The sequence below is a fragment of the Pseudomonas sp. NPDC090203 genome, assembly GCF_044746765.1.
GTDB classification, from domain to species: Bacteria; Pseudomonadota; Gammaproteobacteria; order Pseudomonadales; family Pseudomonadaceae; genus Aquipseudomonas; species Aquipseudomonas putida_AD.
Map to the genome: position 1 here is coordinate 45790 of NZ_JBIVCV010000018.1, position 55177 is coordinate 100966.

General features: G+C 61.8%; 59 protein-coding genes (1 of these 59 cut by a window edge). 28 read left to right on the forward strand and 31 right to left on the reverse strand.

Translation table 11 applies throughout. The annotated features are described in order from the left end of the window. Positions 1-129: 129 nt before the first annotated feature. Positions 130-1053: a zinc ABC transporter substrate-binding protein ZnuA gene (znuA, locus tag ACIPO9_RS24865; protein WP_400784067.1), complete on the reverse strand. Its 924-nt coding sequence runs from the start codon at positions 1051-1053 to the stop codon at positions 130-132. A 66-nt stretch (positions 1054-1119) separates the two neighbouring features. Here znuA and ACIPO9_RS24870 point away from each other — a divergent pair, with 66 nt between their 5' ends. The 4 genes from ACIPO9_RS24870 (at position 1120) to ACIPO9_RS24885 (ending at position 4053) form a co-directional block, all read left to right on the forward strand. Next, positions 1120-1602 carry a Fur family transcriptional regulator gene (locus tag ACIPO9_RS24870; RefSeq protein ID WP_274132002.1) on the forward strand — a complete coding sequence of 161 codons (483 nt, stop codon included), beginning with the start codon at positions 1120-1122 and terminating at the stop codon, positions 1600-1602. Beyond that, on the forward strand, positions 1602-2408 hold the full coding sequence (gene znuC, locus ACIPO9_RS24875; RefSeq protein WP_274132166.1) for a zinc ABC transporter ATP-binding protein ZnuC: 807 nt from the start codon (positions 1602-1604) through the stop codon (positions 2406-2408). The genes ACIPO9_RS24870 and znuC overlap by 1 nt, the downstream gene beginning before the upstream one ends. Then, on the forward strand, positions 2401-3183 hold the full coding sequence (znuB, locus tag ACIPO9_RS24880) for a zinc ABC transporter permease subunit ZnuB (RefSeq protein WP_274132004.1): 783 nt from the start codon (positions 2401-2403) through the stop codon (positions 3181-3183). Before znuC ends, znuB begins: the two co-directional genes overlap by 8 nt. A gap of 156 nt (positions 3184-3339) precedes the next feature. Then, on the forward strand, positions 3340-4053 hold the full coding sequence (locus ACIPO9_RS24885) for a PA5502 family lipoprotein (protein WP_400784068.1): 714 nt from the start codon (positions 3340-3342) through the stop codon (positions 4051-4053). Between the two features lie 173 nt (positions 4054-4226). Here the strand turns inward: ACIPO9_RS24885 and katE are convergent, their stop codons facing one another. Next, entirely contained in the window at positions 4227-6383 is a 2157-nt protein-coding gene (gene katE / locus ACIPO9_RS24890; protein ID WP_274132008.1) for a catalase HPII, read from the reverse strand. A gap of 405 nt (positions 6384-6788) precedes the next feature. Between katE and ACIPO9_RS24895 the strand changes: the two genes are divergently transcribed. The 3 genes from ACIPO9_RS24895 (at position 6789) to ACIPO9_RS24905 (ending at position 9309) form a co-directional block, all read left to right on the forward strand. Next, positions 6789-7796, forward strand: coding sequence for a methionine ABC transporter ATP-binding protein (locus tag ACIPO9_RS24895; protein WP_274132010.1), 1008 nt, complete (start codon positions 6789-6791; stop codon positions 7794-7796). Next, positions 7796-8470: a methionine ABC transporter permease gene (locus ACIPO9_RS24900; protein ID WP_400610495.1), complete on the forward strand. Its 675-nt coding sequence runs from the start codon at positions 7796-7798 to the stop codon at positions 8468-8470. Before ACIPO9_RS24895 ends, ACIPO9_RS24900 begins: the two co-directional genes overlap by 1 nt. A 65-nt stretch (positions 8471-8535) precedes the next feature. Further along, a complete protein-coding gene (locus ACIPO9_RS24905; RefSeq protein WP_274132014.1) occupies positions 8536-9309 on the forward strand; it encodes a MetQ/NlpA family ABC transporter substrate-binding protein in 774 nt (257 codons plus the stop codon). Between the two features lie 133 nt (positions 9310-9442). Here ACIPO9_RS24905 and ACIPO9_RS24910 read toward each other — a convergent pair whose 3' ends face one another. The 5 genes from ACIPO9_RS24910 to ACIPO9_RS24930 form a co-directional block, all read right to left on the reverse strand. After that, positions 9443-10075: an SCO family protein gene (locus ACIPO9_RS24910; RefSeq protein ID WP_400610497.1), complete on the reverse strand. Its 633-nt coding sequence runs from the start codon at positions 10073-10075 to the stop codon at positions 9443-9445. Further along, positions 10072-10971 carry a heme o synthase gene (gene cyoE, locus ACIPO9_RS24915; RefSeq protein ID WP_400784070.1) on the reverse strand — a complete coding sequence of 300 codons (900 nt, stop codon included), beginning with the start codon at positions 10969-10971 and terminating at the stop codon, positions 10072-10074. The genes ACIPO9_RS24910 and cyoE overlap by 4 nt, the downstream gene beginning before the upstream one ends. Before the next feature lie 139 nt (positions 10972-11110). Beyond that, on the reverse strand, positions 11111-12166 hold the full coding sequence (locus ACIPO9_RS24920) for a heme A synthase (protein ID WP_400784072.1): 1056 nt from the start codon (positions 12164-12166) through the stop codon (positions 11111-11113). A gap of 10 nt (positions 12167-12176) precedes the next feature. Beyond that, on the reverse strand, positions 12177-12770 hold the full coding sequence (locus tag ACIPO9_RS24925; RefSeq protein WP_274132018.1) for a hypothetical protein: 594 nt from the start codon (positions 12768-12770) through the stop codon (positions 12177-12179). Continuing rightward, positions 12736-13500, reverse strand: a complete 765-nt coding sequence (locus ACIPO9_RS24930; protein WP_400784126.1) for an SURF1 family protein — start codon at positions 13498-13500, stop codon at positions 12736-12738. The genes ACIPO9_RS24925 and ACIPO9_RS24930 overlap by 35 nt, the downstream gene beginning before the upstream one ends. Before the next feature lie 71 nt (positions 13501-13571). Between ACIPO9_RS24930 and ACIPO9_RS24935 the strand changes: the two genes are divergently transcribed. Further along, on the forward strand, positions 13572-13775 hold the full coding sequence (locus ACIPO9_RS24935; protein ID WP_274132020.1) for a twin transmembrane helix small protein: 204 nt from the start codon (positions 13572-13574) through the stop codon (positions 13773-13775). A gap of 107 nt (positions 13776-13882) precedes the next feature. Here the strand turns inward: ACIPO9_RS24935 and ACIPO9_RS24940 are convergent, their stop codons facing one another. The 4 genes from ACIPO9_RS24940 to coxB all read right to left on the reverse strand — a co-directional run bounded on the left by ACIPO9_RS24940 (position 13883) and on the right by coxB (position 18245). Next, positions 13883-14767, reverse strand: a complete 885-nt coding sequence (locus tag ACIPO9_RS24940) for a cytochrome c oxidase subunit 3 (RefSeq protein ID WP_400784074.1) — start codon at positions 14765-14767, stop codon at positions 13883-13885. A gap of 26 nt (positions 14768-14793) precedes the next feature. Further along, on the reverse strand, positions 14794-15357 hold the full coding sequence (locus ACIPO9_RS24945; RefSeq protein ID WP_400610504.1) for a cytochrome c oxidase assembly protein: 564 nt from the start codon (positions 15355-15357) through the stop codon (positions 14794-14796). 1 nt (position 15358) lies between these two features. Beyond that, positions 15359-16957 (reverse strand): cytochrome c oxidase subunit I, encoded by a 1599-nt coding sequence (gene ctaD, locus ACIPO9_RS24950; RefSeq protein ID WP_400784075.1) that lies wholly within the window; start codon positions 16955-16957, stop codon positions 15359-15361. A gap of 160 nt (positions 16958-17117) precedes the next feature. After that, the gene (coxB, locus tag ACIPO9_RS24955; protein WP_400784077.1) at positions 17118-18245 is read right to left on the reverse strand and encodes a cytochrome c oxidase subunit II; all 1128 of its coding nucleotides are present in this window, start codon (positions 18243-18245) and stop codon (positions 17118-17120) included. Positions 18246-18614: 369 nt separating this feature from the next. On the opposite strand from coxB, the gene ACIPO9_RS24960 reads away from it, so the two are divergent. After that, positions 18615-19265: a hypothetical protein gene (locus tag ACIPO9_RS24960; RefSeq protein ID WP_274132028.1), complete on the forward strand. Its 651-nt coding sequence runs from the start codon at positions 18615-18617 to the stop codon at positions 19263-19265. A gap of 114 nt (positions 19266-19379) precedes the next feature. Here ACIPO9_RS24960 and ACIPO9_RS24965 read toward each other — a convergent pair whose 3' ends face one another. The 3 genes from ACIPO9_RS24965 to ACIPO9_RS24975 all read right to left on the reverse strand — a co-directional run bounded on the left by ACIPO9_RS24965 (position 19380) and on the right by ACIPO9_RS24975 (position 23255). Beyond that, positions 19380-20909 (reverse strand): SulP family inorganic anion transporter, encoded by a 1530-nt coding sequence (locus tag ACIPO9_RS24965; RefSeq protein WP_400610510.1) that lies wholly within the window; start codon positions 20907-20909, stop codon positions 19380-19382. A 216-nt stretch (positions 20910-21125) separates the two neighbouring features. Next, positions 21126-21857: a carbonic anhydrase gene (locus tag ACIPO9_RS24970; RefSeq protein ID WP_274132031.1), complete on the reverse strand. Its 732-nt coding sequence runs from the start codon at positions 21855-21857 to the stop codon at positions 21126-21128. 339 nt (positions 21858-22196) lie between these two features. Further along, positions 22197-23255 carry a PA0069 family radical SAM protein gene (locus ACIPO9_RS24975; RefSeq protein ID WP_400784078.1) on the reverse strand — a complete coding sequence of 353 codons (1059 nt, stop codon included), beginning with the start codon at positions 23253-23255 and terminating at the stop codon, positions 22197-22199. Between the two features lie 186 nt (positions 23256-23441). Here ACIPO9_RS24975 and ACIPO9_RS24980 point away from each other — a divergent pair, with 186 nt between their 5' ends. Beyond that, positions 23442-24122 carry a dual specificity protein phosphatase family protein gene (locus ACIPO9_RS24980; protein ID WP_400784079.1) on the forward strand — a complete coding sequence of 227 codons (681 nt, stop codon included), beginning with the start codon at positions 23442-23444 and terminating at the stop codon, positions 24120-24122. Positions 24123-24321: 199 nt separating this feature from the next. On the opposite strand, the gene ACIPO9_RS24985 is transcribed toward ACIPO9_RS24980, so the two are convergent. Next, positions 24322-24609 (reverse strand): YheV family putative zinc ribbon protein, encoded by a 288-nt coding sequence (locus tag ACIPO9_RS24985; RefSeq protein WP_274132037.1) that lies wholly within the window; start codon positions 24607-24609, stop codon positions 24322-24324. Next, positions 24606-26657: an oligopeptidase A gene (prlC, locus tag ACIPO9_RS24990; protein WP_400784081.1), complete on the reverse strand. Its 2052-nt coding sequence runs from the start codon at positions 26655-26657 to the stop codon at positions 24606-24608. The genes ACIPO9_RS24985 and prlC overlap by 4 nt, the downstream gene beginning before the upstream one ends. Before the next feature lie 90 nt (positions 26658-26747). Between prlC and ACIPO9_RS24995 the strand changes: the two genes are divergently transcribed. Beyond that, complete coding sequence (locus ACIPO9_RS24995; protein ID WP_400610519.1) at positions 26748-27296, forward strand: gamma carbonic anhydrase family protein; 549 nt, start codon at positions 26748-26750, stop codon at positions 27294-27296. Between the two features lie 25 nt (positions 27297-27321). Beyond that, a complete protein-coding gene (locus ACIPO9_RS25000) occupies positions 27322-27972 on the forward strand; it encodes an HAD family hydrolase (RefSeq protein WP_400610521.1) in 651 nt (216 codons plus the stop codon). Between the two features lie 92 nt (positions 27973-28064). Here the strand turns inward: ACIPO9_RS25000 and ACIPO9_RS25005 are convergent, their stop codons facing one another. After that, positions 28065-29126, reverse strand: a complete 1062-nt coding sequence (locus ACIPO9_RS25005) for an aminopeptidase (protein WP_400784083.1) — start codon at positions 29124-29126, stop codon at positions 28065-28067. 110 nt (positions 29127-29236) lie between these two features. Between ACIPO9_RS25005 and ACIPO9_RS25010 the strand changes: the two genes are divergently transcribed. After that, on the forward strand, positions 29237-29653 hold the full coding sequence (locus ACIPO9_RS25010) for a hypothetical protein (protein WP_274132042.1): 417 nt from the start codon (positions 29237-29239) through the stop codon (positions 29651-29653). Positions 29654-29668: 15 nt separating this feature from the next. Here ACIPO9_RS25010 and ACIPO9_RS25015 read toward each other — a convergent pair whose 3' ends face one another. Both ACIPO9_RS25015 and ACIPO9_RS25020 read right to left on the reverse strand, forming a co-directional pair. Further along, a complete protein-coding gene (locus ACIPO9_RS25015; protein WP_400610524.1) occupies positions 29669-29902 on the reverse strand; it encodes a DUF1161 domain-containing protein in 234 nt (77 codons plus the stop codon). 130 nt (positions 29903-30032) lie between these two features. Then, on the reverse strand, positions 30033-30464 hold the full coding sequence (locus tag ACIPO9_RS25020; RefSeq protein ID WP_274132044.1) for an OsmC family protein: 432 nt from the start codon (positions 30462-30464) through the stop codon (positions 30033-30035). A gap of 298 nt (positions 30465-30762) precedes the next feature. Between ACIPO9_RS25020 and ACIPO9_RS25025 the strand changes: the two genes are divergently transcribed. Further along, positions 30763-31764 (forward strand): LLM class flavin-dependent oxidoreductase, encoded by a 1002-nt coding sequence (locus ACIPO9_RS25025; RefSeq protein WP_274132045.1) that lies wholly within the window; start codon positions 30763-30765, stop codon positions 31762-31764. A gap of 122 nt (positions 31765-31886) precedes the next feature. Next, positions 31887-32930, forward strand: a complete 1044-nt coding sequence (locus ACIPO9_RS25030) for a virulence RhuM family protein (protein WP_400784085.1) — start codon at positions 31887-31889, stop codon at positions 32928-32930. Between the two features lie 112 nt (positions 32931-33042). Here ACIPO9_RS25030 and ACIPO9_RS25035 read toward each other — a convergent pair whose 3' ends face one another. Both ACIPO9_RS25035 and ACIPO9_RS25040 read right to left on the reverse strand, forming a co-directional pair. Further along, positions 33043-33267: a DUF1161 domain-containing protein gene (locus tag ACIPO9_RS25035; protein WP_400610527.1), complete on the reverse strand. Its 225-nt coding sequence runs from the start codon at positions 33265-33267 to the stop codon at positions 33043-33045. 150 nt (positions 33268-33417) lie between these two features. Then, positions 33418-33633 carry a dodecin gene (locus ACIPO9_RS25040; RefSeq protein ID WP_274132047.1) on the reverse strand — a complete coding sequence of 72 codons (216 nt, stop codon included), beginning with the start codon at positions 33631-33633 and terminating at the stop codon, positions 33418-33420. 190 nt (positions 33634-33823) lie between these two features. Here ACIPO9_RS25040 and ACIPO9_RS25045 point away from each other — a divergent pair, with 190 nt between their 5' ends. Further along, positions 33824-34150 (forward strand): YqjD family protein, encoded by a 327-nt coding sequence (locus tag ACIPO9_RS25045; protein ID WP_120128247.1) that lies wholly within the window; start codon positions 33824-33826, stop codon positions 34148-34150. A gap of 20 nt (positions 34151-34170) precedes the next feature. On the opposite strand, the gene ACIPO9_RS25050 is transcribed toward ACIPO9_RS25045, so the two are convergent. Further along, a complete protein-coding gene (locus ACIPO9_RS25050; RefSeq protein ID WP_400784087.1) occupies positions 34171-35070 on the reverse strand; it encodes a LysR family transcriptional regulator in 900 nt (299 codons plus the stop codon). 134 nt (positions 35071-35204) lie between these two features. Here ACIPO9_RS25050 and trpB point away from each other — a divergent pair, with 134 nt between their 5' ends. From trpB to ACIPO9_RS25065, 3 genes are all read left to right on the forward strand, one after another. Further along, positions 35205-36431, forward strand: coding sequence for a tryptophan synthase subunit beta (gene trpB, locus ACIPO9_RS25055; RefSeq protein WP_274132051.1), 1227 nt, complete (start codon positions 35205-35207; stop codon positions 36429-36431). Beyond that, positions 36431-37243, forward strand: coding sequence for a tryptophan synthase subunit alpha (gene trpA / locus ACIPO9_RS25060; RefSeq protein ID WP_400784088.1), 813 nt, complete (start codon positions 36431-36433; stop codon positions 37241-37243). The genes trpB and trpA overlap by 1 nt, the downstream gene beginning before the upstream one ends. A 125-nt stretch (positions 37244-37368) precedes the next feature. Then, on the forward strand, positions 37369-37860 hold the full coding sequence (locus ACIPO9_RS25065; protein ID WP_400784089.1) for an anti-virulence regulator CigR family protein: 492 nt from the start codon (positions 37369-37371) through the stop codon (positions 37858-37860). Between the two features lie 144 nt (positions 37861-38004). Here ACIPO9_RS25065 and ACIPO9_RS25070 read toward each other — a convergent pair whose 3' ends face one another. Continuing rightward, positions 38005-38334 (reverse strand): DOPA 4,5-dioxygenase family protein, encoded by a 330-nt coding sequence (locus ACIPO9_RS25070; protein ID WP_274132057.1) that lies wholly within the window; start codon positions 38332-38334, stop codon positions 38005-38007. A 160-nt stretch (positions 38335-38494) separates the two neighbouring features. Next, positions 38495-39445, reverse strand: coding sequence for a choline sulfate utilization transcriptional regulator (locus ACIPO9_RS25075; RefSeq protein ID WP_400784091.1), 951 nt, complete (start codon positions 39443-39445; stop codon positions 38495-38497). 114 nt (positions 39446-39559) lie between these two features. On the opposite strand from ACIPO9_RS25075, the gene betC reads away from it, so the two are divergent. Beyond that, positions 39560-41065: a choline-sulfatase gene (gene betC / locus ACIPO9_RS25080; protein WP_400610539.1), complete on the forward strand. Its 1506-nt coding sequence runs from the start codon at positions 39560-39562 to the stop codon at positions 41063-41065. Positions 41066-41103: 38 nt separating this feature from the next. After that, the gene (gene choX / locus ACIPO9_RS25085; RefSeq protein ID WP_400610541.1) at positions 41104-42030 is read left to right on the forward strand and encodes a choline ABC transporter substrate-binding protein; all 927 of its coding nucleotides are present in this window, start codon (positions 41104-41106) and stop codon (positions 42028-42030) included. A 116-nt stretch (positions 42031-42146) separates the two neighbouring features. Here choX and aroE read toward each other — a convergent pair whose 3' ends face one another. Further along, entirely contained in the window at positions 42147-42977 is an 831-nt protein-coding gene (gene aroE / locus ACIPO9_RS25090) for a shikimate dehydrogenase (protein ID WP_400784093.1), read from the reverse strand. Further along, entirely contained in the window at positions 42977-43897 is a 921-nt protein-coding gene (gene hemF, locus ACIPO9_RS25095) for an oxygen-dependent coproporphyrinogen oxidase (protein WP_274132062.1), read from the reverse strand. The genes aroE and hemF overlap by 1 nt, the downstream gene beginning before the upstream one ends. A gap of 211 nt (positions 43898-44108) precedes the next feature. On the opposite strand from hemF, the gene ACIPO9_RS25100 reads away from it, so the two are divergent. After that, entirely contained in the window at positions 44109-45086 is a 978-nt protein-coding gene (locus ACIPO9_RS25100) for an NADPH:quinone reductase (protein WP_400610547.1), read from the forward strand. Positions 45087-45188: 102 nt separating this feature from the next. Here ACIPO9_RS25100 and ACIPO9_RS25105 read toward each other — a convergent pair whose 3' ends face one another. The 3 genes from ACIPO9_RS25105 to ACIPO9_RS25115 form a co-directional block, all read right to left on the reverse strand. After that, complete coding sequence (locus ACIPO9_RS25105) at positions 45189-45746, reverse strand: L-threonylcarbamoyladenylate synthase (protein ID WP_274132064.1); 558 nt, start codon at positions 45744-45746, stop codon at positions 45189-45191. Between the two features lie 39 nt (positions 45747-45785). Then, positions 45786-46898: a DNA-processing protein DprA gene (dprA, locus tag ACIPO9_RS25110; RefSeq protein WP_400784095.1), complete on the reverse strand. Its 1113-nt coding sequence runs from the start codon at positions 46896-46898 to the stop codon at positions 45786-45788. A 124-nt stretch (positions 46899-47022) separates the two neighbouring features. Continuing rightward, entirely contained in the window at positions 47023-48048 is a 1026-nt protein-coding gene (locus ACIPO9_RS25115; protein ID WP_400784097.1) for a LysM peptidoglycan-binding domain-containing protein, read from the reverse strand. 141 nt (positions 48049-48189) lie between these two features. Between ACIPO9_RS25115 and def the strand changes: the two genes are divergently transcribed. The 5 genes from def to ACIPO9_RS25140 all read left to right on the forward strand — a co-directional run bounded on the left by def (position 48190) and on the right by ACIPO9_RS25140 (position 52935). Further along, a complete protein-coding gene (gene def, locus ACIPO9_RS25120; protein ID WP_400784098.1) occupies positions 48190-48696 on the forward strand; it encodes a peptide deformylase in 507 nt (168 codons plus the stop codon). A gap of 125 nt (positions 48697-48821) precedes the next feature. Next, a complete protein-coding gene (gene fmt / locus ACIPO9_RS25125; RefSeq protein ID WP_400784100.1) occupies positions 48822-49781 on the forward strand; it encodes a methionyl-tRNA formyltransferase in 960 nt (319 codons plus the stop codon). Next, a complete protein-coding gene (gene rsmB, locus ACIPO9_RS25130; RefSeq protein WP_400784102.1) occupies positions 49778-51097 on the forward strand; it encodes a 16S rRNA (cytosine(967)-C(5))-methyltransferase RsmB in 1320 nt (439 codons plus the stop codon). Before fmt ends, rsmB begins: the two co-directional genes overlap by 4 nt. A gap of 131 nt (positions 51098-51228) precedes the next feature. Then, a complete protein-coding gene (gene trkA, locus ACIPO9_RS25135) occupies positions 51229-52602 on the forward strand; it encodes a Trk system potassium transporter TrkA (protein WP_400784104.1) in 1374 nt (457 codons plus the stop codon). Between the two features lie 33 nt (positions 52603-52635). Further along, positions 52636-52935, forward strand: coding sequence for a tetratricopeptide repeat protein (locus ACIPO9_RS25140; protein ID WP_400784128.1), 300 nt, complete (start codon positions 52636-52638; stop codon positions 52933-52935). Positions 52936-53086: 151 nt separating this feature from the next. On the opposite strand, the gene ACIPO9_RS25145 is transcribed toward ACIPO9_RS25140, so the two are convergent. After that, positions 53087-53974 (reverse strand): lysophospholipid acyltransferase, encoded by an 888-nt coding sequence (locus ACIPO9_RS25145; protein ID WP_400784106.1) that lies wholly within the window; start codon positions 53972-53974, stop codon positions 53087-53089. A 147-nt stretch (positions 53975-54121) separates the two neighbouring features. Beyond that, positions 54122-54673 carry a DNA-3-methyladenine glycosylase I gene (locus tag ACIPO9_RS25150; protein ID WP_400784108.1) on the reverse strand — a complete coding sequence of 184 codons (552 nt, stop codon included), beginning with the start codon at positions 54671-54673 and terminating at the stop codon, positions 54122-54124. Positions 54674-54755: 82 nt separating this feature from the next. Between ACIPO9_RS25150 and glyQ the strand changes: the two genes are divergently transcribed. Further along, on the forward strand, positions 54756-55177 hold the 5' end (the start) of the coding sequence (gene glyQ, locus ACIPO9_RS25155; RefSeq protein ID WP_274132075.1) for a glycine--tRNA ligase subunit alpha. Its footprint extends 526 nt past the window's final position; the window shows 422 of its 948 coding nt (coding positions 1-422); the start codon lies at positions 54756-54758; its stop codon lies beyond the right edge, outside the window.

Consider the following 55177-nt stretch of genomic DNA (forward strand, 5'->3'; position numbering starts at 1 on the left):
TGGCGCTTGCGTTTAACCCCCGGCCGGTGGTCTTTTTTCGGCCCCCCCCCCCCCCCCCGGCCCCGGCCCCCCCCCCCCCCCGCGGGGGGGGCCCCCCCCCCCCCCCCCCGCGACCGGATCTGCAAGGCGTTACAAGCTCTCCAGACACCCCGCCAGATCATCCGCCAGCTTGCTCAACAGCTGCTCATAGCCTTGCGCAGTGGCAGGCGTGTAACCGCCCAACCCATCCAGCTCGGCCAGCTTCACCGGCAAGCCCGCGCTCAGGGTGTCAGCCAGTTTCGGACGCAGGGGCGGCTCGCTGAACACGCAGGTCTTGCCGTACTCGGTCAGGCGCGCACGCATCGCAGCGACGTGCTGGGCACCGGGCTGGACTTCATGGCTGACCGCGAACACGCCCGCATGCTGGATGCCATAGGCCTCTTCGAAATAGTCGAAAGCCTCATGAAACACGAAGTATTTCTTGTCAGCGATGCCCGCAACACGCTGTTTGATTTTCGCGTCCAGCGCGTCCATCCGCTCATCGAACGCCTTGACGTTGCTCTCGTAGCGCGCAGCATTGGCCGGATCCGCCTGGCTCAGGTCAGCGGCCATTTTTGCGGCAATGACGCGAGCATTGACGGTGGACAGCCACAGGTGCGCATCGACGCTGCCGGGGCGGTGATCGTGGTCATGCTCGTCGTCATCCCCGTCATCGTGATGCTCGCTGCTGGCAACGAAATGACGCAAATGCATCCCCGGCAGGGTCTGCACGGCCACCGACGCCTTGGTGCGGCCACTCAAAACGCGAGGCAGGAAGGTTTCCATGTCAGGGCCGATCCAGTACAGCAGGTCGACCTCCTGAACCCGCCGTACGTCGGATGGGCGCAGCGCATAGTTATGCGGCGATGCGCCCGGGGGCAGCAGCACTTCAGGCACCGCGACACCATCCTGTACGGCCGCTGCGATCAGCTGTAGCGGCTTGATGCTGGTCAGTACCCGAACCTCGGCCTGAGCCGTGGAAATTGCGGAAAAACCGGTGATGAACACGACAAAAATTAAAAAAATTCGGGACACGATGACCACTCATGGGGGCAGGAACGGGTAACATAATAACGTCTCTCTCAAAAGTCGTCGCCGCCCATGTCCAAAACTCCACTGGCCAGCCGCCCCCACGATCACTCCCATTGCGTGCACAGTGCACTCGCGCAAGCCGACGCCCTGTGCGCCGGAAAAGGCCTGCGCCTGACAGCGCTGCGCCGTCGCGTGCTGGAGCTGGTCTGGCAGAGCCACAAGCCGCTGGGCGCCTATGACATCCTCGCCGTCTTGAGCGAAGAGGACGGCCGCCGCGCCGCGCCACCCACGGTGTACCGCGCGCTGGACTTCCTGCTTGAACACGGCCTGGTTCACCGCATCGCGTCGTTGAACGCCTTCGCCGGCTGCAATCATCCCACTCACGCCCATCAGGGCCAGTTCCTGATCTGCCGCGAATGCCATGCCGCCATCGAGCTGCAACATGGCGCCATCAGCTCGGCCATTGTCAGCGCGGCCAACGAAGTCGGCTTTGCGGTGGAAACCCAGACCGTCGAAGTGGTCGGGGTATGCGCTGGCTGCAAGGCCGCCTGATGAGCGACGCACTGATTCGCCTGAACGCCGTCAGCGTGACCCGTTCGGGCCAAAGCGTGCTGGACAACATCCAGCTCAGCGTCCGTCCCGGCGAGATCGTCACCCTCATCGGCCCCAATGGCGCGGGCAAGACCACCCTGGTTCGTGCCGTCCTGGGTCTGCTCAAGCCCGATTCGGGCGAGGTGTGGCGCAAGCCGAAGCTGCGTGTGGGCTACATGCCACAGAAACTGCACGTGGACGCCACGCTGCCGCTTTCGGTACTGCGTTTTCTGCGCCTGGTGCCGGGCGTCGATCGGGAAACCGCGCTGGCTGCGCTGGTTGAAGTCGGGGCTGAAAAAGTCATCGACAGCCCGCTGCAAGGCATTTCCGGCGGCGAGATGCAGCGCGTCTTGCTGGCCCGCGCGCTGCTGCGTGAACCCGAACTGCTGGTGCTCGACGAGCCCGTGCAAGGGGTGGACGTCGCCGGGCAAGCCGAGCTGTACGCGCTGATTACCCAACTGCGCGACCGCCATCAGTGCGGCGTGCTGATGGTGTCCCATGACCTGCACCTGGTGATGAGCACCACCGATCAGGTGGTCTGCCTGAACCGTCATGTCTGCTGCTCCGGCCACCCCGAGCAGGTCAGCAACGACCCGGCCTTCGTCGAGCTGTTCGGTCAGAACGCGCCGAGCCTGGCGATCTATCACCACCACCACGATCACGCCCACGATCTGCATGGCGAAGTGTGCCAGCCGGCACCGGCGGCCGATCACGCCCACCCTCACAACCATACTCATGACCACGGGGACAGCTGCAAGCATGGCTGACTTTCTACTCTATGCCTTGCTCGCAGGCCTCGCGCTGGCCGTGGTGGCCGGCCCTCTGGGTTCGTTCGTGGTCTGGCGGCGCATGGCCTATTTCGGCGACACCCTGTCCCACGCGGCGCTGCTGGGCGTTGCCCTGGGCTTTCTGCTGGACATCAGCCCGACCATCGCCGTGACCGTCGGCTGCCTGTTGCTGGCGATCCTGCTGGTGACCCTGCAACAGCGCCAGCCGCTGGCTTCCGACACGCTGCTGGGGATCCTCGCGCCGAGCACGCTGTCGTTGGGCCTTGTGGTACTGAGCTTCATGCGCGATGTGCGCATCGACCTGATGGGTTACCTGTTCGGCGACCTGCTGGCGATCAGCCCGACCGATCTTTCCTGGATTCTGGGTGGCAGCGCCGCGGTGCTGGTATTGATCTGCGCGCTGTGGCGGCCATTGCTGGCGATCACCGTGCATGAAGAACTGGCGACCGTCGAAGGCTTGCCCGTGGCCACGCTGCGCATGACGCTGATGCTGCTGATCGCCGTGGTCATCGCCGTGGCGATGAAAATCGTGGGTGTGTTGCTGATCACGTCCCTGCTGATTATCCCGGCCGCTGCGGCACAACGTCACGCTCGCTCGCCTGAGCAAATGGCGCTAGGGGCGAGCGTCATCGGCATCCTGGCGGTGTGCGGCGGGCTGGCGCTTTCCTGGTTCAAGGACACCCCCGCAGGCCCGTCTATTGTGGTCTCTGCCGCAGCCCTGTTTCTGCTGAGCTTCGTTTTGCCCAAGCGGTAGAACCTTGTGCTGTAACAACAGTCATACTCGGCAATAATTGAATGGCGGCAATATGCAATGACCCACTGCAGGCCGCCGATGTCGATCAGTTATTTTCGGTGCAAGGCACTTTTGTGTAGACTTGCTCGTTTTTTGCGCAAATAGAGAATCGCAGGAATGAAGCCGTTCCCATCCCGTTATCTGCTGCTTGCTGCATTTTCCATCGTATTGGCCGCCTGCCAGAGCAAGCCTGTCGAGCCGCCCGCAGCCGTTGCGGCGCCTGATGCCTACCAGCAGTTGGAGCAGAACATCGCCAGCAGCGAACTGGCCACCGCCGAAGACCAGCTCGCCGCGCTGCAAGCCAAGGACCCTGACGATCCTCGCCTGGAGCAACTTCAGCGCGAACTGGCCGAGGCCTACCTGAGCCGCAGCCAGATCGTTCTGCAAAAAGGTGATGTCAACGCTGCCGCTACCGCACTGAGCCGCGCCCGCGCGCTGATGCCCAAGGCACCGGCGCTGACCAGCGGCGTCAACGGCGCCATCGCCCACGCCCGCAAGGCCGAGCTGGACAAGGCCGAAGCCGAGCTGCGCGCCGCCGAGGCCAAGCGCACTGCCAAGATCATCGACCCGACCGTCGAGAGCACCACGATCAGGCTGAAGATCGACGATTCGAAACAGATGCGCCGCCAATTGAACGACATCGCCGCCGATATCACCGCGTTCAACTGCGAAGTGACGGTTCAGGTCCCGCGCACCGACGACTATCCGTGGCTGGCCACCTTGCTGACCAAGCGGGTGAGCAAGATCAATCCGGACTTCGAGCTGCAGATCCAGCGCGAGATTGAGAAGACCGAGCCTGCGCAGATCATCCTGAAGCCTGCGAAGCTTTGATTGTTTTTTGAGCAAAACAAAGGCGTTGCCCTCACAGGCAACGCCTTTTTTATTGCTCAAACCCCGACCTGTAGGAGCGCGCTTGCCCGCGACCGCGGTGTGTCAGAAATCACATCGGGTCCTGACACACCGCCGTCGCGGGCAAGCGCGCTCCTACAAAGGTCAGCCGTTGATCACGCCGGAATCGCCTTGGCCTTCGGCTCCCGCGCCCACACCCGGTGCTGCTGGATGGCGTCGAAGAACGCCTTGAACGACTTCTCATCCGACACGGCCAGCAACCCCGCATCCGCCTCAAGACGCAGCAAGTCGATCAAATCCTGCGCATCTCCTGCATAGGCAATCGCCTTCAGGTGCTTATAGGCCTCCAGCACGAAGTGCAGTGCCACGCCATTGCCGCTCAATGCCTTCACCGACGCCCCGCCCGGGATGAACACCGCATCGAAGATGACCGACGGCATCCCTTCCATCGACGCATCCACCGCCAGGGTCTTGCCGCCTGCGGTCTTCACCGGTGCGGAGGTCGGGCCGAGAACCTTGGCGTGGGCCGACTGGGCTTCCAGCGCAGCCTTCATGGTCGCCACGGCCTTATCGTCCACGCCGTCGGCCACGAGAATGGCCACTTTGCGCGAGGCGATGTCGCCGGCCAGCAGATTGACCTGACTGAGCAGCGGCGACGTGTCCACCGTCGGTTTGCCGGTCTTCTGCGGTTTCACGGTCGCACCCTTGGGCGCAGGCAGGCCGAGGTTTTCCGCGACTCGCTTGGCCAGAGTCAAGTCGATGTTGGCCAGGATCTCGTTCACCTGCCGCGCACGAATGTGTTCACGCTCAACCTTGCCCAGCTCGAAGCTGTAGGCAGCGATGATGTGTTCCTTTTCGTGCTCGCTCATGCTGTTGAAGAACAGCGTGGCCTGGGAGAAGTGATCGCCGAACGACGGGCTGCGCTCGCGTACCTTGTGCGCTTCGATGCGTTCCTGATACGTCTCGAAGCCGCCATCCTGCGGTGCTGCCGGGGTTTCCTTCGGCCAGCCGCCGTCAATGGAGTTGGGCTCGTAGGACGCGCGGCCCTTGTCGATGGTCATGCGGTGCTGGGCATCGCGCTGGCCACTGTGGTTGGGCGCAACCGGGCGGTTGATCGGGATCTCGTGAAAGTTCGGCCCGCCCAGTCGGCTGATCTGTGTATCGGTGTAGGAAAACAGCCGGCCCTGCAGCAGCGGGTCATTGGAGAAGTCGATGCCTGGCACAATATGGCCCGGGCAGAACGCTACCTGCTCGGTTTCAGCGAAGTAGTTGTCCGGGTTGCGGTTGAGCACCATCTTGCCCAGCGGCGTCACCGGCACCATTTCTTCGGGGATGATCTTGGTGGGGTCCAGCAGGTCGAAATCGAACTTGTGCTCGTCCTCTTCAGCAACGATCTGCACGCCCAGTTCCCACTCAGGGTAATCGCCGGACTCGATGGATTCCCACAGGTCACGACGGTGGTAATCGGTGTCCTTGCCCGCGAGCTTCTGCGCTTCGTCCCACAGCAGCGAGCAGGTGCCGTACTTGGGCTTCCAGTGGAATTTCACGAACGAGGCCTTGCCCTCGGTATTGATCATGCGGAAGGTGTGAATGCCAAAGCCCTGCATGCTGCGCAGATTTTTCGGGATGGCCCGGTCGGACATGGCCCACAGCACCATGTGCGCCGATTCCGGCACCAGCGAGACGAAATCCCAGAAGGTGTCGTGGGCCGAGCCGCCGGTAGGAATCTCGTTGTGAGGCTCGGGCTTCACGGCGTGGACGAAGTCAGGAAACTTGATCGCATCCTGGATGAAGAACACTGGCATGTTGTTGCCCACCAGGTCGTAGTTGCCTTCACCGGTGTAGAACTTCACCGCGAAACCACGCACGTCGCGCACGGTATCCCCGGAACCGCGTGGTCCCTGTACCGTGGAAAAGCGCACGAACACCGGGGTTTTCTTCCCCGGATCGCGTAGGAATTCTGCCTTGCTCAGCGCGGAATGGTTCTCGTAGGTCTGAAAGTAACCGTGAGCCGCCGTACCGCGCGCATGGACGATGCGCTCTGGAATCCGCTCATGGTCAAAATGCGTGATCTTTTCGCGCATGATGAAATCTTCGAGCAGCGACGGCCCGCGATTGCCGACTTTCAGCGAGTTCTGGTTATCCGAAACCTTCACCCCGTGGTTGGTGCGCAGGGCCTGACCAGTGGCGTCGGAGCGGAACTGTTCGAGGCTTTGCAGCTTTTCGTTGGTATTGCCACGGTCCAGTGTGTCGGTACCTGCCAACTCGCTCTTCGGTGTATCGCTAACAGGGGTCGTTTTCTTGGTAGCCATCAGACAGAAACTCCTCGGTTCAGGCGGCTCTCACTCAACCCTGCATAGGCAAGGGCGGTTCAAGCTCGGTAAGCAGGGATTTCCCTGACAAAGCACAGGGAGAAATCGCGGCGCTTACTTAGTGACTGAGGAGAAAAATGGCCGTTCCGTGTTTTTTCCAACCTTTGGTCTAACGTTGCTTGGGCCATCGATACCGGTTTTTATGACCGTTGGGCAGGTCACCTGCCAAATAAATACTAAGAATGCTGGGCCCAAGCCCGGCCTGACAGGCTAAAATGCGCGCCCGGTTTATCCAGCCGAGGCGATAAATGGCCGAAATGGCATCGCCCCAGCAGTTCGCCCGCGCTCAAAGTGCCTTCAAGATTGCGAACTGAATTTCCAACGCGCCCCCACAAGGTTCGCTACGTGATCGAGTTTCATAACGTCCATAAAACCTATCGGGTTGCCGACAGGGAAATTCCCGCGCTGCATCCCACCAGCCTGCAGGTCCAAGCCGGCCAGGTGTTTGGCCTGATTGGCCACTCCGGCGCAGGCAAAAGCACCATGCTGCGTCTGATCAACCGTCTGGAAGCGCCAAGCGGCGGCAAGATCCTGGTCGACGGGGTGGATGTCACCGCCCTCGATGCGGACGGCCTGCGCGGCTTCCGGCGTCAGGTCGGGATGATCTTCCAGCACTTCAATCTGCTGTCGTCCAAGACCGTGGCCGACAACGTCGCCATGCCGCTGACCCTGGCCGGGGACATGTCCCGTGCGCAGATCGATCAGCGTGTGGCCGAGTTGTTGGCGCGGGTCGGGCTGTCCGACCACGCGAAGAAGTACCCGGCGCAGTTGTCCGGCGGCCAGAAACAGCGCGTCGGCATCGCCCGCGCCCTGGCGACCAAGCCCAAGATCCTGCTGTGCGACGAGGCCACCAGTGCCCTGGACCCGCAGACCACGGCGTCGGTGCTGCAACTGCTGGCGGAGATCAACCGCGAGCTGAAGCTGACCATCGTGCTGATCACCCACGAGATGGACGTCATTCGTCGCGTCTGCGATCAGGTGGCGGTGATGGATGCCGGGGTGATCGTCGAGCAGGGCGCGGTGGCGGATGTATTCCTGCATCCCAAGCACCCGACCACTCGCCGTTTCGTCCAGGAAGACGAGCAGGTTGACGAGAACGAGCAGAATTCGGACTTCGCCCACGTGCAGGGTCGCATCGTGCGTCTGACGTTCCAGGGCGAAGCGACCTACGCGCCGCTGCTGGGTACCGTCGCCCGGGAAACCGGCGTGGACTACAGCATCCTGGCCGGTCGTATCGACCGCATCAAGGACACTCCCTACGGGCAACTGACGCTGGCCATCACTGGCGGCGACATGGAGGCCGCGTTCGCGCGCTTCACCGCCGCTGACGTTCACATGGAGATCCTGCGCTGATGGAAACCCTGCTCAATCTGTTTTCCAACGTCGACTGGTACGAAATCTGGGTCGCGACCGGCGACACGCTGATCATGCTTGGCGTATCCCTGGCGTTCACCGTGCTGCTGGGCCTGCCCCTGGGCGTGCTGATGTTCCTCACCTCGCCGCGCCAGTTGCTTGAAAACAAGCCGGTCTATGCCACCGTCGGCCTGATCGTGAACATGCTGCGGGCCTTGCCGTTCATCATCCTGCTGATCGTGATGATGCCGCTGACCGAAATCATCACCGGCACCTCGCTGGGGATTCTCGGCACCCTGCCGCCGCTGATCGCAGGCGCCACGCCGTTCTTCGCGCGCCTGGTGGAAACCGCGCTGCGCGAAGTGGATCGCGGCATCATCGAGGCCATTCAGGCGATGGGCGCCACCACCCGGCAGATCATCGTCAAGGCGCTGCTGCCCGAGGCGCGGCCGGGCATCCTGGCGGCGATCACCGTCACGGCCATTGCCCTGGTGTCGTTCACGGCCATGGCCGGTGCGGTCGGTGCGGGCGGGCTGGGTGACCTGGCGATTCGCTACGGTTACCAGCGCTTCCAGAACGATGTGATGTTCGTGACGGTCGTATTGCTGCTGGTGCTGGTGCAGATTCTGCAAACCGTGGGCGACAAGCTGGTCGCGCACTTTTCACACCGTTAATTGAATTGGCCGGTTTCAACTGGCAGGTGCGTGTCACTGGGCACGCATTTCAAGGAGTAAGAGATATGAAGAAGCTGTTGGCCGTTTTCGCCGCCGTCACCGCGCTGTCCGCCCACGCCGATGAAACCCTGACCGTCGCCGCGACCGCCGTGCCCCACGCCGAGATCCTGGAGTTCGTCAAACCTGCGCTGGCCAAAGAGGGCGTGACCCTGAACGTGAAGGTCTTCAATGACTATGTGCAGCCGAACGTGCAGGTCGACCAGAAGCGCATGGACGCCAACTTCTTCCAGCACCAGCCGTACCTGGACGAGTTCAACAAGGGCAAGGGCACTCACCTGGTGAGCGTGGCCAAGGTTCACGTCGAACCGTTCGGCGCGTATTCGGACAAGATCAAGAACCTGGCCGACCTGCCCGACGGCGCCACCGTTGCCCTGCCCAATGACGCGACCAACGAGGGCCGTGCGTTCCTGCTGCTGGTCAAGGCCGGTCTGATCACCCTGAAGGATCCGACCAGCATCACCGCGAAGCCAAGCGATGTGCAGCAGAACCCTAAAGCGCTGAAATTCCGTGAGCTGGAAGCCGCGACCCTGCCGCGAGTGTTGACCCAGGTCGATCTGGCGCTGATCAACACCAACTACGCGCTGACCGCCAAGCTCGATCCAACCAAGGATGCGCTGATCATCGAAGGCCAGGAATCGCCGTACGCCAACATCCTGGTAACCCGCGAAGACAACAAGGACGCGCCGGCCATCCAGAAGCTGGTCGCAGCCTTGCACAGCCCCGAAACCCGCGAGTTCATCCAGACCAAATACAAAGGCGCCGTGGTCCCGGCGTTCTGATCATATCGCAACACTGTAGGAGCGCGCTTGCCCGCGACTACGGTATGTCTGTGGTACTTAAGCCATCTGACACACCGCCGTCGCGGGCAAGCGCGCTCCTACGACCTTCGGCCAGAGTCAAAAGCGTCGTCGCTTATTTCCTCTCAACCAACCCCGGCAACTGCGCCACCAGCTTCTGGTTGTTCAGCGGCGCGCGGATAAAGCCGCGCTGGGTGCCGTCCGGGCCCAGCAGGGCGAGGTTGCCGCTGTGGTCCACCGTGTAGTTCGGCTTGCTGGTATCGGCCGGAATGAACGGAATACTCACCGCATTGGCCAGTTTCTGAATGCTGTCCACCGGCGCCGTCAGCCCCACGAACTGCTTGTCGAAGTAACCCAGGTAGGTTTTCAACTGCGCAGGCGTGTCCCGGTTGGGGTCAACGCTGACCAGCACGATGCGCAACTTGTCCACCGCCTCCCTGGGCAGCTCGCTCTTGATCTGGCGCAGTTGGGCGAGGGTGGTCGGGCAGATGTCCGGGCAGAAGGTGTAGCCGAAAAACAGCAGCGTCCACTTGTCTTTCAGGCTGTCCAGCGCCACCGGCTGGCCGTCCTGGTCGGTCATCTTCAGGTCCGGCACATTGCGCGCCTGGGGCAGCAGGATCACACCGGCGTCGATCAGCGCGGTCTGGTCGCCCTGGCCTTTGCCCGAGAGCACACGGTTGACGGTCAGGCCCAGCACCAGCGCCACGATGGCCACGAGAATGAAGACGGTCTTTTGGGTTCGGGTCATAAATTCAACAGTAAGTAGTGATCTACGAGCAGCGCGATGAACAGCCACAGCAAGTACCAGATCGAGTACTTGAAGGTGTTGATCGCTGCGTGCGGCTGGCTGCCACGGTACAACACCAGAGCCCAATGCAGAAAGCGAATCCCCAGCGCACTGGCGCAGATCAGGTACAGCAAGCCGCTCATCTTTATCACGTAGGGCATCAGGCTCACGGCCAGCATCACGCAGGTGTAGAGCACGATGTGCAGCTTGGTGTAACGCTCGCCGTGGGTCACCGGCAGCATCGGGATATCGGCCCGGGCGTATTCCTCCTTGCGGTGGATGGCCAGCGCCCAGAAGTGCGGCGGGGTCCAGGCGAAGATGATGAGGGTCAGCAACAATGGCTCGGCGCTCAGATGCCCGGTGACCGCCACCCAGCCCAGCATCGGCGGCGCGGCACCGGCCAGGCCGCCGATGACGATGTTCTGCGGCGTCGCGCGCTTGAGAAAGCCGGTGTAGATCACCGCGTAGCCGAGCAACGAGGCCAGCGTCAGCCAGGCGGCGAGGGCATTGGTGAAGGTCAGCAGCAGCGCCTGTCCGCCAATAGCTAATATCGCCGCGAAGGTGAGGGCGGCCACGGGCGACACCCGGCCTTCGGCGATGGGCCGCTTGTGGGTGCGGGCCATCAAGGCGTCGATGCGCCGGTCCACCACATGATTGACCACCGCAGCGCCGCCGGCGCACAGGGTGATGCCCAGATTGCCGAACAACAGCACCGCCCACGGCACGCCCGCGCGGGTGGCGAGGAACATGCCCACCAGCGAGGTGATGAGCATCAGCACCAGGACCTTGGGCTTGGTCAGCTCCAGGTAATCGCGCCACAGCGCCTGGCGATGCCGAACGCCGGTGGTGGTTGTCATGTAAACCCCCTCTAAAAATCACACCAACCCGTAGGAGCGCGCTTGCCCGCGATGGCGGAGTGCCTGAACCCGATGTGGGTCTGACACACCGCCGTCGTCCGAATGCGGCCCAGACCAAGCGCGCTCCTACAGGGTTCGGTTACCGATGTGGGCCAAGGTGCAGAAGCACATGGGCGTGTTGCCAGATGCTCGGCGCGTGCCTTCTGGCCACCACAAACACCGGCCGGACCCGGTAGTTGATGAGCGTCATGGTCAGCATCAACGCCGCGCCACCTGCGTTGTGAGCCACCGCCACGTCCAGCGGCAAATGAAACAGCACATTGCTGATGCCCAATGACACCTGCACCCCCAGCGCCAGCACCAACAACCCCGCCAGCCCCTTGAGCCCTGCGCGGTTAAGCTGCCAGGCCAGTGCCAGCAACGAGATCGTCACCAGCAAGGCGCCGATGCGATGGGTCAGGTGAATCGCCGTGCGCGCCTCGCTGTCGAGTTTGCCGCCCAGATAATTGGGGCCGATGTGCTGGGTCAGGTGAAAGCCGTTGGCAAAATCGGCGTCCGGCCACCATTGGCCCTGGCAGGTGGGCAGGTCGATACAGGCCATGGCCGCGTAGTTGGAACTGACCCAGCCCCCCAACGCAATCTGCAAGGCGACCAAGCCGAGCCCGACCGCTGCCAGGCGCCGCAAACGCGGTTCGATCTGCGGCATCGGTGCGAGCATGCCGCTCAAACGCACGGCCAGCAGGAACAACAGGCTCAACGTCGTGATGCCGCCCAACAGATGCGCCGTGACCACCTGGGGCCAGAGCTTGAGCGTCACCGTCCACATGCCGAACGCCGCTTGCGCGAACACCACGCCCACCAGCGCCAGAGGCAATCCCACCGGCTGGCCGGCAATGTGCCGCCGATGCCAGGCCTGCACGCCGAGCATCATGATGGCCAGCGCCAGCCCGCCGGCAAAATAGCGGTGCACCATCTCGTTGCGACCCTTGTGCTCTATGACAGGCGCGTCCGGGTAGTGCAGTTCGGCGTGGGCCAGTTGCGCCTCGGTCTTGGGCACGCTGATGAAGCCGTAGCAGCCGGGCCAGTCCGGGCAGCCGAGGCCTGCGTGGGTCAATCGGGTGTAGGCGCCCAGCAGTACGACCACCAGGGCGAGCAGGGTTGCAAACAGAGCAAGACGAAATCCGGGCTTGGTCATCACGACCCCCTTAGCCGATGTTCGACAGTTTCAACAGTTGGCGCAGGTCGTTGAGCAGATCCTTGCCATTGACCTCGGCGCCGTAGCGCAGCACAAGATTGCCGTGGGGATCGACGATCCACAGCTGCGGCAGGTCGACTCCGGGCGCGGTGCGCTGGTAACGCTTGATGTCCAATGGGTAGCGCTGCAACTGTGGGTACTCGCGGGCCAGCTTGGCGTCATAGGCCGGATCCAGCGGCTCGGTGGTGGTCAGTGCGTGGCTGGCACGGGTGGCATCGCGGCCCAGCCCGATCTGAATCTGCCGCGCCAGGTACACCAGTTGCTGGCAATCGGCTTCGCAGGGGCCGGGCGCGGTCACCAGTAACTGCCAGCGCGTCTCGTCGGACTGTACGCCAAGCTCGGTGCGGGTTTCGCCGGTGGCGATCAGGTCCCCGTGATAGTTACGGCTGTCCGGCACCCAGAATTTGAACTTGTACATACTGGTGGCCAGAATCATCGGGCCGATTGCCACCAACAACACCGCAATCAGTTGCAGGCGCCCGCGACGCCGGCTTTTCGCTGGCCGGCGCTCAGACGTGCTGGCTGGACTCATCGCTGTTCCCATGGGCGTTCTCCTTGTTTTTATTGTTCTTTGCGGGGCGGCGCGGGCTGAAACCCAGGAACAGGTAGAGCCCGACCAGCGCGGTGGACATCGCGAACCACTGCACCGCATACCCCAGATGTTTCTCCGGCCCCATGGCGACCACCGGCCAGTCGGTGCGATAGGCGGCGGGACCGGCTTCCAGGCGCAGTTCGTGGGCGAAGCCTTCGCGGTTCATCTCAGGCCACACCTTGGCCGGATCAATCGCCGTGAGCAGTTTCGGCCAGCTCGCGCCTTGCGCATCGGGATGCAGCTGGAAGGTCGCCCCCGGCGACACATACACCCAGGCATCCAGATTCATCGCCTCGGCAGGTGTTTCGAAAGCCGGCGGTGTGCGCCGGTCGGGCCACGGCAGCCAGCCGCGATTGACCATCAGCCACAACCCGCTGGACTGGTCATGAAACGGCTGGATCAGCTCGACCCCGGCCTTGCCGTCGCGCACGCTGTTGTCCAGCAACAGGCTGTGCTGGGCATCGAAGCTGCCGCGCAGTTGCACCCGGCGGTATGCGGGGTCGGCGGTGGTTGGCAACAATTCGGCGGACATCGGCGGCGCGGCACGGCGTTCGGCGTAGGTATCGAGCAGGAGGCGCTTTTCCTCACCGCGCCCCAGTTGCCAGAAGCCAAGCGAAACCAGCACCGGCAGCACGACGAGCACCACCAGCGTGGGCGCAATGCCAGGCCGGAAGCGTCGCATCACGCGGCCCTCACTCGCATGCCCGCCACACCTATACTGGTTTGCATAACCTTCGCTCCCGGAGTGACCCGATGCTCAAAGTGGCCATAGTCGTGATGCTCATCGCCACCATCGTCAGCCTTTTCAGCGGGCTGTTCTTCCTGGTCAAGGACGACGCTTCATCGACCCGCCTGCTCAAGGCTTTGACCGTTCGTGTGCTCTGCGCCGCCATTACCCTGACGTTGATTGCCTATGGCTATTTCAGCGGGCAGCTGGTCTACCACACCCCTTGGTAATTCCACTTGTAGGAGCGCGCTTGCCCGCGATTGCGGTGTGTCAGCTAAAAAAATGTGTCTGATGCACCGCCATCGCGGGCAAGCGCGCTCCTACAGGTCGGTGGTGGTCATAGGACGTACACAAATACAAACAACCCCACCCAAACCACATCCACAAAGTGCCAATACCAGCTCGCCGCCTCGAATCCGAACTGCTGCTCGGCGTTGAAATGCCCGCGCATGATCCGCATCAGCATCACAAACAGAATGATCGTGCCGATGGTCACGTGGGCGCCGTGAAAGCCGGTGAGGATGAAGAAGGTCGCGCCATAGATGCCTGAACCCAGGGTCAGGCCCAGCTCGGTGTAGGCCTCGTGGTATTCGATCGCTTGCAGCGTCAGGAACGCGAGGCCCAGCAGGATGGTCAGCGCCAGCCACAGTTTCAGCGCCCCGCGATGGCCCTTCTTCAGCGCGTGGTGGGCGATGGTCACCGTGACGCTGGAACTGACCAGCAAGGCGGTGTTGATCAGCGGCAGATGCCACGGATCGATGACCTCCTTGGGCGGAGGAAAGAGTTTCGGGTCCGGTGTATGCAGCAGCGGCCAGACATTCTCAAAGCTCGGCCAGAGCATGTGGGCGATGCCCTTGGGACCGTCACCGGCCAGCGCTGGCAAGGTGATGTGGCGCACGTAGAACAGTGCGCCGAAGAACGCCACGAAGAACATCACTTCCGAGAAGATGAACCAGCTCATGCCCCAGCGGAACGAGCGATCCATCTGCGCGCTGTACAGGCCCGCCCGGCCTTCCTTGATGACCGTGCCGAACCAGCCGAACATCATGTACGCGACCATCAGCGCGCCGACGCAGAAGATCAGGGCGCCGTGGGTGTCGCGGCCGGCCTTCAGGCCAATCAGCCAGGTGCCCAGGCCGTACATGGTGACGAACATGCCCAGCGTGGCGATGATCGGCCATTTGCTCTGTGCCGGAACGTAATAATGCTCATGGGATGCCATCTTCAGAATCTCCTCAGGCCCTGGGCCTAACCGCCATTGGCCGCCACGGGGCGGACCACGGGCGGCATGCGAGCGGTGATATCGAACAGCGTGTAAGCGAGCGTCAGGTGTTTCACATCCTTGGGCAGGTCGCGGTCGACGATGAAGCGCACCGGCATTTCGATGCGCTCGCCCGGTTGCAGCATTTGCTGGGTGAAGCAGAAGCATTCGGTCTTGTGGAAGTACATCGCAGCGGTGCTCGGCGAAATGCTCGGGATCGCCTGGGCGGTCATCGCCTTGCTGGTCGGGTTCTGCGCCACGAACAACATCTCGCTCACCGCCCCCGGGTGCACCACGATTTCCTGAGCCTCAGGATAGAAGCCCCATGTCATGTCGGCATTGTTGGTGGCCAGAAACTGCACCCGCACCTGACGGCTGTCGTCCACCTGCTGGGTCTGGGAGTACTGGCCTCCCGTCTTGCCGTTGATGCCCAGCGCCTTGCACATCACGTCATAGATCGGCACCAGCGCAAAACCGAAGGCGAACATCAGCACCACCAGGATCAGCAGGCGGGTGACCAGTCGCCGGGTTGTGCGCTCGGTAGTGGCCATCTCAATGGTCTCTGTCACTGATGTCCGGCGGCGTCACGAAGGTGTGATACGGCGCAGGCGAGGGCACGGTCCACTCAAGGCCATCGGCGCCATCCCAGGGCCTGGCGGGCGCAGGCGGGCCGCCACGGATGGTCTTGATGACGATGAACAGGAAGAAGATCTGCGTGGCGCCAAAGGTGAACGCACCGATGGACGAGACCATGTTGAAGTCGGCGAATTGCAGGTTGTAGTCAGGCACGCGGCGCGGCATGCCTGCCAGCCCCACGAAGTGCATCGGGAAGAAGGCCATGTTCATGCCGATGAAGGACAGCCAGAAATGCAGCTTGCCCAGGGTTTCGTCGTACATGTGGCCGGTCCATTTCGGCAGCCAGTAGTAGGCCGACGCGAAGATGCCAAAGATCGCACCCGGCACCAGCACGTAGTGGAAATGCGCGACCACGAAGTAGGTGTCCTGGTACTGGAAGTCAGCGGGGGCAATGGCCAGCATCAAGCCGGAGAAGCCGCCGATGGTGAACAGGATCACGAACGCCACGGCAAACAGCATCGGCGTCTCGAAGGTCAGTTCGCCCTGCCACATGGTGCTGACCCAGTTGAACACTTTCACCCCGGTCGGCACGGCGATGAGCATCGTCGCGTACATGAAGAACAGCTCGCCCACCAGCGGGATGCCGACCACGAACATGTGGTGCGCCCAGACGATGAACGACAGGAAGGCGATGCTCGCCGTGGCGTAGACCATCGACGTGTAGCCAAACAGCGGCTTGCGCGAAAACGCCGGGATGATCGAACTGACCGCGCCGAAAGCCGGCAGGATCATGATGTACACCTCGGGGTGGCCGAAGAACCAGAACACATGCTGGAACAGCACCGGATCACCGCCACCCGCCGCGCTGAAGAAGCTGGTGTGGAAATGGATATCCATCAGCATCATGGTCACGCAACCTGCCAGCACTGGCATCACCGCAATCAGCAGGAAGGCGGTAATCAGCCAGGTCCAGACGAATAGCGGCATTTTCATCAGGGTCATGCCTGGGGCGCGCAGGTTGAGAATGGTGGCGATGACGTTGATCGCGCCCATGATCGAGCTGATGCCCATCAAGTGAATGGCGAAGATGAAGTAGGTGACGCTTTCCGGCGCGTAGGTGGTGGACAGCGGCGCGTAGAAGGTCCAGCCGAAGTTCGGCCCGCCGCCGGGGGTGAACAGCGTCGAAACCAGCAGCAGGAACGCGGCGGGCAACAGCCAGAAGCTGAAGTTGTTCATCCTCGGCAAGGCCATGTCCGGCGCGCCGATCATCAGCGGGATCATCCAGTTGGCCAGACCGACGAACGCCGGCATCACCGCACCGAACACCATCACCAGCCCGTGCATGGTGGTCATCTGGTTGAAGAACGCCGGCTCCACGATTTGCAGGCCTGGCTGGAACAGCTCGGCACGGATCACCATGGCGAAGGAGCCGCCGAGCAGGAACATGCAGAAGCTGAACCACAGGTACAGCGTGCCGATGTCCTTGTGGTTGGTCGTCAGCACCCAGCGCATCAGGCCCTTGGCGGGGCCATGGGCATGGCCTTCGTGGCCATGGTCGTCAATCACTGCACTCATGTCCTGTCTCCTGCGAAACACTGACGGATCGGCATTGCTGTTGTCGCCGCTTTGTAGGAGCGCGCTTGCCCGCGACGGCGTCGTGTCAGGTGGTAAATCCGCTTCAGACACGGCCCGGTCGCGGGCAAGCGCGCTCCTACAGCGATCTCTGCGAAGCGATTCATTTCGCAGCCGCCTGTTTAAGCGCCAGCACGTCTTTTGGCGTGACCATGTCGCCTTTGTTGTTGCCCCAGGCATTGCGTTCGTACGTCACGACCGCTGCGATATCGACTTCCGACAGCTGCTTGCCGAACGCTGCCATCGCGGTGCCAGGACGCCCGTTGAACACGGTCGCCAGGTGCTCTTCTTTCGGCCCGAGTACGGTTTTCGAGCCCTTGAGTGCCGGGAACATCGGCGGCAGGCCCTGGCCTTCAGCCTGGTGGCAGGCCGCGCAGGTGGTGTGATAGACCTTGTCGCCCTGGGCCACCAGTTCCTCAAGCGTCCAGTCCTTGCTGGTCAACTCTTTTAGCTTGGCGGCTTCTTGCTTGCGCCCGGCGAGCCAGGTGTCGTAGTCGGCCTGGGTCTTGGCTTCGACCACAATCGGCATGAAGCCGTGATCCTTGCCGCACAGCTCGGCGCACTGGCCGCGGTAGATGCCGGGCTTCTCGATGCGGGTCCAGGCCTCATTGACGAAACCGGGAATGGCGTCGCGCTTGACCGCGAACGCGGGCACCCACCAGGAATGGATGACGTCAGCGGAAGTCACCAGAAAGCGGATCTTCACCCCAATCGGCACCACCAGCGGCTGATCCACCTCAAGCAGGTAGTGCTCGCCCTTGGCTTCCTTGTTGTGGATCTGATCCTGGGGAGTGGCCAGATTGCTGAAGAACTCGACGTCCTGGCCCAGGTACTTGTAGTTCCACTTCCACTGGTAACCGGTGACCTGGATATCCAGGCCCGATTCCGTGTTGTCGTACATTTGAATGAGGGTCTTGGTGGCGGGGATCGCCATGACGACCAGAATCACCAGCGGCACGACCGTCCAGAGGATTTCCACCGTCGTGCTTTCATGGAATTTGGCGGCAACCTGCCCGGTTGACCGTCTGTGAACGATCATCGACCAGAACATCGCGCCGAACACGATGATCCCGATCACCACACAGATCCAGAAGATGGTCATGTGCAGGTCGAAGACTTCGTGACTTACCTCGGTCGCTCCAGGTGCCATATTCGTAGTCCAGGCGGCGTGCACCGGACTGAATATCGACCACAACAGGAGGCCCATCCAGACGTGTGGATGTCGCATCATTGCGCTTTCCCCTCTTGTTCTTCTTATAGCCAGCAGTCACTTGCGGGCGAGGGAGCGGTCGATTAAGTCGCTAAGGGGACCGGGGCCTGGCCTGCACTTCCAGTTCAGACATCATCAGCATCTACTCACAGACCCGAGTATAGACACGCCGCCATCACGCGCACGCAGTGGAGAATCTGCAAATCCGAGCTATACGCACGCGCTTTTACTGAGAAAAATCGACGAAATCGGGGAGAAAGTGGCCTTTTAATAGCCAATGCACATAACCATGAAACTGTTATGACAATTACGTCTTAGCGACGTTGCCAAGCAAGCTAACGTATGACTTCCCTATAATGACAGCCTGGTTTTTCGCCCCATGGAGCATTCATGAACACCGCCGCATTGCGCGAGCAGATCACCCAAGCACAAGAACACGAGACAAGGACCGGCGGGCTGCTCCGCCAACTCGAGTTACAACTTCCCCATCTGCACCCTGCCATCCATCTGCCCGATGTCGATGCCAGAGGGGTGTTGACGCGTTTCGTCATCGCCTACATCGAACAAGTCCCGGACCTGCTGGACGCCGCCCACGAAGTGGCGCGCCAGGCCGGGATCGAAAGCCAGATCAAGCCGGTGCTGAAAATCGCCGAGCAGTTTTTCAGCGCGCCACCGGCCATCATGGAAGGCCATGAGGGTCTGGACGGGCTGCTGGACGAGGCCTACCTGGCCCATCGTCTGGTGGAAGAAGTGAACGATTTGTACATCACCCACCTGCGCCAGCCACTGATCCCGGTCAATACCACCGTGGCCAGCGTCATCGCCCACCAATTGATCGGCGAAGAATTCGCCAACCAGCTCGATGAAGTGGTGCACCACGCCATCGACCAGTTGCTCAACGAGGACAGCTTCTCGCTGGAGTCGGTCGAGGCCTACCGCGAAAAGCTCGCCAGCCCCGACACGGAAGCGGCGTGGAAACGCTGGCCAAGCCTGTCACGCCAGTTGGGTGTGGGGCTTGAGATGGAATGCGCGAAGGATTGATTTACCCACTGTAGGAGCGCGCTTGCCCGCGACCGCGGTGTGTCCATGACGTATTTTTTTGTCTGACACGCCGCAATCGCGGGCAAGCGCGCTCCTACAATGTTTCCACCGATATCAATGCATCGCAGCGCCACCAATCGACGTACGCATCCGCCCTTCGACCCTGCGCTTGAGCAACCGCTGCTCCAGCACCAGGCGCGAGCCTTGCGCGGCATTGGCGCGGCCCCAGTCTTCCAGCAACTCCAGGCAGGAATGGTCGATGTAGCTCAGGTTACCCAACGGCACGTGCAGCGTGGTGCCTGGCGGAACTGCGCCCAGCGCCTGGGTCAATGCCGGCACCTTGAGAAAGGTCGCAGCCCCCGTGAGGCGCAATTCCATCTCGCCCTCGGTTTCGAGATCCACCAGATTGATCTTCAACCGCGATGCGTTCAGCGCCAGTTGCACCAGTGTCAGGCCGAAGCCGATCAACACGCCGGTCAACAGGTCGGTGAAGATGATCGTGCCCGCAGTCGCCGCGTAGATGAACATCGGCATGCGGCCGTAACGGCCCAGGCCACGCAGCGCCTTGAAGTCCACCAGCTTCACACCGGTGTACACCAGTACACCCGCCAGGCTCGCCACCGGAATGCTTTGCAGCACGCTGGACAGCAATAGCACGAACGCCAGCAACCAGAAGCCATGGAAAATCGACGACAGGCGCGTCTTCGCCCCGGCCTGCACGTTGGCCGAACTGCGCACGATCACGCCGGTCATCGGCAGCGCGCCCACCAGGCCGCAGAGCATGTTGCCGACGCCTTGGGCGCTGAGTTCCTTGTCGAAGTCAGAACGCTGGCCGCTGTGCATGCGGTCAACAGCGGCAGCGGAGAGCAGGGTTTCGGCGCTGGCGATGAACGCCACCGCGATGGCCGCGATCAGGATTGAAGGGTCCGCCAGGTTCAACAGATCCGCCGGGCGCAGCCAGTCGATGGCTTCGCTGAGGTTGGCGGGCACCTCGACGCGGTTGACGTCCAGGCTCATCAGCAGGCTGACAACCGTGGCGATGCCCACACCCAGCAGCGCACCCGGCACAAACCGCAGCGCCTGCGGCCGGCGCTTTTCCCACAGCCACATCACCGCAATCGTACCCAGGCCCAGAAGCCCCGCCTGCATGGCGCTGCCCGGGCCCATGGCGCCAAACAGCGTCTGCGGAAAGGCGATCAGGTTATCCAGCCCCGATGGCTTGGGCCCGCTGTCGAACATCACATGGGCCTGGGACAAGACGATCAGCACGCCAATCCCGGCCAGCATGCCGTAGACCACCGCAGGCGCCGTGACCCGAAACCAGCAGCCGAGCTTGAGGCGACCGGCCAGCAGTTGCAGTACACCGGCCAGCAACAGGATCGGGCCGAGCATCGCCATGCCGTGCTCGCGCACCAGTTCGAATACCAGTACGGCAAGGCCTGCCGCAGGGCCGCTGACCTGCAACGGAGACCCCGCAAGCCAGCCGACCACGATGCCACCGATGATGCCGGTAACCAGGCCCTTGGCGGGCGGCATGCCCGAGGCAATGGCGATACCCATGCACAGCGGCAGCGCCACCAGAAAAACCACCACCGAAGCCAGCAGCTCCCGTGGCAATAAAGCTTTCAGATCCGTAGTTGCCATGGGGCTCTCCGCATAATCTTCAGACGTGACAATGCCCCGCAGCACGCACGATGCGCGGCCGCCAAGAGCTTGAATGAGGTTGGAACCGGGTAGCAGTCCGGCTTGCCGGCGGGGCGGATCAGAGGACGCCGACGCCGGCATGCCGGACTGCTACGGTCGGTGATTGCCTTTCACCGACGCAGGCTCACAAGACGCGAGCCTGCGTGCAACGGGCGATCAGTAACGCGAGCGAGGCGTCGCTGTCGGGATAGCGTGATCACCATCAAGAGGCAGGAAGGCCCCCTGCTTGGAGTCGTAGGCGCGGATTTCGCTGGTCTCGATGTTGTAGACCCAGCCGTGGATGAACAGCTGACCGCTGGCCAGTTTCGACGCCACCGATGGGTGGGTGCGCAAATGCTGAAGCTGGGCGATGACGTTCTCTTCGGTGAGCACGTGCATGGTTTCATGTTCGCCAGTGCAGTTGCAGTTGTCCTGGACCACGGTCTTGGCGACCTCAGCGTGACGCAGCCAGGCCTTGACCGTCGGCATCTTTTCCAGGGAGTCAGGGTTGAGCACCGCACGCATCGCGCCGCAGTCGGAGTGGCCGCAGACGATGATGTGCTGCACGCCCAGGGCCATGACCGCGTATTCGATGGCTGTCGAAACGCCGCCGTTCATGGGGCCGTACGGCGGAACCACGTTGCCGACGTTACGGGTGACGAACAGGTCGCCCGGCGAGCTCTGGGTAATCAGTTCAGGGACGATGCGCGAGTCGGCGCAGGTAATGAACATGGCCCGTGGGTGCTGGGCAGTGGCCAGCTTCTTGAACAGTTCTTCCTGCTGCGGGAAGACGTCATGGCGAAAATGTTTGAAGCCATCGACGATGTGTTGCAGCGCCGCGTCGGCAGATTCGGCATGGCTCGCAGCACCTGTCGTGGCGGCCTGAGGTGTTTTATCCCTGTTGCTCATGTCTCATCCTCTCTAAAAACGGATTGAAGTGGATTTTCCGGTAATTCCCGTGGGCTACCCACCTTTTCAGGCATGACGGACAATTTCATCGATATGCGACCCGCTGGTCACTTGTGAAACACCCTACCGGCCAAAACTTAATTGAAACTGAATGCACCGCTCTAACTCGCGGGTCTGGCTTAAGAAAATCTTAATCCCCGCATGTTTCCACCCCTCGTAGCAGCACGGCTTGCCGGCGGGAGCGGTGGTTCAGTTAATGATACGTTGGCTGACACACCGCCCCGCCGGCAAGCCGTGCTGCTACGGGTGCAATTGCTGACAGTTAAGACGCCACACGAGTCACAACAGTGACATCTGACCACCCGGCGGACAGAACGCCTCACAGTCGAGCCTGAAACTGTCGCGCCGGTTCAATCCCAGCTTGCGCATTGCAATACTGTAGCGCTGTGCGAGCAGCTCGGCGAACACCCCTTCGCCGCGCATCCGTGAACCGAAGCGGCTGTCGTACACCTGCCCGCCACGGCTCTGGCGCACCAGGCTCATCACGTGCTCGGCCCGTTGCGGGTAGTGCGCTTGCAGCCACTCCTCGAACAGCGGCGCGACTTCCAGCGGCAGGCGAAGCATCACGTAGCTGGCACTCAGCGCGCCGGCGGCCTTGGCCTCGCCCATCATCCGCTCAAGCTCCATATCGTTGATCATGGGGATGATCGGCGCCAGCAACACGCCGACCGGCACGCCCGCATCGCGCAGCACCCGGATCGCCCGCAGCCTGGCCTTGGGCGCCGCAGCGCGGGGCTCAAGGATGCGTTTGAGTTCGTCGTCCAGTGACGTCAGGCTGATGAACACCGACACCAGCCGCAGCTTTGCAAGCTCGGCCAGCAGGTCCAGGTCCCGCAGAATCAACGACCCCTTGGTGATGATCGTCACCGGATGCCGATAGCGCAGCAGCACTTCGAGGATGGCCCGTGTGAGCTTGTGTTCGCGCTCGATGGGCTGATACGGGTCGGTGTTGGCACCCAGGGTGATGGGCGCCACGCTGTAACCCGGCTTGGACAATTGCTGCTCAAGCAAAGCGGCCGCGTTGGTCTTGGCGATCAGCCTGGTCTCGAAATCCAGCCCCGGCGACATGTCCCAATAGGCGTGGCTGGGCCGGGCGTAGCAATAGATGCAACCGTGCTCGCACCCCCGGTACGGGTTGATGGAGCGATCGAACGGAATGTCCGGCGAGGAATTGCGCGCAATGATGCTCTTGGCCGTTTCCAGGGTAACGGTGGTGCCTTGGGTCAGCGGCACTTCCTGATACCAGCCATCGTCCTCGACCACCGAGCGATTGGGCGCGAAACGGTTGTGGGGATTGGTCGCGGTGCCGCGGCCGCGCGGGGGCAGGGAAATGGACATGCGCGCCTCTGGATAACTGTTCATATATACAGTATCGCGAAACGCCCCGTCTCTCCACGGGCAGCCGACAAAAATCCCCAAGGCACCGATCAATGGCAATCAACACGGCTTTGACATTTACCCGACATCGCCTTGACCGGCGGCGGCACAGACTCGCTGCACTTCTTCCGCCACCGGCCATTCACCATGCTTCCTCGTTTGCCCGCCATGCTGTTCGCCTCCCTGCTGGCTGTTTCGACTGTGTCGTTGGCGCAGGCCAGTGACACGACGGCACCCACGCCTGCATCCCGCCCTGCGCAGTGGGCGCAACCGATCAACATCGGTTATAACCTGTATCGGATCACGCCCACGCTGTACCGCAGCCGCCAGCCGGACGCCGATGCGCAGCCCTTGCTCAAGCAGCTTGGCATCATGACCGTGGTGAACTTCATCAAGGAAAGCGACAGCAAGTGGCTGGCAGATCCAGCCGTGACCCAGGTTCAGATTCCGCTGCAAACCGTGCACATCGACGATGCCGACGTGATCAAAAGCCTGCACGCGATTGAAACGGCGCAGCAGCGAGGTCCGGTGCTGATGCACTGCAAGCACGGCCAGGACCGTACCGGGCTGATTGCCGCGATGTATCGAATCGTGGTGCAGGGCTGGACCAAGGAGCAGGCGGTGGAAGAGATGACCCACGGCGGCTATGGCGATGAAGACAATCTCAAGCGGGGAATTGCCTACATCGACAAGGTGGATGTTCAGGCATTGAAGACGGCTTACCAAAGCGGGGCGTGCAGCACCAGCGCGCTGGCGAGGTGCGCGATCAAGGGCTGGTTTCAGAAAACCGACGTGGCCGGCGTACCCACAATCCTGTGGCGACTGTAGGAGCGCGCTTGCTCTGGGCCGCATCCGGACGATGGCGGTGTGTCAGGCGCTCAATACGTCGCGGACACCCGCATTGGCGGTCGTGACGCCCCCGTAGGAGCGCGCTTGCCCGCGACCGCGGAGTGTCAGGCGATGAATGCGTCGCGGACACACCGCCGTCGCGGGCAAGCGCGCTCCTACAGGGCGTGAGTCATACGCCTCAGCTCGGATCAACCGGCTTCTTCAACTTCGGATTAGGGAAGAACTGCACGCCCTGCACCTTCGGATCGGCTGGTTTCACCGGTGCCTTGTTGACCCGCGTACCCAACTCCTTGGGCACTGACTGGCCTTGGGCGTTGAGCGTGTCCGCGTAGCCGCAATGCACGCATTCGCGATGCGGAACGTCGTCTTCGTTCCACATCATCAGCTTGTCAGACTCACTGCACGCCGGACATACAGCCCCGGCGATGAAGCGCTTCTTGGTCACCACGCGAGGTGTGTCGCTCATGCTGCAGCGTCCTCGCTCAGGCCGGAATGACGCAACAGCGCGTCAATCGAAGGCTCACGCCCGCGGAAGTCGACGAACAGCACCATCGGCGCCTGCGAGCCACCACGGGCCAGGATCGCCTCGCGGAACGCGCGGCCGGTTTCGGCATTGAGCACGCCGTCTTCTTCGAACTTGGAGAAGGCATCGGCCGACAGCACTTCAGCCCACTTGTAGCTGTAATAGCCCGCCGCATAACCGCCGGCGAAGATGTGCGCAAAGCTGTTCGGGAAGCGGTTGTACGCCGGTGGACGCATGACCGACACCTCGTCGCGCACGCCTTCAAGCACTTGCAGCGTGGTGCGGCCGTCGCCGTGGGTAGCGTGCAGCTCGAAGTCGAACAGCGAGAATTCCAGCTGACGAACCATCATCAAGCCGGACTGGAAGTTCTTCGCTGCCAGCATTTTTTCCAGCAAATCCTGAGGCAGCGGCTCGCCGGTCTCATAGTGGCCGGAGATCAGCGCCAGGCCTTCGGGCTCCCAGCACCAGTTTTCCATGAACTGGCTAGGCAGCTCGACCGCATCCCACGCCACGCCATTGATACCCGAAGCGCCAGCATGCTCGACGCGGGTCAGCAAGTGGTGCAGGCCATGACCGAATTCGTGGAACAGGGTGGTGACTTCATCGTGGGTCAGCAGGGCAGGTTTGCCCGAGTCTGCCGGAGTGAAGTTGCACACCAGGTTGGCCACCGGGCTCTGCAGCGAGCCTGCCGAGGTGCGGCGGCGATCGCGGGCACCGTCCATCCATGCACCGCCACGCTTGTTGGCACGGGCGTAGAGGTCGAAGAAGAAGCGGCCGACGTGCTGGCCGTTTTCCTTGATTTCGAACAGGCGAACGTCAGGGTGCCAGGTATCGAAACCTTTCTGCTCGGTGATTTCGATGCCGTACAGTTTTTGCACAATGGCGAACAGGCCGCCCAGCACCTTGTCGATCGGGAAGTAGGCACGCAGGGCTTCCTGGGAAACGCTGTAGCGCTGTTCGCGCAGCTTCTCGCCGTAGAAACCGCTATCCCAGCTTTGCAGATCCGGGCAGCCTTGCTCGGCAGCATAGGCCTTCAACTGCTCAATATCCTGAGCCGCGAACGGCTTGCTGCGCTTGGCAAGGTCACGCAGGAAACTCAGTACCTGATCGCTGGATTCAGCCATCTTGGTCGCCAGGCTCAGTTCCGAGAAGCTGGCAAAACCCAACAGTTTGGCCAGTTCCTGGCGCAAATCGAGGATCTGCTCCATCACCGGGCCGTTGTCGTTCTTGCCGGCGTTCGGGCCTTGGTCGGAGGCGCGGGTGCAGTACGCGGCGTAGACTTCCTCGCGCAGCGCACGGTCCTGGGCGTAGGTCATCACCGCGTAGTAGCTCGGGAATTCCAGGGTGATGAGGTAACCTTCCAGACCTTTTGCCTGAGCCGCAGCGGCCATTTGCGCCTTGGCCGAATCGGTCAGGCCGGCGAGCGCCGCTTCGTCGGTGACGTGCTTGGTCCAGGCTTGGGTGGCGTCGAGCAACTGGTTGGAGAACTGGCTGCCCAGCTCCGACAGTTTGCTCTGCACTTCGGCGTAACGTTTCTGCTGCTCGGGCGGCAGATCGATACCCGACAGGCGGAAGTCACGCAGCGAGTGCTCCAGAATGGTCTTCTGGGCGACGTCGAAACCGGCCGCTTCCGGGCTGTTGGCCAGGGCTTCGAAGGCCTGGAACAGCTCACGGTTCTGGCCCATTTCGGTCGAGTAGGCGCTCAAGCCCGGCAGGCAGGATTCATAGGCTTCGCGCAGTTCGGCGCTGTTGCACACGGCGTTCAGGTGGCTGACCGGGCTCCAGGCAGCACCCAGGCGGTCATTCAACTCGTCCATCGCCAGCACCAGGCCAGCCCATGTAGGCTGCGTGCCTTGCTTGGCGAGGATGTCGGCAATCGCGGCGCGGTTGTCGGCAAGAATCTGGTCAATGGCAGGTTTTACGTGCTCGGCGCGGATCGCCGAGAAAGGTGGCAGGTCGTAGGATTGCAAAAGAGGGTTGTTCGCGCTCACGGTTTGGCACCTTGGCTGGAAGAAACACCTGAGCATCTTAATTACAATCGGCGCTGACCGCAGCTATCAGCATCAGAGAAGGAGCCTATTGTGGCGATCCGAAAATTCCAGAATCACACGCCGGCCCTTGGCGAGCGGGCTTTCGTCGACCATTCGGCAATTGTTATCGGTGATGTCGAAATCGGCGCCGACAGCTCCGTCTGGCCGCTGACGGTGATTCGCGGCGACATGCACCGCATCCGTATCGGCGCGCGCACCAGCGTGCAGGACGGCAGCGTGTTGCACATCACCCACGCAGGCCCGTTCAACCCGGACGGCTTCCCGCTGCTGATCGGCGATGAGGTGACCATCGGCCACAAGGTCATGCTGCACGGCTGCACCATCGGCAGCCGCATCCTGATCGGCATGGGCAGCACGATCATGGACGGCGCCGTGGTCGAGGACGAAGTCATCATCGGCGCCGGCAGCCTGGTGCCGCCGGGCAAGCGCCTGGAAAGCGGCTTTCTGTACGTTGGCCGCCCGGTGAAACAGGCGCGTCCGCTGACCGAGAAGGAAATTGCCTTCTTCCCCTACAGCGCCACCAATTACGTGAAATTGAAAGATCAGCACCTGGCCGAAGGCTTCGACAAGCCCTGCTGATCCCCGGCCGCAAACGAGAGACGACATGCATTACCAGAATATCCTGTTCGACCTGGACGGCACCCTGACCGATCCTCGCGAAGGCATCACCCGCTCGATCCAGTTCGCCCTGAGCAAGCTGGGCATCGACGAACCCGACATCACCCAGCTTGAGCACTTCATCGGGCCGCCGCTGTTGCAACAGTTCATGCGCGCCTATGACTTCGACGAAGCCCGTGCCTGGGAGGCGGTGGGTTTCTACCGCGAGCGTTTCAAGGTCACCGGGCTGTACGAAAACCTGGTGTTCGACGGCATTTTCGAGCTGCTCGACCTGCTGTCCGATCAAGGCCGCACGCTGTTCATCGCGACCTCCAAGCCTTGGGTGTTCGCCCACGAAATCGCCCGGCATTTCGACTTCGCCCGGCATTTCAAGCTGATCTACGGCAGTGAACTGGACGGTACGCGGACCGACAAGGTCGAGCTGATCCGGCATCTGCTGGACGAGGAAAAGCTCGATCCCAAGCAGACGCTGATGATCGGCGACCGCAAACATGACCTGATCGGCGGCAAGCGCAACGGGCTGGATGTGGCGGCGGTAGGGTACGGGTTTGGCAGCCGCGAGGAGCTGGAAGCCGAGGCGCCGACCTATCATTTCGAGTCGGTGAAGGCACTGCGTGAGGCGTTCCTCAAGCCCTGAGGACATTTGTAGGAGCGCGCTTGCCCGCGACCGCGGTGTGTCTGTAACGCGTTCATCGTCTGACACACCGCTCCCGCCGGCAAGCCGTGCTGCTACGAGGAAATTAGCCGCTCCAACGCCGCCTTGCGCTGATCCTTGGGCAAAGCGCCCATCTTCTCCACGGCTGCGAAAAATGCAGGCCAGTCGCCGCCAACCTCCTTGAACAGCGCCGCGAACGCGGGCGTCCATTGGTCATAAAGGCCGATGGGCAGTAGCCGGGCGTTGTTCATCGGCGCGTAGACCCAGTTGTCAAAGCGCTTGTCGCCACCCCATTGGCTGTCGCGCATCGTCCGGTATTCGCTGCGCAGCCGCTCGAATTCAGCGGCCTTGCGCTGGCGCATCACTTCCGGGCTCAGTGGCTCGGCGTACAGCGCCTTGAGCCGGTCCCGCGTGGCGAGCACCAGTGTGGTCAGTTGATCCCTGCGCTGGCTTTCGGATGACGCGCCTTCAGCCGGCAGGCCCCGGGCAGCGCGCCATTGCCGTGTGCCTTCCTGCTCGACGAAGGTGGCATAGGACTCGTTGAACTCGCTGTCGTCCTGCACGTAGAAGCGCTGGTGCGCCAGCTCGTGGAAGATCAGCGTCGCCAGCCGCTCGTCGCCCCAGTTCATCATCGAGCTGATGATCGGATCATCGAACCAGCCCAGCGTCGAATAGGCCTCCACGCCACTGACGTAGACATCCTTGCCATCGAGCTTCTGCAACGCCGCCTCGCCCCGCGCCGCGCCCGGGCTGTAATAGCCGCGATACGCCACGCAGCCGGCAATGGGGAAACAGTGGGTGACCGGGTCCAGCGAGAACTCTCCCGTGGCGAAGACGTTCCAGACCACATACTGGCGGTGGATGTCGGCGTACAGCCGGTAACTCTGGTTGTCCGGCAGACGCAGGTGCTGGCTCGCGAACTCACGGGCCTGTTGCGCCTTGCGCAGGTGCTCGCGCAGTTTGGGGTCGCGCTGGGGGTCGGCAATCACATCTGCCACAGGTTCACGGGCGCGCAGCAGGTCCAACTGGCCTTCGGCCAATTGCGTGTAATAGGAAAGACTGGAACAGCCGCTGAGGAGTAAAATCGCCAGCATGGACAGGCCGCGCAGCAGCCACTGCTTTTTGTTTCGAATCATGCGGCGGCCTTACCGTCGAAATACATGAGGGGTTTAAAGCCCCAGCGTTATGCCGCAGACCCGGCCCCTGACGCAACCATCCCCGTCATCTGCCTAATGCGGAGTCTGTCATGCGCCTGCCCCTGTCGATCATCGCCCTGAGCCTTCTGGCTGGCTGTGCAGGGCCGCTCCCCGCCGTTGACCCGCAACAAGCCTGGGTCGATCTGCACACCTACACCGGCAAGACGCTGATGGCCGACAAGCTCGACGGCAAGCGCACCGAAGACGGCCGCTTCTTTCAGGTATCGCCGGGCAAACACAAGCTCGAAGTGCGTTATGACTATGAATACGCACCCGGCGGCCTGGGGCTGTCGATGGACATCTATAACGAGCTGACCTGCTACGTCACGGTCAACTACGACCATTTCGAAGCGGGCCATCGTTATCGCCTGGATGTGCGCCACGTCGCCAACAGCATCGACGCGCAACTGCGTGACGAACAGCGCAAGGTGCTGGCCGAAGAGGGTGAGATCTTCTGCATTCCCTAGCTCAGGGTTTGCAGGTTACCGATCATTCTTCTGGTAGATGATTTTTTTGGTGCCGTTTTCGCACGACCCCACGACCATATTCTGATCGTGAACCTCTTCGTTGCTGACGATCTCGAGGGTGTAGGAACTGACGTTCTGCGCCTGGATCTTGGCTTCGATCTCGGCCTTGAGTTCTTCGCAGGGCTTGGGCGCGGCGAAGGCACTGGTGGTCAAGGCGCTGACGATCAGGGTTAACACAATGCGTTTCATGTGGGGCTCCTAAAGCCGTGCGCTGCGCAGCGGCATTGCATCAGACCTTGCCGTGCCCGGCCGGTTCTACCGGTCCCATAACGACAATGACCCGCAATCGCGGGCCATCGAGGTTGCGACAGGGCAGTTATCAGCTGACCAGTGTGGCGTCCAGGGTGATCTTGGCGTTCAGCACCTTGGAGACCGGGCAGCCTTCTTTTGCGGCTTGGGTCAGGCGCTCGAACTGCTCCTGGGTCGCGCCCGGTACCTTGGCCTTGAGGGTCAGGTGAACCGCGGTGATCGCGAAGCCGCCATCGACCTGGTCCAGGGTAACGTCGGCAGTGGTGTCGATGCTGTCGGCCTTCAGGTTTTCGCCACCGAGGATCATCGACAGTGCCATCGAGAAGCAGCCTGCGTGCGCCGCGCCGATCAGTTCTTCAGGGTTGGTGCCCTTGCCGCCCTCGAAACGGGCCTTGAAGCCGTAAGGCGCTTCACGCAGCACGCCGGTTTCAGTGGAGATGCTGCCGATGCCTGACTTCAGATCACCTTCCCAGTGGGCGGATGCTTTCTTGACGATGCTCATGGTGTCTCCTCGTGAAATAGGTGCGAAGGGCTCGCACATGGACAAAAGTCAGAGGAGTGTAGGCGCCACTTGGTTCAACCGTTGTGACGCCTGTGCTTTTTTAACGAAAGGTTTTTCCTGAATGACCAGGCATATTTCCGACCAAATCAGTAGGGATTTTCTCGCTACCCATTGCAACCTGAGAATCCGGCCTTATCCTATGGCTTAACGCAAATATTTAGTCTTAATGTGGGTATCGCTTTCGCGCCAGCCATTTTTTCGGCGCAGGGCCCGGCCCCAAGAGGATCAACCGCAGCCTATGAAACGTTTAGCTGATGTGAAGATTTCCATGCTCGATCTGGTCCCGGTGCGCGAGGACAAAGGCCCGGCCGTCTCCCTGCACAACTCGCTGGATCTGGCGCAACACGCCGAGAAATGGGGTTACAACCGCTTCTGGGTCGCCGAACACCACAACATGGACGGCATCGCCAGCTCCGCGACGTCCGTGTTGCTGGCGTACTTGGCGGGCGGGACTTCGAGCATCCGCGTAGGCTCCGGCGGTGTGATGCTGCCCAACCATGCGCCGCTGGTCATCGCCGAACAGTTCGGCACCCTGGCAAGCCTGTTTCCCGGTCGCATCGACCTGGGCCTGGGCCGTGCGCCTGGCTCCGACCAGATGACCGCCCGCGCCTTGCGCCGCGAACGCTCCGGCAGCGCCGATGACTTCCCGGACGACGTCGCGGAGCTGATGAGCTATCTGGGCCCGCGCCAGCCGCATCAACGGGTGATCGCCGTGCCTGGCAGCAATACCAACGTGCCGATATGGCTGTTGGGTTCGAGCCTGTTCAGCGCGCAACTGGCCGGCCAGCGCGGTTTGCCCTACGCCTTCGCATCGCATTTCGCGCCGCGCTACATGCACGAGGCGATTCGCGTCTATCGCAATCACTTCCAGCCTTCCGAGGTGCTGGACAAGCCTTACGTGATGCTGGGCGTGCCGCTGGCGGCCGCCGATACCGACGAGCAGGCCGACTACCTGGTGACTTCGGTGTACCAGCGCATCCTCAACCTGATGCGTGGCCAGAGCCTGATGCAGAAGCCGCCCGTGGACAGCATGAACGGCCTGTGGCTGCCCCACGAGCGCGAGGCGGTGATGGATTTCCTGGGCCTTGCGATGGTCGGCGGCCCCGAGAAGATCCGCGCCAAGCTGGAGGTGCTGCTTGAGCAGACCGACGCCGATGAGCTGATCTTCACCTGCGACATGTACGAACACGCCGACCGGCTGCGTTCGTATGAAATCCTGGCGCAAGTCGCCAGGGGCTGATTGCCGTTACGAAGTGGGGAGGAAGTGCGACTGCGCTGACATGTATAGTGCGCGGCGAAGGCGGCAGCCGACCCAAGCGCTGTTGCCATGTGGAACCTGCCCAGTTTGCGAGGGAATGCGCCATGAACGGCAAACGCACATTAATCCGTAACAGCACGGCCGAATTTCTGATCTTCACCGGCCAGGCCGGGGAGCAGAGCATCGAAGCGCGCTACGAGGACGAAACCCTCTGGCTATCGCAGAAGCTTATGGCAGAGCTGTTCGGGGTGGATGTGCGGACCGTCAGCGAGCACCTGAAAAACATCTTTGCCAGCCATGAGCTTGCGCCTGAGGCAACTATCCGGAAATTCCGGATAGTTCAGCTGGAGGGCCAGCGGGAGGTGTCTAGGACGGTAGACTTCTACAACCTCGACGCCATTATTTCCGTCGGCTATCGGGTTAACTCCATACGTGCCACACAATTCCGTCAGTGGGCGACGGGCATCCTGAGTGAGTTCGCCATCAAGGGCTATGTGCTTGATCGTCAACGCATGGAAAACGGCAGTTTCCTGGGCGAGGACTACTTCGAGCGGCTGCTGGCAGAAATCCGCGAGATCCGTCTCAGCGAGCGGCGTTTTTACCAGAAGATCACCGACATCTACGCCACCAGCGTGGATTACAACAGGGACGCACCGACCACCAAGGCATTCTTCGCCAAGGTGCAGAACAAGCTGCATTACGCCATTCACGGCCATACTGCGGCTGAGTTGATCCACGAGCGAGCCGACAGCCACAAGCCGCACATGGGCCTGACTTCCTGGGCGAGCGCACCTGAAGGCAAGATCCTGAAAACAGATGTGGCCGTGGCCAAGAACTACCTGAGTCAGGACGAGTTGGAGTCTTTAGGGCGTATCGTCAACGCCTATCTGGAATTGGCGGAGGACCGCGCTCGCCGCAAGATTCCCATGAGCATGGAAGACTGGTCCAAGCGCCTTGATGCCTTCCTGCAGTTCGATGAAAGGGAAGTGCTTCAAAACAGCGGCAAGGTTTCCGCAAAGCTTGCCCAGACGCATGCAGAAAGCGAATTCGAGAAATACAGAATCGTGCAGGACCGGCTGTTTGAAAGCGATTTCGACAAGGCGGTGAGAAATCTGGCAGCCGGTGAAACGAACACCAGAAAAGACTGATCCTGAAGATGAACTCGGGGGTGATACGCGGATGCAGTTCATCCGAAGCCCGAGTATGACTCATAAAAAACCGACGCCTGATGCGTCGGTTTTTTTGTACAACGGGCCGAAATCAGCCGCGCTTGTAGACAATCTCCTTGCTGCCGCCGTCGCAGGTGCCGACAACCTTCCCACCCGCCGCGCTGCCTTTGTCCACCGCCTCCAACGTGTAGGACGACACGCCCTTGGCCTTGATCTTCGCGTCGATCTCGGCCTTCACGTCATCGCAGGATTTCCCGGCTGCCATGGTGGTGCCCGCAATACTCAACAACCCTACCGCCAAAAGAATCTTCTTCATCGGTCACACTCCATCGTCAGGCGCTTTTCAAGCGAAAGAGGCCGCCCGAAAAGGGCGGCCCGATACATGAAACACGCGTCCGAATTCACGAACGGCGGGTTATGTATAGTGAAGGTTGTGGCATTCGGCCAGTTCGAAAGTTCAGTGTTTTCAGCTGTTATCGATGCGGAAGCCCACTTTGAGGGTCACCTGGAAGTGCGCCACCTTGCCATCCTCGATGTGGCCACGGGTCTCGATAACTTCGAACCACTCCAGCAGCTTCACCGTCTTGGCGGCCTGGGCGATCGCGTTCTGGATGGCGTCGTCGGTGCTGGTGGTCGATGAGCCGACCAGTTCGAGGATTTTGTAGGTGCGATGATCGGACATGGCAGTTCTCCTAATAGGGTCTTTTGCAGCGTAGCAGCGAATTCAATCCCTACCTCTGGCGGGAGAAACGCCCGGAAAGTTCACAAAAATCACCCTTGGGCAAACCCGCGACCAACCTTCACTGCACTTTCTGAAAACCCTGTAGTCGGAATCTTCACACGCCACTCATCACTGCAGGAGAGTCACAATCATGGCATTCACCTCATCCCGTAAAGCGTCGCTGCAAAGCATGGAAGCCGAGATCGAAAGTCTGCTCAAGTCGTTGGAGAGCTTGAAGTCGGACGCTTCGGACGAGTCGCGCAAAACCCTGAAGACTCTGAAAGCCAACGCTGAAAGCGCGCTGAGCCATTCGCGCAGCCTGCTGAGCGATGTCTACGAAGACGTCAAAGTGAAAACCCGCGAAACCGGCGTGGCTACCCGTGATTACGCCCAGGAACACCCTTGGACTACAGCCGGTGTGGCTGTTGGTGCAATCGGTCTGCTGGCAGCGTATTTGCTGTGCAAGCGCGGTAACTGACCGGAACATGCAGGGTCCCGTTACGCCGGGCCTGAACGCGCCAGCTCTTGCCCCAGCCACTGGGCCAATTGACGGGCGCGCCCGTCGGCCGCACGTTTAGGCACCCACAACGCCAGTTGCGCCGGGGTTTCACTGAAACCCCATGGCGCAGCGAGGCGACCTGCCTTCAGGTCATCGGCCACCAGTTGCTCAGGTGCGATGGCGATCCCAAGGCCTGAAACAGCGGCCTCCAGCAAGTAATACAGATGCTCGAAACCCTGGCCGTAATGCAGCGCGTCGGGATTGATACCGTTGTGTTTCGCCCAGCTAGGCCAAGCCTGCAAGCGCGACATGGTTTGCAGCAACGGCTCGTTCAACAGCGCAGTGGCAGGCGCCGCGCGCAGCGACTCGAAGCGCGCAAAGCGGGGGCTCATGACCGGGCCGATCCGCTCGCTGGCAAGCTCGAATACCTGCATGTCGGCAGGCCAGGGTGGCTCTGCGAACACCAGCAATGCGTCCAGACCGGGGCGGCGTGGATCGAGATCGCCTTCACCGGCGGACAGGTGCAGGCGCAAATCCGGCAAGTCTGCATTCAATCGCCCAAGCCTGGGGATGAACCAGCGCGCCAACAGGCTCCCCGAACAACCCAGCACGAATGGCGCATCGGCGCTGCCCTGGCTTAACTCGGCACATACGCTGCGCAACCGGTCGAAAGCCTCGCCGCTGGCATCGCGCAGACGAACACCCGCATCTGTGAGTTTAAGGCCGCGCCCGTCCTTGCTGAACAGGCTCACGCCCAAATGTTCTTCCAGCGCCTTCAACTGCCGGCTGACCGCACCGTGGGTGACATGCAGTTGTCCGGCGGCCTGACTGACGCTGTTCAGGCGGGCAGTGGCTTCGAAGGCGCGCAGAGCGTTCAGCGGGGGAAGGTCGCGGCTCATGATATCTGTGAGTTTTCCTGACAGGTTGTGGCGATCTTATCGGTTTTCACCGGCCTGCGCGCTGGTTACAGTGTGTTCACTGCCTCAACGGCTCACCTTATTTGTCACTCGGCACTAGTCAATTGGAGCTCCTCATGTCCCAGACTCAGACCCAATATCGCAATGGCCCGGACGATCGCGGCATGTTCGGTGCATTTGGCGGCCGTTACGTCGCTGAAACCCTGATGCCCCTGATCCTTGACCTGAACCGCGAATACGAAGCGGCGAAGGAAGATCCTGCGTTCCTCAAGGAACTGGCCTACTTCCAGCGCGACTACGTGGGCCGTCCAAGCCCGCTGTATTTCGCAGAACGCCTGACCGAACACTGCGGCGGCGCCAAGATCTACCTCAAGCGCGAAGAGCTGAACCACACCGGCGCGCACAAGATCAACAACTGCATCGGCCAGATCCTGCTGGCGCGGCGCATGGGCAAGAAACGCATCATCGCCGAGACCGGCGCGGGCATGCACGGCGTGGCGACTGCCACCGTGGCTGCACGTTTCGGCCTGGAATGCGTGATCTACATGGGCACCACCGACATCGAGCGCCAGCAGGCGAACGTGTTCCGCATGAAGCTGCTGGGCGCCACCGTGATCCCGGTCGTGGCCGGCACCGGCACCCTGAAAGATGCGATGAACGAGGCGCTGCGTGACTGGGTGACCAACGTCGACAGCACTTTCTACCTGATCGGCACCGTTGCAGGTCCGCACCCGTATCCTGCGATGGTTCGCGACTTCCAGGCCGTGATCGGCAAGGAAACCCGCGAGCAGCTGCAAGAACAGGAAGGCCGCCTGCCGGACAGCCTGGTCGCCTGCATCGGCGGAGGTTCCAACGCCATGGGCCTGTTCCACCCGTTCCTGGACGACACCACCGTGCGCATCATCGGCGTCGAAGCGGCCGGCCACGGCATCGAGACCGGAAAGCACGCAGCCAGCCTGAACGGCGGCGTGCCGGGCGTACTGCACGGCAACCGCACCTTCCTGCTGCAGGACGACGATGGCCAGATCATCGACGCCCACTCGATTTCCGCAGGCCTGGATTACCCCGGCATCGGCCCTGAACACGCCTGGTTGCATGACATCGGTCGCGTCGAATACACCTCGATCACCGACGACGAAGCACTGGCTGCGTTCCACCAGTGCTGCCGCCTGGAAGGCATCATCCCGGCGCTGGAAAGTGCCCATGCCCTGGCCGAAGTGTTCAAGCGCGCACCAACGCTGCCTAAGGATCACCTGATGGTGGTCAACCTGTCCGGTCGCGGTGACAAGGACATGCAAACCGTCATGCATCATCTGGATCTGTCCCAGCAGGAGAAACACTGATGAGCCGCCTGCAAACCCGCTTTGCCGAGCTGAAAGAACAAAACCGCGCCGCCCTGGTGACCTTCATCACCGCAGGCGACCCGTCTTATGACACCTCGCTGGCAATCCTCAAGGGCCTGCCAAAAGCCGGTGCCGACGTGATCGAGCTGGGCATGCCCTTCACCGATCCGATGGCTGACGGCCCGGCGATCCAGCTGGCGAACATTCGTGCGCTGGACGCCAAGCAGAACCTGGCGAAAACCCTGCAAATGGTTCGTGAGTTCCGCGCTGAAGACAGCAACACGCCACTGGTGCTGATGGGCTACTACAACCCGATCCACAACTACGGCGTCGAACGCTTCATTGCCGAAGCCCATGAGTCCGGCGTCGATGGCCTGATCGTGGTCGACCTGCCGCCAGAGCACAACAACGAGTTGTGCGACCCTGCGCAGGATGCGGGTCTGGACTTCATCCGCCTGACCACGCCGACCACCGACGACAAGCGCCTGCCGACCGTGCTCAACGGTAGTTCCGGCTTCGTTTACTACGTGTCGGTTGCAGGCGTGACCGGTGCAGGCTCGGCGACCATCGAGCACGTCAAGGAAGCCGTTGCGCGTCTGCGTCGTCACTCGGACCTGCCGATCAGCGTCGGTTTCGGGATTCGCACCCCGGATCAGGCAGCAGCCATTGCCCGCGTCGCAGACGGTGTGGTGGTGGGTTCGGCGCTGATCGACCAGATCGCCAATGCCCAGTCGCCGGAGCAAGCGGTTAGCGGCGTTTTGAAGTTGTGTTCGGACTTGTCCGAGGGCGTACGTAAGGCCCGTGTAGCCTGAAGGTAAAGTTCCTGATACAGAGGAATCTGTAGCTTCGTTAGCAGACTAAGTAGTACAGCAAAGGGGTTCGGAACCTGATTCTGAACCCCTTTTTGCTGATTCGAATTTGCTCAGGAGCGCGCTACATGAAAGTCTCGAATCGTTTGATCGCAGGGTTGGGTGTGTTGATGGTCAGCGCCAGCGCGCTGGTCCACGCAGCGCCGCCGGATCAACGTGACGGCCACGACGACCACGGCCAGGGTCAACAGCACCAGGACCGAGGCCCGCAAGGTGGTCCTCAAGAGCAGCGAGGCAATGAACATCGTGACGACCACCGCCCGGACAATCGCGGCGACGACCATCGTGGCGGCCGTCCTCCTTCAGATTTCGGCGACGTTCGCCGCACGATCTCCGAGCATCGCGAAGTCATCGGTCGCGGCCAGCCGTTGCCGCCCGGTGTGCACATCGTGAAGGGCCACCCGCTGCCAAGGGGCTACGGCCACCGTCTGGACGACCGCTCGCTGCAATACCTGCCGCGTTACGAAGGCTACGAATGGCGCCGCCTGGGCCCGGATATCGTGCTGATCGCGGTGGGCAGCGGGATTGTGTATGAGATTCTGGAGGGTGTGCTGAACTGACCGCCGCCTTCCGCCTGCCGCCTAAATGATCGTTCCCACGCTCTGCGTGGGAACGCCGTTCAGGCCGCTTCGCGGCCGGTGCGACGCGGAGCGTCGCCAGATGCATGCCCACGCGGAGCGTGGGCATGATCATAGTGGCTTTCGTTATCTGAACATCCCCACATTCAACTCGCGGATCCCGCCCATCCAGATAGCATGTTCGGTGTGGTCGGCCAGATCATCACCGGTCGAAGGGTGGATGAAGATCACCAGCCCATTGCGATTCAGCGCCAGGTACAGCATCACATCGGCGAACTGCGCGTGGGAAAACGCCAACTGGCAGCTCCAGTCCGGATGCGGTCCTACAGGGCGCTCATGCACACGGCCCATGCGAATGTCGAATTTCGCCGCAACGGTTTCGCACAAGGCCCGGGCCTGCTCGATTGTCTGGGCGTCGAAGTAAACGTGGGCGTGGTAGCCCTCAATGGGTGACATGTTCAATCCCTCAATCTTGAATTCATTCATCGTCATCGACGATGAACCTGTAGGAGCGCGCTTGGTCTGGGCCGCATTCGGACGATAGCGGTCTGTCAGGTGTAGACGTGTCACAGACACACCGCCGTCGCGGGCAAGCGCGCTCCTACAAAACCAGAAGCTAGATCGCGATGGACGGCATCGGCTTACCGGTCAACAGATCTCCGCTAACTGCCTGCTCACTTTTTAACCAGTCGACAAACCGCTGAACAATCTGCACCCGGCGTTTGCGCTGTGGCAGAACAATGTAATACCCATACGCCGAAATCGCCGCACTCTCGACCGGCCGACACAACAAGCCTTGCTCCAGCAAATCATCCACCAGATGCCGCCAGCCAATGGCCACGCCCTGCCCACCGATGGCAGCCTGAATCAGCAGGGTGTAATTGTCGAACCGCAACTGGCCGGGTGCAGGCGCCTGGGCGATGTTCAGCGCACGGAACACCCCGGCCCAATCGAACCAGTTATTGCCGCCTTCGCCACGCAAATGCAACAACGGATAATGGCGCAGCGCCTCGTTGGGCATCGGCAAAGCGCGGCCCGCCAGCAGTTGCGGGCTGCACACGGGGAACACTTCTTCGCTGAACAACCAGTGGCTTTCCCCCTGTTTGAAGCGCCCATCGCCGAACAGCACGGCAACATCGATGTCGGCGCGCAGCATGCTGTGGCTGCGCTCACTGGTCACCAGGCTCACATCGACATCGGGATTCTGCTTGTGAAAGCGATGCAGGCGCGGCATCAGCCAGTACGCCGCAAAGGCGAAGTCGGTCGCGACCTGCAGTACCTCGTGCTGATGCTGCTCAGTAATCAGGCTCAGCCCCGAATCCATCGACTGCAGACCGGCCTGCACGTGGTTGAACAGAATCTCCCCGGCGTCGGTCAGTTCGATTCCGCGATAGATGCGATCGAACAGGCGCGTTGCCAGTTGTTCTTCTAACCTTTTGATTTGCTGGCTAATGGCCGGTTGGGTGGTGCCCAGTTCGATGGCGGCAGCCGTGAAACTGCGCAAACGGGCAGCGGCTTCAAAACCGCGAAGCAGGTCCAACGACATGTCACCGAGGGATTCAAACATAAGCGTGGCTTATCCTAGGCATTGCGTTTTATGGGCTTTACCGCTGATCCCATGGGTCTCATTCTCTGGAACAGCAATTTCGCATAAATATTCACTATGGAATGCCGCGAAGACATGAAGCGCAAGAACATTCTTTTCATCATGGCCGATCAGATGGCCGCGCCGATGTTGCCGATTTACGCCTCATCTCCAATCAAGATGCCGAATTTGAGCCGCCTCGCCGCCGAAGGCGTGGTGTTCGACGCCGCTTATTGCAATAGCCCGCTGTGCGCGCCGTCGCGTTTCACCCTGGTCAGCGGCCAGTTGCCGAGCAAGATCGGCGCCTACGACAACGCTGCCGATTTTCCTGCCGATGTCCCGACTTACGCCCACTACCTGCGCCGTCTGGGCTACCGCACCGCGCTGTCGGGCAAGATGCACTTCTGCGGCCCGGATCAACTGCACGGCTACGAAGAGCGCCTGACCAGCGACATTTACCCCGCCGACTACGGCTGGGCCGTGAACTGGGACGAGCCGGACGTGCGCCCGACCTGGTACCACAACATGTCGTCGGTGCTGCAGGCAGGCCCGTGCGTGCGCACCAACCAGCTCGATTTCGACGAAGAAGTGGTGTTCAAGGCCCAGCAGTACCTGTTCGACCATGTGCGCGAAGACGGCGACCAGCCGTTCTGCCTGACGGTGTCGATGACCCATCCGCATGACCCGTACACCATCCCCAAGGAGTACTGGAACCTCTACAGCGACGACGAGATTCCGATGCCGCCTGCGCCACCTGCCCAGGCCGATCAGGACCCGCACTCCCAGCGCCTGCTCAAGGTCTACGACCTGTGGGACAAGCCGCTACCCGAGCACAAGATCCGCGACGCCCGCCGTGCGTATTTCGGCGCGTGCAGCTACATCGACGACAATGTCGGCAAACTGCTGAAGACCCTGGAAGACACGGGCCTTGCCGAAGACACCATCATCGTGTTCTCGGGCGACCACGGTGACATGCTTGGCGAGCGCGGCCTCTGGTACAAGATGCACTGGTTTGAAATGTCTGCCCGCGTGCCGCTGCTGGTCTACGCTCCGGGGCAGTTCAAGGCTGGCCGCGTGAAAGCTGCCGTGTCCACCGCCGACCTGCTGCCGACTTTCGTCGCCCTGGCTGAAGGCGGGCTGGAAAACGGCCTGCCACTGGACGGCCGTTCGTTGCTGCCGCACCTGCAAGGCGAGGGCGGTCACGACGAAGTGTTCGGCGAGTACATGGCCGAAGGCACCAACAGCCCGCTGATGATGATCCGTCGCGGTGCCTACAAATTCATCTATTCGGAAAAGGACCCATGTCTGCTCTACGACGTGTACAACGATCCGAAGGAACAGGAAGAGTTGAGCCAGTCTTCGGCCCATCGCGACCTGTTCAACGCGTTCCTGGCAGAAGCACGGGCCAAATGGGACATCAAGGCGATACACCACCAGGTGCTCGCCAGCCAGCGTCGTCGGCGTTTCGTTGCCGAATCGCTGGCCCTCGGCAAGCTGAAGAGTTGGGATCACCAGCCGCTGGTAGACGCCAGTCAGCAATACATGCGCAACCATATCGATCTCGACGATCTGGAGCGCAAGGCCCGTTATCCACAACCTTGAACCCTGCCACCACCTAGAAAACCAAAAAGGGGCACACCATGAAGAAGTTGTTCACAACGCTGGCGGTTGCGGTGATGAGCTTGAGCAGCGTCGTTGCATACGCCGCTGACGCAAGCTGCAGTACGGTCAAGATGGCAGATCCGGGTTGGAGCGATATCGCTGCAACCAATGCCACCGCGGGCTTTCTGCTCGACGGCATGGGTTACAAGACCAAGGTCGATACGCTGGCAGTGCCGATTGCCTATGGTGGTCTCAAAGACGGTCAGATGGACGTTTTCCTGGGCAACTGGATGCCTGCGCAGCAGGGCTTCTATGACAAGTTCATCGCCACGGGCGATGTGACGCAATACGCCAAGAACCTGGAAGGCACCGAGTTCACCCTCGCGGTGCCTGACTACGTCTACGACGCGGGTGTGCATAACTTCGCCGACCTGAACAAGTTCGCTGACAAGTTCCACAAGAAGATCTACGGCATCGGCTCGGGGGCTCCGGCCAACGCATCGATTCAGGAGATCATCAAGAAGAACGAGTTCGAGCTGGGTGACTGGAAGCTGGTCGAGTCGAGCGAACAGGCCATGCTGGCCGAAGTGCAGCGCAACGTGAAGAAGAAGGACTTCGTGGTGTTCCTGGGCTGGACGCCGCACCCGATGAATGTGCAGATCAAGGGGATGAAGTACCTCAAGGGTGGCGAGAAATACTTCGGTGACACCGGCAGCGTCTACACCGTGACCCGCAAGGGCTACGCCGACGCCTGCCCGAACGTCGCCAAGCTGTTCTCCAACCTGACGTTCACCCAGGACATGGAAAACACCATCATGAAGAACGTGGTGGACAACAAGGTCAGCAACACCGATGCGGTCAAGGCCTGGATCAAGGAAAACCCGGCCGTGCTGGAGAAGTGGCTCAACGGGGTGAAAACTGTTGATGACAAGGATGCGCTGCCTGCGGTGAAGGCTAAGTTGTAACAGCCTGCGATCTCACCTTGTAGGAGCGCGCTTGCCCGCGACTGGGTTGGGTCAGCGACGAATCTGTCGACTGACACAATGTTGTCGCGGGCAAGCGCGCTCCTACAGGTCAGATACTATGCGCTCTGGGCCATCAACCGCCGCAACTCGGCCAGCACCGGCTTCGAATCCGGGCGCACGCCGCGCCACAGGTAGAACGCTTCGCCCGCCTGCTCAACCAGCATCCCCAACCCATCTACCGCTTTCCCGGCCTTGTGCTCCGTGGCCCAGCGGCAGAATGCGGTCGGTTCCTTAGCGTACATCATGTCGTAGCAGAAGGTTTCGCCAGGCTGGATCAGGCTCGGCGCAATCGGCGGCAACTCACCGGACAGGCTCGCCGACGTCGCGTTGATGATGATGTCCACCGGCTCTTCCAGCCAGTCATAACCGGCCGCCAGGATCGGCCCCAGCTCGGCGAATTCCTGCGCCAGCTTCTCGGCCTTTTCCACCGTACGGTTCGCCACCACCAACGCCTGAGGCTCCTCGACCAGCAATGGCTCCAGCGCGCCACGCACGGCGCCGCCAGCTCCCAGCAACAGGATGCGTTTGTCCTTGAGGGTGATGCCGTGGTTGACCTTCAGGTCCCGCACCAGGCCAGCGCCATCGGTGTTGTCGCCCAGCAACGTGCCGTCGGGCTGACGGGCGAGGGTGTTCACCGCGCCGGCACGACGCCCGCGCTCGGTCAACTGGTCGGCCATGCGATAGGCCTCTTCCTTGAACGGCACGGTGACATTGGCACCAAGCCCGGTTTCAAAGAAGTGCCGGGCGAAGGCGGTGAAGCCATCCAGCGGCGCCAGGGACGTCTGGTAATTCAGCGACTCGCCAGTCTGCTCGGCGAACAGCGCATGAATCAGCGGCGATTTGCTGTGGGCGATGGGGTTGCCGAACACTACGTATTGGTCAGTCATTATCGGGCGTCCTCGGCCAGCCAGTCGCGGTCTTGCAGGAAATAGTCAGTCAGGCGAGCCTCCTCGCTGCCAGGTTCCGCTTTCCAGTCGTAGCCCCAGCGCACCTGGGGCGGCAGCGACATGAGGATCGACTCGGTACGCCCGCCCGATTGCAGGCCGAACAGGGTGCCGCGGTCGTATACCAGGTTGAATTCCACATAACGCCCACGGCGGAATTCCTGGAATTCACGCTGCTGCGCCGTGTAAGGCGTGGCCTTGCGGCGCTGGACGATGGGCAGGTACGCATCGACGAAAGCGTCACCAATGGCGCGCAGGAAGGCGAAGCTGGTGTCGAAGTCCCACTCGTTCAGGTCATCGAAGAACAGGCCGCCCACGCCCCGTGGCTCGTTGCGATGCTTGATGTGGAAATAGCGGTCGCACCAGGCCTTGTAGCGCGGATAGACATCCGCCCCGAACGGCGCGCAGGCCTGCTCGGCCACGCGGTGCCAGTGAATGCAGTCTTCCTCGACGCCGTAGTAGGGCGTGAGGTCAAAGCCGCCACCGAACCACCAGACCGGCTCTTCGCCTTCTTTTTCCGCGATGAAGAAACGCACGTTGGCGTGGGAGGTCGGAACATGTGGATTGTGCGGGTGCATGACCAGCGACACGCCCAGGGCCTCGAAGCCACGCCCGGCCAGTTCCGGACGGTGCGCGCTGGCTGAAGGTGGCAGCCCCGAACCGAATACATGGGAGAAATTGACCCCACCTTTTTCGATGACGTCGCCGTTCTCGATCACACGGGTACGCCCGCCGCCACCGGCCGGACGCTCCCAGGCGTCTTCGACGAAGCGGGCCTTGCCGTCTTCGTGCTCAAGAGCGGCGCAGATCCGGTCTTGCAGATCGAGCAGGTAGGCTTTGACGGCATCGGTGCGAAAGGACATGGCAGTACCTTGAGTAACCTGAAACGGGTTTTTGAGTGCCGTCTTCGCTGGCGCGGGCAGCGTCAGTCGGAACGTGCGGCTCGAAATTGGCGCGTAGCATATCACCCGCCAGACCCGCGCCGCAGTTGACGAAGACCAAACGAAGGAGTCCGATAGAACCCTTTCGCATATAGTTGATCCACGCAGTTTCGATCCATGACGGAGAAAGCAAATGGCAAAGCGTATCCAGTTCCGCGCTCACGGCGGCCCTGAAGTACTCGAGTATGTCGACTTCGAACCAGGCACCCCGGGGCCGAATGAAGTACTCGTGCGCAACAAAGCGATTGGCGTCAATTTCATCGAAACCTATTTCCGTACCGGCCTGTACCCGGTTGCCAATTTCCCTTCGGGGCTGGGCAACGAAGGCGCAGGCGTGATCGAGGCGGTCGGCGCAGAAGTCACCCACGTGAAGGTCGGCGACCGCGTGGGCTACGGCACCGGCCCGCTGGGCAGCTATGCCGAGGTGCATCGCACCCCAGCGGCCAACGTGGTCAAGCTGCCGGACAACATCACTTTCGAACAGGCCGCCGCCGTCATGCTCAAGGGCCTGACCGTGCAGTACCTGTTCCGTCAGACGTACGAAATCCGTCCCGAAGAAACCATTCTGTTCCACGCGGCGGCCGGTGGCGTGGGCTCGATTGCCTGCCAGTGGGCCAATGCCGTGGGCGTGAAGCTGATCGGCACCGTCAGTTCGCCCGAGAAGGCCGCTCACGCCAAGGCCAACGGCGCCTGGGCGGTGATCGACTACAGCAAGGAAGACGTGGCCAAGCGCGTGCTTGAATTGACCGATGGCAAGAAAGTGCCGGTGGTCTACGACGGCGTGGGCAAGGACACTTGGGAAACCTCGCTGGACTGCCTGGAACTGCGCGGCCTGCTGGTCAGCTTCGGCAACGCCTCGGGCGCGGTATCGGGCGTGAACCTGGGCGTGCTGGCGCAGAAAGGCTCGCTCTACGTCACCCGCCCGACGCTGGGCTCCTACGCCAACACCCCGGAAGCCTTGCAGGCGATGGCCGATGAAGTGTTCGCGATGGTCAGCAGCGGCAAGGTCAAGGTCGACGACATCCAGACCTTCGCGCTCAAGGATGCGGGCAAGGCCCACACCGAGTTGTCGGCGCGCCGCACGACCGGGTCGATGATCCTGGTGCCGTAATAACCAACGTAGGAGCGCGCTTGCCCGCGACGGCGGTGCGTCAGATGTGAATTTGTCACAGACACACCGCGGTCGCGGGCAAGCGCGCTCCTACAGGGCGCGTTATCCCGCCCGCACGACCTCGGCGGTGACCAGATCGCGGATCACGCTCGGATTGCGCCGCCCACCCAGACTCCCGCCCAGCACCATGTCCAGCTGACCATGAAAGTACTGCTCGATGCGCAGCCGCGACTTGGCCGCCGGGCGTCCGGTCGGGTTGGCCGACGTGGACACCAGCGGGCCAGTCAGCGCGCACAGTTCGCGCACCAGCGGGTGATCGCTCACGCGCAACGCCACGGTGTCACGCCCACCGGTGATCCAGTCGGGCAGCAGGCCCTGATGCGGCACCAGCCAGGTGTTCGGACCCGGCCAGGTACTGGCCATGCGATCGATCCACAGCTCCGGGAAATCCTCGAACAGAAAGTCGAACTGCCGGATGTTGTCGGCGATCAGGATCAGGCCTTTTTCCACAGGCCGCGACTTGATCGCCAGCAGACGGTAGACCGCCTCCACGTCCCACGGGTCGCAGCCCAGTCCCCATACCGCCTCGGTTGGATAGGCAATGACCGCTCCGGCCCGGATCTCTCGTGCGGCTTGTTGCACACGCCAACTGCTGACCATCGTTCGCTCTCCGAATGTACGCTGGCCAGCAGTTTAACCTCAGGGCGCGCGGGCAAACCATCGTCCGGCTTCACAAGCCACGCTGCTGTCCAGCTCAAGCTCGGTCAATGCCGCCAGCACCTTGGGCAACGGCCAGCCGCTGGACAACGCGAGCGCCTCACTGGAGTGCGGCGCCGCATGCAGCAAGGCCAGCAGCGGATGAACAGGTTCGGCGCGGCGCGCAGGTGGGCCGTTATCCACAGGCAGGTTCTTCCAGCCCTGCAGGGCTTCGAGGATATGCTCGACGGTTTCCACCAGCACCGCTCCGTCGCGTATCAATTGGTGGCAGCCCTTGGCACCGGGATGATGGATCGATCCCGGAATCGCATACACCTCACGCCCCTGTTCTGCCGCCATCCGTGCGGTGATGAGCGAGCCACTGGCCATGCTGGCCTCGACCACGAGCACACCCAGGGACAGCCCGCTGATGATCCGGTTGCGTTTGGGGAAGTTGGTCGAGTGGGGTGGTTCGTCCAGGGGCAGCTCGGAAATCACCGCGCCACCTTCCGCCAACATGCGCGCTGCCAACTGGCGGTGCCGCTGTGGATAAAAATTTTCGATCCCTGTTCCCAATACTCCGATCGTGCCGCCTTTTACGTCCAGCGCACCCTTATGAGCGGCGCCGTCGATGCCCAAGGCAAGGCCACTGGTCACGACAAATCCGGCGCTCGCCAGGCTGCGTGAGAAGGCTGTGGCAGTGTCCAGGCCAGGCCTGGAAGCACGCCGGCTGCCAACTATGCCCAACTGCGGACGGTCGAGCAGGGTGCGGTTTCCAGCGACGAAAAGCAGCGGTGGCGGGTCGGGAATTTCGGCGAGCAGGGCGGGGTAGTCCGCATCGTCCCACATCAGCAAATGCTGGTCCGGATGCTCTAGCCAGCGCAATGCGGCGCTGGCGCCGTCGCGTATTCCGGTGCTTCTGCGAGCCTCGGCGCTGGCCGCTGGAAGACCCAGCGAGCGCCAGGCCGAAGCGGGCGCGCTCAGGGCTGCGGAGGCGCCGCCAAAGGCATCGATGAGGTTCTTGAAACGCTTGGGGGTGATTCCGGGCAATCGATGGAGCCGCAGACGCGCCTCCAGTTCGGCAGGCGACTGCCCGTCTTTTTCAAACATCGGCATGCACGCTTCCTTGATCCAGGACCCACTTCGCGAAGTGGGCAAGCCTGTGGATAAGTCTGTTGACAACACTTAGATAAGTGAAGCATGCCGGTGGAAAAAAGTGATTCAGACCTGATACATAGGATTACGGATTGCGCACCTTGTCATTGACCGCCAAAGATCGGGTAGCGTGCAGGACCATCGCATAGCTCAGGCGATTGTAGGTGCGGAAAACCATCAGCATCCCGGAGCGCTCGTCAGGAATTTTCACCTGATCGCCAGTGATCCGGTCGCGAACGGTTTCGCCGGTCTTGTAGATCGCCAGGACGTTGCCCTCGGCCAGCCCGTCGAGGCGACCGCGATCGAGGGTCACCACGTCGAATTCACCGATCTGGGTCACGCCACGCGGCACGTCGATGATCACGCCGCGCACTTCCTGCTGTGGCTCGCTGGGCACGAAGTTGGAGTTGATCGCGCGCTCTTCACTGACGAACAGACGGTCACCCAGACGCACTTCCTGGGTCGAACGCTGCATCTGCAGGGTCGCGACGTCACCCTCGCTGGCCACCAGATCACCACTGCCGATGTCGTCGGCGTTCACGCCCAGCGGTTCGTTGGTGTCCGGATCCACGTAGATCTTGCCTTTGCGGAAGATCCCGTACGACACGTGGCTTGGGTCGAAATAACCCCGCGCATAGATGCGGTCACCCGCCCCGCTGAGCACCCGCTCGCCGTTACCCGCCACGATATAAGGCGCGTCCTCGAACTGCTCCGCGGTGTCCATGATCCGGTTGTTCAGCAGGAAAGCGTTGATCGCCCCCAGCGGAATGGTCGGGATGGCTTCGGCGATGGGCGTGCTGCGCACACGCGGCGACAATTTGATCGTGCCGCGGGATTCACCACGATTGACCACGATGCGCGGCTGACCATCAACGTAAATGAGGTTGAGGGTATCGCCGGGGTAGATCAGGTCCGGATCGTGGACCTGTGGGTTGGCCCTCCAGATCTGCGGCCATTTCCACGGCTGGCTCAGGAATTTTCCGGAAATGTCCCAAAGTGTGTCACCGGCGACAACGGTGTAGCTCTGTGGATGACCTTCCTTGAGCTGTACTTGCGCCTGAACAAGGCCTGTCGCGGCCAACAGCAGCAGGGCGAGTAGTGATTTCCTCATGCGGTGAATCCCTTTATCATGTTGGCTTCGCGTGAAACATGGAATTTTGCGAGACTTCGGTTTGCCAAGGCTGCCTGCGTTTGACGTCCACAGCCTAGCAGCCCCATTCGACTTTACCTTACAAGTGCAGCTCTTACGTATATGGCCATTTTAAACATTCTCGAATTTCCCGATTCGCGCCTGCGCACCATCGCCAAGCCGGTGGTTGCCGTGGACGACGGTATTCGCCAGTTGGTCGACGACATGTTTGAAACCATGTACGAAGCGCCTGGCATCGGCCTTGCCGCGACGCAGGTTAACGTACACAAACGCGTCGTGGTCATGGACCTCTCCGAAGATCGCAGCGAGCCGCGGGTGTTCATCAACCCCGAGCTTGAACCGCTGACCGATGAGATGGACCAGTACCAGGAAGGCTGCCTGTCCGTTCCCGGCTTCTACGAGAACGTCGATCGCCCACAGAAGGTCAAGGTCAAGGCGCTCGATCGCGACGGCCAGCCTTATGAGCTCATCGCCGAAGGCTTGCTCGCCGTGTGCATCCAGCACGAATGCGATCACCTGAACGGCAAGCTGTTCGTTGACTACCTGTCTACGCTCAAGCGTGACCGGATCAAGAAAAAGCTGGAAAAACAGCACAAGCAGAACGCTTGATCCCCCCTTATCCGTAGGAGCGCGCTTGCTCGCGAAAGCGCTGTGTCAGAGACATCTACCTTGCCTGACGCAACGCTGTCGCGGGCAAGCGCGCTCCTACAGTCATCTTCACCAACGAGAAGCCCATGACTGAGCCACTGCGCATCGTCTTCGCCGGCACCCCGGAATTCGCCGCCGAACACCTCAAAGCCCTGCTCGACAGCCCTCATGAGGTGATTGCGGTCTACACCCAGCCTGATCGCCCGGCCGGACGTGGGCAAAAGCTGATGCCAAGCCCGGTCAAGCAACTGGCCTTGCAGCACCATATCCCGGTGCTCCAGCCGCCAACCTTGCGTGCCCCCGAGGCTCAGGCCGAACTGGCTGCGCTCGCGCCGGACCTGATGGTGGTGGTCGCCTATGGCCTGATCCTGCCGCAGGTGGTGCTGGATATCCCGCGCCTGGGCTGCATTAACAGTCATGCCTCGTTGCTGCCACGCTGGCGCGGCGCAGCGCCGATCCAGCGTGCCGTGCAGGCCGGTGATGCCGAAAGCGGCGTGACCGTGATGCGCATGGAAGCAGGCCTGGACACCGGCCCCATGCTGCTCAAGGCCATCACCCCGATCAGCCCCGAGGACACTGGCGGCACGCTGCATGACCGTCTGTCCGAACTGGGCCCGGTCGCCGTAGTGCAGGCCATCGCCGGCCTGGCCGATGGTTCGCTGGTGGGCGAGGTGCAGGATGACGCGCTGGCCAACTACGCGCACAAGCTGAACAAGGATGAAGCGCGCATCGACTGGACCCGCCCGGCCGATGAGCTGGAGCGTCTGGTACGTGCTTTCAACCCTTGGCCGATCTGCCACAGCACGCTCAACGGCGAAGCACTGAAAGTGCTGGCCGCGCAGGTCGCTCAAGGGCAGGGCGCGCCGGGCACGATTCTCGAAGCGAGCAAAGACGGCCTGACCGTCGCCTGTGGACAAAACGCACTGCGCCTCACTCGCCTGCAGTTGCCGGGCGGCAAGCCGCTGAACTTCACTGACCTGTTCAACAGCCGCCGCGAGAAGTTCGCAGTGGGCACGGTGCTGGGCCAAATGGTGGATAACCAATGAACCCGCGTCTGGCCGCAGCCCGCGCCCTGGCTGCCGTACTGAGCGGCAAGGCGTCGCTCAACAGTTCTCTGCCAGCCCAGCTGGACAAGGTCGATGATCGCGATCGCGGCCTGACCCAGGACCTGGCGTTCGGCACCGCCCGCTGGGAGCCGCGGTTGTCCGCACTTGCGGCCAGGCTGCTGCAGAAGCCGTTCAAGGCAGCCGACACTGATGTCCAGGCGCTGCTGCTGGTCGGCCTGTACCAGTTGTTCTATTCGCGGATCCCCGCTCACGCCGCCATCGGCGAGACGGTCGGCTGCGCGGACAAACTCAAGAAGCCTTGGGCCAAGGCGCTGCTCAACGCTGTGTTGCGTCGCGCCCAACGTGAGGGTGAAGCGCTGTTGACCGAGCTTGAGCACGATCCGGTGGTGCGCACCGCTCACCCGCGCTGGCTGCAAAAAGCCCTGAAAGCCGCGTGGCCCGAGCATTGGGAAGCCATCTGCGCTGCAAATAACGCCCACCCTCCGATGATTCTGCGGGTCAATCGCCGTCACAAGACCCGCGATCAGTACCTGCAATTGCTGGCCGACGCAGGTATTGCTGCGGCAGCCAGCGGCTTCAGCCAGGACGGCATTGTCCTCACCGAACCGGGCGATGTCCGCGGCTTGCCGGGTTTCGCCGAGGGCTGGATCAGCGTGCAGGACGAAGCCGCGCAACTGGCCGCCGATCTGCTGGAGCTGGCGCCGGGCCAACGGGTGCTCGACGCCTGCTGTGCACCGGGTGGCAAGACCTGCCATCTGCTGGAAGTGCAACCGGGCTTGTCGGGCGTGGTGGCGGTGGATCTGGAAGCCAAGCGCATGGTGCGGGTCAAGGAGAACCTCGACCGCCTGGGCCTGAGCGCCGAGTTGATCGCCGCCGACGCCCGTGCCACCGATCAGTGGTGGGACGGCAAGCCGTTCCAGCGCATCCTGCTCGATGCGCCGTGCTCGGCGACCGGTGTGATCCGCCGCCATCCCGACATCAAGCTGACCCGCCAGGCCGATGACATTCCTGCCCTGGCCACCTTGCAGGGCGAGCTGCTCGACGCGTTGTGGCCGACGCTGCAAGTGGGCGGCATGTTGTTGTACGCCACCTGCTCGACGCTGCCGACCGAGAACACCGAGGTGATCGAGGCGTTCCTGGCTCGCACGCCGGGTGCGCGGGAACTGGACATCGCCGGCCAGAACGGCAACCCGCCGCCGGGGCTCAAGCAGCCTCACGGTCGCCAGTTGCTGGCGCAGGAAGGCGGGCATGACGGGTTCTATTACGCCAAGTTGATCAAGATTTCCGCAGCCTGACCTGTAGGAGCGCGCTTGCTCTGGGCCGCATTCGGACGACCGCGGTGTGTCAGTCACATCCATGTTTCAGACATACCGCGGTCGCGGGCAAGCGCGCTCCTACAAGGCGGTAATTTTCAGGGAGAAGCTGATTGAAGATCATCATTCTCGGCGCAGGCCAGGTCGGCGGTACGCTGGCGGAACATCTGGCCAGCGAAGCCAATGACATCACCGTGGTGGACACCGACGCCGACCGTTTGCGCGCATTGGGTGACCGGCTCGACATTCGCACCATCCAGGGAAAAGGCTCGTTTCCCACCGTGTTGCGCCAGGCCGGTGCCGACGACGCCGACATGCTGGTGGCCGTAACCAGCAGCGACGAGACCAATATGGTCGCCTGCCAGGTCGCCTACACGCTGTTTCACACCCCGACCAAGATCGCCCGGGTGCGTGAATCCGCCTACCTGACCCGCGCCGGCCTGTTCGACAACGAAGCGATTCCGGTCGATGTGCTCATCAGCCCCGAGCAGGTGGTCACCAACTACATCAAGCGTCTGATCGAATACCCCAGCGCCCTGCAGGTGATCGACTTCGCCGAAGGCAAGGTCCAGTTGGTGGCCGTGAAGGCTTACTACGGCGGCCCTCTGGTGGGCCAGCAATTGCGTCAGTTGCGGGCGCACATGCCGAATGTGGACACGCGGGTCGCAGCCATTTTCCGTCGTGACCGTCCGATCAGTCCGCAAGGCGATACCGTGATCGAAGCCGATGACGAAGTCTTCTTCATTGCCGCCAAGGCGGACATTCGCGCCGTGATGGGCGAAATGCGCCGGCTGGACGAGAGCTACAAGCGCATCGTCATCGCCGGTGGCGGGCAGATCGGCGAGCGCTTGGCCGAAGCCATCGAAAACCGTTACCAGGTGAAGATCATCGAGATGAACCCGGCCCGTTGCCGTCATCTCTCGGACACCCTGGACAACACGGTGATCCTGCAAGGCAGCTCCTCGGATCGCGACCTGCTGATGGAAGAGAACATCGACAACGCCGACCTGTTCCTGGCGCTGACCAACGACGACGAGGCCAATATCATGTCCTCGCTGCTGGCCAAGCGGCTGGGGGCGAAGAAGGTCATGACCATCATCAACAACTCGGCGTATGTGGATCTGGTTCAGGGCGGGGAGATCGACATCGCGGTCAGCCCGCAACTGGCGACCATCGGCACCCTGCTGGCCCACGTGCGGCGCGGCGATATCGTCAGCGTGCACTCGTTGCGGCGCGGTGCGGCAGAGGCCATCGAGATCGTCGCCCACGGCGATGCACGGTCGAGCAAGGTCATCGGCAAGGCGATCAAGCACATCAACCTGCCGCCGGGCACCACCATCGGCGCCATCACCCGGGATGAACAGGTGCTCATCGCCCACGACAGCACGGTGATCGAGTCCGGCGACCACGTGATCATGTTCCTTGTGGATAAAAAGCATATCCGCGACGTGGAGCGGCTGTTTCAGGTGGGTTTGAGTTTTTTCTAAAGGAGACGCCGCGTGCTCGAATCACTGGAAAAAATGCTCGCCAAGGGCATGGACAATGCCTTGCTGCGGTTCGGCCTGGGCAAGGGGTATCTGGACGCAGGCGATCACCTCAAGGCAGTGGAGCACCTGCAGCGCTGCGTCGAATTCGATCCCAAGTACTCGGCGGCGTGGAAGCTGCTGGGCAAGGCGTGGCTGGCTTCAGGGGATAGCGATCAGGCGCGCAAGGCGTGGGAGCAGGGCATCGCGGCGGCGGTCGGCCATGGCGACAAGCAGGCCGAGAAGGAAATGACGGTGTTTCTGAAGAAGCTGGATCGTACGACCAAACTTCCGTAGGAGCGCGCTTGCCCGCGACCGCGGTGCGTCTGAAACATCGATTTGACTGACACTCCGCTGTCGCGGGCAAGCGCGCTCCTACAGGTTTTTGCGCGGAGTTCAGGTTTTGCGCGGGTTTCGGGGTGCGCGCGGGGTTCGGGTTTTGCGTTGGTCAATACCAGCGCGCCTCGCCCTCAGGCCGCTTTTTGAAGCGTTTCATGGTCCACATGTACTGGCTCGGATACGCCCGCACATACTTTTCCACTACCTTGCTCATCGCCGCCGCCGAGGTTTCGGCGTCGGTGCTGTACATCTCGTCCGGCGCGGCTTCCAGCACCACCTTATAGCCCGAACCATCTTCCAGGCGCATCGCGTGCAGGAACACCCCCACCGCCTTGCCACCGGCCAGCATGTTCGGCACGAACTTGCTGGTCAGCGCCACCGTCCCACAGAACGGCACGAAAATTCCCGCAGACTCTGCCGGCTCAGGGTCAGCCGGAATGCCCACCGAGCCCCCTTTGCGCACTTCCTTGATGACGCTCAGAATCCCTTCCTTCGTCGAGGCCGCCACACGGTTGCCCAGTTGCACGCGCTGCTTGCGCAGCAATTCGTCCACCGCCTTCAACTTGGGCGGGCGGTAGAAAATGATCGGTTTGCACTGGCTGCAATAGAAGTGGTTGAGCACTTCCCAGTTGCCCAGGTGGCTGGTGATGCCGACCACACCTTTGCCAGACGCCAGCGCGTCCTTGAGGATGTGCAGGCCTTCGACTTCGCGCACCAGATTGATCGATTTTTGAGCAGGCCAGATCCAGGCGCAGGCGCTTTCGGTCAGGGTCTTGCCGATGTCCATCAGGCTGCGGCCCGCCAGCGCTTCGAGTTCGGTGGGGCTCAGCTCCGGGAAACACTTGGAAAGGTTGATCCGCGCCACCTCACGGGAACGGTTGGGCAGCTTCCACATCAGCCAGCCGATGGCGGTGCCGACCCATTGCACCGCGCGCCACGGCAACAGGGCAAACAACCGCAATGCCCCGACCATCAAGGCGCCTTTGAACTTATCCACAGATCACTCCTGAATCGATGAGGCGGGCATTGTAACCACTCCTGCGGTCACGCGGACCTGTAGGAGCGCGCTTGCCCGCGATAGCATTGTTTCAGGCACTTTGATTTACCTGGCACACCGCAATCGCGGGCAAGCGCGCTCCTACAGTCAACCAACGAGCTGCGCGTACCGATCACAATCGGTCGTGTGGTCCATCACCATCCCCGTCGCCTGCATGTAGGCGTAGCAAATGGTCGGGCCGACGAAGGTGAAGCCCGCTTTCTTCAACGCCTTGCTCATGGCCTCGGCCTCGGGCGTGATGGCCGGGACTTCGCTGCGGTCCTTGAAGTGATTCACTTTGGGTTGGCCGCCCACAAAGGACCAGACAAACGTCACCGGGTCTTCAAGGCGCAGCCAGGCCTGGGCGTTCTTGCGCGCGCCGTTGAGTTTCAGGCGATTGCGAACGATGCCGGGTTCGAGCATCAGGGCTTCGATCTCGGCGTCGGTCATGGCGGCGATCCGGTTGACGTCGAAGTTGAACATCACTTCGCGGTAGCGGGCGCGCTTCTTCAAAATCGTGATCCACGAAAGGCCGGCCTGGAACCCTTCGAGCAACAGGAACTCGAACAGCATCTGCGCGTCGCGCAACGGCACACCCCACTCTTGATCGTGGTAGTCCATGTAAAGCGGATCTTCGTTGCACCAAAAGCAGCGTGGCATAGGGCTCCCAAGGGTGGAGGCGGCGCCGAATCGGGTATACTCCCGCTCTTTAAATCGCAGCCCCCCAGTACAGGTGAATTTCGTGAGCCAGCCTACGCCAGCCGTGCGTACCTTCCAAGACTTGATCCTCGCCCTCCAGCAATACTGGGCCGAGCAAGGTTGTGTGGTACTTCAGCCCTACGATATGGAAGTGGGCGCCGGCACTTTCCACACTGCAACGTTTCTGCGCGCCGTCGGCCCGGAAACCTGGAACGCCGCCTACGTCCAGCCGAGCCGTCGTCCTACCGATGGCCGTTATGGCGAAAACCCAAACCGCCTGCAGCACTACTACCAGTTCCAGGTGGTCTTGAAGCCCAACCCGGACAACTTCCAGGAACTGTACCTGGGCTCGCTCAAGCACGTTGGCCTGGACCCGCTGGTCCACGACGTACGCTTCGTCGAAGACAACTGGGAATCGCCGACCCTGGGCGCCTGGGGCCTGGGCTGGGAAATCTGGCTCAACGG

Coding starts and splice junctions, on each gene's coding strand:
- ACIPO9_RS24870 (WP_274132002.1), top strand. CDS start 1,120: ATGTCCAAAACTCCACTGGCCAGCCGCCCCCACGATCACTCCCATTGC.
- znuC (WP_274132166.1), top strand. CDS start 1,602: ATGAGCGACGCACTGATTCGCCTGAACGCCGTCAGCGTGACCCGTTCG.
- znuB (WP_274132004.1), top strand. CDS start 2,401: ATGGCTGACTTTCTACTCTATGCCTTGCTCGCAGGCCTCGCGCTGGCC.
- ACIPO9_RS24885 (WP_400784068.1), top strand. CDS start 3,340: ATGAAGCCGTTCCCATCCCGTTATCTGCTGCTTGCTGCATTTTCCATC.
- katE (WP_274132008.1), bottom strand. CDS start 6,383: ATGGCTACCAAGAAAACGACCCCTGTTAGCGATACACCGAAGAGCGAG.
- ACIPO9_RS24900 (WP_400610495.1), top strand. CDS start 7,796: ATGGAAACCCTGCTCAATCTGTTTTCCAACGTCGACTGGTACGAAATC.
- ACIPO9_RS24905 (WP_274132014.1), top strand. CDS start 8,536: ATGAAGAAGCTGTTGGCCGTTTTCGCCGCCGTCACCGCGCTGTCCGCC.
- ACIPO9_RS24910 (WP_400610497.1), bottom strand. CDS start 10,075: ATGACCCGAACCCAAAAGACCGTCTTCATTCTCGTGGCCATCGTGGCG.
- cyoE (WP_400784070.1), bottom strand. CDS start 10,971: ATGACAACCACCACCGGCGTTCGGCATCGCCAGGCGCTGTGGCGCGAT.
- ACIPO9_RS24920 (WP_400784072.1), bottom strand. CDS start 12,166: ATGACCAAGCCCGGATTTCGTCTTGCTCTGTTTGCAACCCTGCTCGCC.
- ACIPO9_RS24925 (WP_274132018.1), bottom strand. CDS start 12,770: ATGGGAACAGCGATGAGTCCAGCCAGCACGTCTGAGCGCCGGCCAGCG.
- ACIPO9_RS24930 (WP_400784126.1), bottom strand. CDS start 13,500: ATGCGACGCTTCCGGCCTGGCATTGCGCCCACGCTGGTGGTGCTCGTC.
- ACIPO9_RS24935 (WP_274132020.1), top strand. CDS start 13,572: ATGCTCAAAGTGGCCATAGTCGTGATGCTCATCGCCACCATCGTCAGC.
- ACIPO9_RS24940 (WP_400784074.1), bottom strand. CDS start 14,767: ATGGCATCCCATGAGCATTATTACGTTCCGGCACAGAGCAAATGGCCG.
- ACIPO9_RS24945 (WP_400610504.1), bottom strand. CDS start 15,357: ATGGCCACTACCGAGCGCACAACCCGGCGACTGGTCACCCGCCTGCTG.
- ctaD (WP_400784075.1), bottom strand. CDS start 16,957: ATGAGTGCAGTGATTGACGACCATGGCCACGAAGGCCATGCCCATGGC.
- coxB (WP_400784077.1), bottom strand. CDS start 18,245: ATGATGCGACATCCACACGTCTGGATGGGCCTCCTGTTGTGGTCGATA.
- ACIPO9_RS24960 (WP_274132028.1), top strand. CDS start 18,615: ATGAACACCGCCGCATTGCGCGAGCAGATCACCCAAGCACAAGAACAC.
- ACIPO9_RS24965 (WP_400610510.1), bottom strand. CDS start 20,909: ATGGCAACTACGGATCTGAAAGCTTTATTGCCACGGGAGCTGCTGGCT.
- ACIPO9_RS24970 (WP_274132031.1), bottom strand. CDS start 21,857: ATGAGCAACAGGGATAAAACACCTCAGGCCGCCACGACAGGTGCTGCG.
- ACIPO9_RS24975 (WP_400784078.1), bottom strand. CDS start 23,255: ATGTCCATTTCCCTGCCCCCGCGCGGCCGCGGCACCGCGACCAATCCC.
- ACIPO9_RS24980 (WP_400784079.1), top strand. CDS start 23,442: ATGCTTCCTCGTTTGCCCGCCATGCTGTTCGCCTCCCTGCTGGCTGTT.
- ACIPO9_RS24985 (WP_274132037.1), bottom strand. CDS start 24,609: ATGAGCGACACACCTCGCGTGGTGACCAAGAAGCGCTTCATCGCCGGG.
- ACIPO9_RS25000 (WP_400610521.1), top strand. CDS start 27,322: ATGCATTACCAGAATATCCTGTTCGACCTGGACGGCACCCTGACCGAT.
- ACIPO9_RS25005 (WP_400784083.1), bottom strand. CDS start 29,126: ATGATTCGAAACAAAAAGCAGTGGCTGCTGCGCGGCCTGTCCATGCTG.
- ACIPO9_RS25010 (WP_274132042.1), top strand. CDS start 29,237: ATGCGCCTGCCCCTGTCGATCATCGCCCTGAGCCTTCTGGCTGGCTGT.
- ACIPO9_RS25015 (WP_400610524.1), bottom strand. CDS start 29,902: ATGAAACGCATTGTGTTAACCCTGATCGTCAGCGCCTTGACCACCAGT.
- ACIPO9_RS25020 (WP_274132044.1), bottom strand. CDS start 30,464: ATGAGCATCGTCAAGAAAGCATCCGCCCACTGGGAAGGTGATCTGAAG.
- ACIPO9_RS25025 (WP_274132045.1), top strand. CDS start 30,763: ATGAAACGTTTAGCTGATGTGAAGATTTCCATGCTCGATCTGGTCCCG.
- ACIPO9_RS25030 (WP_400784085.1), top strand. CDS start 31,887: ATGAACGGCAAACGCACATTAATCCGTAACAGCACGGCCGAATTTCTG.
- ACIPO9_RS25035 (WP_400610527.1), bottom strand. CDS start 33,267: ATGAAGAAGATTCTTTTGGCGGTAGGGTTGTTGAGTATTGCGGGCACC.
- ACIPO9_RS25040 (WP_274132047.1), bottom strand. CDS start 33,633: ATGTCCGATCATCGCACCTACAAAATCCTCGAACTGGTCGGCTCATCG.
- ACIPO9_RS25045 (WP_120128247.1), top strand. CDS start 33,824: ATGGCATTCACCTCATCCCGTAAAGCGTCGCTGCAAAGCATGGAAGCC.
- ACIPO9_RS25050 (WP_400784087.1), bottom strand. CDS start 35,070: ATGAGCCGCGACCTTCCCCCGCTGAACGCTCTGCGCGCCTTCGAAGCC.
- trpB (WP_274132051.1), top strand. CDS start 35,205: ATGTCCCAGACTCAGACCCAATATCGCAATGGCCCGGACGATCGCGGC.
- trpA (WP_400784088.1), top strand. CDS start 36,431: ATGAGCCGCCTGCAAACCCGCTTTGCCGAGCTGAAAGAACAAAACCGC.
- ACIPO9_RS25065 (WP_400784089.1), top strand. CDS start 37,369: ATGAAAGTCTCGAATCGTTTGATCGCAGGGTTGGGTGTGTTGATGGTC.
- ACIPO9_RS25070 (WP_274132057.1), bottom strand. CDS start 38,334: ATGTCACCCATTGAGGGCTACCACGCCCACGTTTACTTCGACGCCCAG.
- ACIPO9_RS25075 (WP_400784091.1), bottom strand. CDS start 39,445: ATGTTTGAATCCCTCGGTGACATGTCGTTGGACCTGCTTCGCGGTTTT.
- betC (WP_400610539.1), top strand. CDS start 39,560: ATGAAGCGCAAGAACATTCTTTTCATCATGGCCGATCAGATGGCCGCG.
- choX (WP_400610541.1), top strand. CDS start 41,104: ATGAAGAAGTTGTTCACAACGCTGGCGGTTGCGGTGATGAGCTTGAGC.
- aroE (WP_400784093.1), bottom strand. CDS start 42,977: ATGACTGACCAATACGTAGTGTTCGGCAACCCCATCGCCCACAGCAAA.
- hemF (WP_274132062.1), bottom strand. CDS start 43,897: ATGTCCTTTCGCACCGATGCCGTCAAAGCCTACCTGCTCGATCTGCAA.
- ACIPO9_RS25100 (WP_400610547.1), top strand. CDS start 44,109: ATGGCAAAGCGTATCCAGTTCCGCGCTCACGGCGGCCCTGAAGTACTC.
- ACIPO9_RS25105 (WP_274132064.1), bottom strand. CDS start 45,746: ATGGTCAGCAGTTGGCGTGTGCAACAAGCCGCACGAGAGATCCGGGCC.
- dprA (WP_400784095.1), bottom strand. CDS start 46,898: ATGCCGATGTTTGAAAAAGACGGGCAGTCGCCTGCCGAACTGGAGGCG.
- ACIPO9_RS25115 (WP_400784097.1), bottom strand. CDS start 48,048: ATGAGGAAATCACTACTCGCCCTGCTGCTGTTGGCCGCGACAGGCCTT.
- def (WP_400784098.1), top strand. CDS start 48,190: ATGGCCATTTTAAACATTCTCGAATTTCCCGATTCGCGCCTGCGCACC.
- fmt (WP_400784100.1), top strand. CDS start 48,822: ATGACTGAGCCACTGCGCATCGTCTTCGCCGGCACCCCGGAATTCGCC.
- rsmB (WP_400784102.1), top strand. CDS start 49,778: ATGAACCCGCGTCTGGCCGCAGCCCGCGCCCTGGCTGCCGTACTGAGC.
- ACIPO9_RS25140 (WP_400784128.1), top strand. CDS start 52,636: ATGCTCGCCAAGGGCATGGACAATGCCTTGCTGCGGTTCGGCCTGGGC.
- ACIPO9_RS25150 (WP_400784108.1), bottom strand. CDS start 54,673: ATGCCACGCTGCTTTTGGTGCAACGAAGATCCGCTTTACATGGACTAC.